This is a genomic window from Leclercia sp. TB492, assembly GCF_049974505.2.
Classification (GTDB): domain Bacteria; phylum Pseudomonadota; class Gammaproteobacteria; order Enterobacterales; family Enterobacteriaceae; genus Enterobacter; species Enterobacter adecarboxylatus_C.
The window spans coordinates 4,685,061-4,734,680 of the sequence record NZ_CM127572.1; the positions used below are offsets into that span (position 1 = coordinate 4,685,061).

The window sequence follows — 49,620 nt, forward strand, 5'->3', positions numbered from 1 at the left end:
GGAGTTACCCGGTGGCGTATGCCACGCTTTTCTTTATATATTGTCCCTCAGGCAGCCGGGAGCTGCCTGAATCGCATATTACTGCTTGATGACCAGTTTCAGGTCAACAGGGTATTTGGCCTGAACTTTCTCGCCCTTCAGCACTTTGTCAGCAGTCTGCACGCCAGTCGCGCCGATCTGCTCCGGAAGCTGAGCAATGGTCGCAGCCAGTTTGCCATCGTTTACCGCTTTTTCACCATCAGGCGTGCCGTCAAATCCAACCACCATCACATCAGATTTACCGGCGGTCTGCAGGGCACGCAGCGCTCCCAGCGCCATTTCGTCGTTCTGTGCGAATACCGCTTTAACGTCCGGGTGAGCGGTCAGCAGGTTTTGCATCACGTTCAGACCCTTAGTACGGTCGAAATCTGCCGGCTGGCTGGCCAGCACGTTGAATTTATGGGCCGCAACGGCCTGCTGGAAGCCTTCGCCACGCTCACGCGCTGCGGAAGTCCCGGCGATGCCCTGCAGTTCGATAACTTTGGCGCCTTCACCCGCTTTCTTAGCGATATAGTCACCGGCGATTTTGCCGCCCAGCACGTTATCAGAAGCAATGTGGCTGACCACTTCGCCTTTAGACGCCTGACGGTCCAGGGTGATCACCGGAATGTTGGCCTGGTTTGCCATCTTCACGGCGTTACCTACCGCATCGGAATCGGTCGGGTTGATCAGCAGAATTTTGGTGCCACGAACGGTTAAGTCCTGCACGTTAGCCAGCTCTTTCGCCGGGTTGTTCTGGGAGTCCAGGATCACCAGGTTGTAGCCCAGTTTGTCGGCTTCTTTCTGCGCGCCATCCTTCAGGGAGACGAAGAACGGGTTGTTGAGGGTAGAAACCACCAGCGCGATGGTGTCCTTCGCCATAGCGTTTGCACTCACGGTTGCGCTCAGCGCGACAGCAGAAACCAGGGTAGCCAGTTTTTTCATGTTCATATCAAAGATGTCCTGTAGTGTCGTCAGTTACTGTTTTTTGTTGTCTACCAGTACCGCCAGCAAAATCACTACCGCTTTGACGATCATCTGGTAATAGGAAGAAACACCTAACAAATTCAAACCATTGTTCAGGAAGCCAAGGATCAGCGCACCGATCAGCGTCCCCACGATACGACCTTTACCCCCCGCCAGGCTGGTACCGCCGAGCACCACCGCAGCGATGGCGTCCAGCTCATAACCGGTACCCGCCGTTGGCTGGGCAGAAGAGAGACGCGCCACCTCGATAATGCCCGCCAGCGAGGCCAGCAGGCCGCACAGGGAGTAGACGATAATTTTGACTTTATTGACGCTGATACCGGACAGACGCGTTGCCGCTTCGTTACCGCCCAGAGCATAGATATAGCGACCGAGACGGGTGTGATGCAGCATGTACCACGCCGCCAGGAACACCAGACCCATGATCCAGACCGGCGTCGGGATACCCAGCGGGCGGCCGATACCGAACCAGCCAAACAGATCGGCATTGTCGGTGAAGCCGGTGTTAACCGGGCTGCCGTTGGTGTAGACCATGGTCACACCGCGCAGCAGCAGCATCATCACCAGGGTGGCAATAAACGCCTGCACGCGGCCTTTCGCCACAATCATTCCGGTGACAGCACCAATTGCGGCACCCAGCGCCAGCGCCGCTGCTACGGCCACCAGCGCGTTGACTTCAATCCCTACAATTGAAGCGGCAACCGCGCCGGTGAGCGCCAGCAGGGAGCCGACGGACAGGTCGATACCCGACGTCAAAATCACCAGCGTCATCCCTACCGCCATAATGGCGTTGACGGAAGTCTGCTGAAGAATGTTGAACAGGTTATTAACGGTAAAAAAGTTCGGGCTCATGGTGGAGACAATCGCGATCAGCACCAGCAGGGCAATCAGCGATTTTTGTTCCAGCAGCCATGCCTTAGTGAAATAACGGCGTCCAGAAACAGCCTGGGTAGTCATCTTCTTACTCCTGATCCACGCGATTAAGCTTGCCCACAGCGGCAGCCATCAGAATTTCCTGGGTGGCCTGCTCGCGACTGAATTCACCGCCGAGATGCCCTTCATGCATGACGATAATGCGATCGCTCATGCCTAATACCTCTGGCATCTCGGAAGAGACCAGAATGATGCTCAGCCCGTCAGCCTTAAACTGGTTGATGAGCTGATAAATCTCTTTCTTCGCGCCAACGTCCACGCCGCGGGTTGGCTCATCGAGGATCAGCACTTTCGGACGGGTCATCAGGCCGCGGGCAATCGCCACTTTCTGCTGATTACCGCCCGAAAGCAGACCGATAGCCTGTTCCATCGACGGGGTTTTGACGTTGAAGAGGCGGATAAAATCACTGACGGCCTGCTGTTCGTCTTTATGCTTCAGGCCCCCGCCGCTGCGGCTGAAGTAGCGCAGCGCGGTCAGGGACATGTTCTCTTTCACCGACATGCCCAGCACCAGGCCATCGCGCTTACGGTCTTCGGAGATGTAGACGATGCCGTTCGCCAGGCCATCCTGCGGTGTACGGGTGATAACTTCATGCCCGTCAAGGGTGATGTATCCGCTGGCGCGTGGACTGGCGCCATACAGCACTTTCATCAGCTCGGTACGTCCGGCACCCATCAGACCGGCCACGCCAAGGATCTCACCCTGACGCAGGATAAAGCTGACATCATTCACCCCAGGGCCGCAGAGATTATCGACCTTCAGACGTATATCGCCCGGGGCCTTATCGATACGCGGATACTGGTCTTCCAGCTTACGGCCCACCATCATCTCAATCAGCGTGTCTTCGGTGAGGGTCACCACTTCACGCTCGGCAATAAACTGCCCGTCGCGGAAGACGGTCACGTCATCGCAGATCTCGAAGATCTCTTTCATACGGTGGGAGATGTAGACGATGCCGCGCCCCTGCGCTTTCAGCTCGCGGATCACGCGGAACAGGGAGTCGGTTTCGGTATCGGTGAGGGCGTCGGTCGGCTCATCCATCACAATGACCCGGGATTCGAAGCTCAGCACCTTGGCGATCTCCACCATCTGCTGATCGCCAATGGAGAGTTCGCCCACCAGCCGATCGCTTTTAAAGCGCAGATTCAGCTTCGCCAGCAGCTTGTCGGCTTCGGCATACATCTGTTTCCAGTCGATTTTGCCAAAGCGGTTAACGAACTCACGACCCAGGAAGATGTTCTCCGCGATGGACAGCTGCGGAATGAGATTCAGCTCCTGGTGAATGATGCCAATCCCGGCTTCCTGGGAGGATTTCGGGCCGTTGAAGGTGGTCTCTTTTCCCAGCCACAGTAGCGAACCAGCGTCGCGTTGATAGATGCCGGTCAGCACTTTCATCATCGTGGATTTGCCGGCGCCGTTTTCACCCACCAGCGCCATCACGCGGCCGGCGTAGACATTCAGTGCGGCGCCAGAGAGGGCTTTAACGCCCGGGAACGACTTATCGATCCCTTTCAGTTGCAGGAGTGCGTCCATGATGGCCTCAGAAGGTGACGCCAGCACAGAGAATGATATTCGCATACGGGGAACACTCCCCGCTGCGGATAACCGCCTGGCTGTCAGCGGTATTTTTCTTGAACTGCTCGTGCGTTATGTAGCTTATTTTTATGGTATTTCCCTGGTGTTGTTGCAGTTGCTTGATATGGCCAAGCAACGTTTCGTGGAGCTGCGGATTATGTTGTTGGATTTCCGTAGCGAGAATGGCTTCCTCAACCTGCATCTCGGTTGTCACTACATCCAGCACCTGCATAAACGAGGGCACGCCCTGGGTTAACGCCAGATCAATACGCGTTGTGCTGTGGGGAATGGGTAAACCCGCATCACATACCACCAGCGTATCGGTATGTCCAAGGCGGGAGATGACCGATGAGACTTCAGAGTTGAGTACCGTGCCTTTCTTCATATTCTTGCTCCACTAGCGAAACGTTTCGCTGGCGTCAGTTTAATCTTACCGATGCGCAGAAAACCACCATGGCGTTGCAGATTTGTGATCGTCGTCGAAACGTTTCGCTAAGTGAAATGAGGGAGGGATTTAAGAGGGGATTTGCCGGGTGGCGCTGCGCTTACCCGGCCTACTAAACCGTAGGCCCGCGCAAGCGAAGCGCCGCCGGGCACTAACTAAATTTCGACCTGGGTTCCTAACTCAATTACGCGGTTAGGCGGGATTTCGAACTGGTCGGGCGCACGCAGGGCGTTACGCTGGAGGATAAGATAGAGCTTGCCGCGCAGACGCAGATACCACGGACGTTTACCGATGATCAGCGACTCGTGCGACATAAAGAACGAGGTTTCCATCATCCGGCAGCTTAAGCCTTCCAGACCGCAGCGGTGGAACACCTCTTCCACGTTCGGGGTTTCGCGCCAGCCGTAGCTGGCCACCACCCGCCAGAAGGTGGGCGACAGCTGCTCTATCTGCACGCGGCGAACGTTATGCACATAAGGCGCATCTTCCGTTCGCAGGGTCAGCAGGATCACCCGCTCGTGCAGCACCTTGTTGTGCTTGAGGTTGTGCATCAGGGCAAAGGGGATCACGTTCAGCGCGCGCGACATATAGACCGCGGTGCCAGGCACGCGCACCGGTGGAGATTTCTCCAGCGAGGCAATCATCGCCTCGAGAGAATTACCGTGTTCGTGCATCCGGCGCAGCAGGCGGAAACGCTCGCTCTTCCAGGTGGTCATCACCAGGAACATCACCATCCCCAGCGTCAACGGCAGCCAGCCGCCGGAGACAATCTTGTCGAGGTTAGCTGAGAACAGCGGCACGTCAATACAGAGGAAGCCGACCAGAATCATCCCCACGAGGAATTTATTCCAGTGCCAGTTCCGGTAGGCCACCGTAGTGGAGAGGATTGAAGTCAGCACCATCGTCCCGGTAACGGCTATACCGTAGGCGGCCGCCAGGTTACTGGAGTGTTCAAAGCTGACGATAACAATCACCACCGCGAAATAGAGCAGCCAGTTAATGAACGGGATGTAGATCTGGCCCGACTCCATCTCCGATGTATGAATGATGCGCATCGGGGAGAGATAACCCAGACGTACCGCCTGACGCGTCAGGGAGAAGACGCCTGAAATCACCGCCTGGGAGGCAATCACCGTCGCCAGCGTCGCGAGGATCAGCATCGGCACCAACGCCCAGTCCGGCGCCAGCAGGAAGAACGGGTTTTTAATCGCTTCCGGATGTTTGAGCAGCAGCGCACCCTGACCGAAGTAGTTCAGCACCAGCGATGGCAGCACCACAATAAACCATGCCACGCGAATAGGCAGTTTGCCGAAATGCCCCATATCGGCATACAGCGCCTCAACCCCGGTGATGGACAGCACCACGGCACCCAGCGCAATAAACGATACAGTTTTGTATTCGAGGAAGAAGTGCACTGCCCACATCGGGTTCAGCGCATGCAGCACGTCCGGGTTAGCAATAATGCTGCGTAACCCCAGCACCGCCAGGATCAGGAACCAGGCGAGCATAATTGGCGCGAAGAGTTTCCCCACCAGCCCGGTACCGTGTTTCTGAATCACAAACAGCAGGGTCAGCACAATAATGGCCAGCGGAACCACCCACTCATCAAGCTGCGGCGCGATAATCTCCAGCCCTTCGATTGCCGACAGCACGGAGATCGCCGGCGTGATCACCACTTCGCCATAGAAGAAGCTGCCACCAATCAACCCGATAATGACCAGGAAAGAGGTCATTTTGGGCGAGGTGTTGCGCCCGGCCAGCGACATCAAGGTCAGGATCCCACCTTCACCGGCGTTATCAGCACGCATGACGAAGGAGAGATATTTAACGGAGACGACTAAGATAAGGAGCCAAAAGATGAGAGACAAAAAACCAAAAACAGCGTCGCGTTCCACGCCAAAACCAAACTGACCGGACAAACATTCACGAAGCGTATAAAGCGGGCTGGTGCCGATATCACCGTAGACAACCCCGATCGCCGCAAGCGTGATTGCGGGTAATGATTGCTTATTATCAGTGCTCATAGACTAGTCTTTTCGTTTATATAACAAATGTGTGCTTAGTCCCTTGGCCCACAAAAAGCGCACAGTATGCACGATTAATCGTAGAATCGTACCCCTAAATGCGCCGTCATTAACATAGCGCAAAGAAAATAGCACCGTAGTTCAGTCTATTACCAGCCCCGAACGAAACGTCTATACTCGCTTCAATTAGCCGGGTTTACGGCGAAAGGATGCAAAACAATTATGGCTCACACTCATTTATTAGCAGAAAGAATTTCCCGTCTCAGCGGCGCGCTGGAAAAAGGGCTCTTTGAACGTAGCCATGCCATCCGCCTCTGTTTACTGGCGGCACTGAGCGGCGAAAGCGTCTTTCTGCTGGGGCCGCCCGGCATCGCAAAAAGCCTGATTGCCCGCCGGCTGAAATTCGCGTTTCAGCATGCCAGAGCCTTTGAGTATCTGATGACCCGTTTTTCCACGCCGGAAGAGGTGTTCGGCCCGCTATCCATCCAGGCGCTTAAAGATGAAGGACGCTATGAACGTTTAACGGCGGGCTATCTCCCGGAAGCGGAGATCGTGTTTCTCGATGAAATCTGGAAAGCTGGCCCGGCGATCCTGAATACCCTGCTCACCGCCATCAACGAACGCCGGTTCCGCAATGGCGCGTTTGAAGAAAAAATCCCAATGCGCCTGCTGGTGGCAGCCTCCAACGAACTGCCGGAAGCCGACAGCAGTCTGGAAGCCTTATATGACCGCATGCTGATCCGCCTTTGGCTCGACAAGGTGCAGGACAAAGCGAACTTCCGCTCGCTGCTGATTAGCCAGCAGGATGAAAACGATAACCCGGTGCCCGCTGCGCTACAGGTCACTGACGAAGAGTACCAGCAGTGGCAGCAGGACATTGGCAAAATCAAACTGCCGGATGCGGTGTTCGACCTAGTCTTTATGCTGCGCCAGCAGCTGGATGCCCTGCCGGGTGCGCCTTACGTCTCCGATCGCCGCTGGAAGAAAGCCATTCGCCTGTTGCAGGCCAGCGCCCTGTTCAGCGGTCGCGATGCGGTTGCCCCTATCGATCTGATCCTGTTGAAGGATTGCCTGTGGCATGACGCCAACGGCATGAACCTGATGCAGCAGCAGCTGGAAATATTGATGACCGGGCACGCCTGGGGACAGCAGGAGATGCTGAACCAGCTCGGGGCCATCACCCAGCGCCGCCTTCAGCTTCAGCAGCAGCAAAGCGACAAAACCGCCCTGCGCGTCAGCCGTCAGAGCGGCATGTTTGCCCGGCGTCCGCACTATGAATTACCGGCCGAACTGAGCGAGACCACCCTGACGCTACTCCTCCAGCAGCCGCTTAAGCTTCATGATATGCAGGTGATTCACATCACCATTGAGCGCGAAGCCCTGTCGCTGTGGCTGACTAAAGGCGGCGAGATCCGCGGCAAACTCAACGGCATCGGCTTTGCCCAGCAGCTCAATATGGAAGTGGACGGGAGTCTGCATCTGGTGATCCGCGACGTCAGCCTGCAGGGATCGCGCCTTGCGCTGCCAGGGACCGCCTCTGACAGCGTCCCGGAAGAGATCAAACAGCAGCTGGAAGCGCTGGATAACCAGTGGCATCTGCAGCACACCCGCTTTAGCGAGCAGCAAAAATGTCTGTTTATCCACAGCGACTGGCTGGGGCGAATTGAATCCAGCCTGCAGGATGTGAGCGCGCAGATCAAACAGGCGCGTCAATGCTGACGCTGGATACGCTCAACGTTATGCTCGCCGTCGGCGAGGAGGGCATGATCGAAGAGATCATCCTGACCCTGCTGGCCTCGCCGCAGCTGGCGATCTTTTTCGAAAAATTTCCCCGGCTTAAAACCGCCATTACTGACGATCTCCCGCGCTGGCGGGAAAACTTGCGCAAAAGGCTGAAAGATACCCGCGTCCCGCCAGAGCTCACCGAAGAGGTGATGTGCTATCAGCAAAGCCAACTGCTCTCCACGCCCCAGCTGATCGTCCAGCTGCCGCAGATTTTAACCCTGCTGGACAAGCTTCACTCCCCGTACGCCAGCCAGGCCCGGCAGCTGGTGGTGGATAACGCCACCTTTACGCCCGCACTGCATACCCTCTTTTTACAGCGCTGGCGGTTGAGCCTGGTGGTACAGGCCACTTCCCTGAATCAGCAGCTACTGGAAGAGGAGCGCGAACAGCTGCTCAGCGAAGTGCAGGAGCGCATGACCTTAGCCGGGGCGCTGGAGCCAGTGCTGGTTGAAAATGAAAACGCTGCCGGTCGCCTGTGGGATATGAGCGCCGGTCAGCTCAAGCGCGGGGACTATCAGCTTATCGTTCGCTATGGCGACTTCCTGGCCCAGCAGCCGGAGCTGATGCAGCTGGCAGAACAGCTGGGCCGCTCCCGGGAGGCGAAGTCGGTGCCAAAAAAGGATGCCCCGCTGGAAACCTTCCGCACCCTGGTGCGTGAACCGGCAACGGTGCCGGAGCAGGTGGACGGACTGCAGCAGAGCGACGACATTTTGCGCCTGCTGCCGCCCGAGCTGGCAACCCTGGGTATCACCGAGCTGGAGTATGAATTTTACCGTCGGCTGGTGGAGAAGCAGCTCCTGACCTACCGGCTGCATGGCGATGCGTGGCGGGAGAAGGTCAGCCAGCGTCCGGCGGTGCATCAGGATTTCGACGAACAGCCCCGCGGGCCGTTTATCGTCTGCGTGGACACTTCCGGTTCAATGGGCGGCTTCAATGAACAGTGCGCCAAAGCATTTTGCCTGGCGCTGATGCGTGTGGCGCTGGCCGACAGACGACGCTGCTTTATCATGCTGTTTTCCAGCGAGGTGGTGGGCTACGAGCTGTCAGGCCAGCACGGCCTCGAGCAGGCGATCCGCTTCTTAAGCCAGCGTTTTCGCGGCGGGACCGATCTCGCCAGCTGTTTTCGCGCCATTATCGAGCGGATGCAGGGCGGAGAGTGGTATGACGCCGACGCGGTGGTGATCTCGGATTTTATTGCCCAGCGGCTGCCGGATGAGGTGGTGAGTAAGGTGAAGGTGTTGCAGCGGGAGCATCAGCATCGTTTTCACGCGGTGGCGATGTCCACTCATGGAAAACCCGGCATCATGCGCATCTTCGATCATATCTGGCGCTTTGATACCGGGCTGCGTAGCCGCCTGCTGCGGCGCTGGAAACGCTAATTACAGCAGCGCATCCACGCTGTCACGCACCTGCTGCGGCCATACGCCACACTGAACCTGGCCGATGTGGGAGAGCTGCAGCAGTAACATGGTCAGGCGAGACTGGCCAATGCCGCCGCCGATGGTCTGAGGCATCTCACCACGCAGCAGCGCCTGGTGCCATTCCAGCTTGAGACGATCTTCATCACCGGTGATTGCCAGCTGACGCTGCAGCGCTTCGGCATCGACGCGGATCCCCATGGAAGAGAGCTCAAACGCATCTTCCAGAATCGGGTTCCACACCAGAATATCGCCATTCAGGCCTGCCAGGCCGCTCTCGCCTTCGCTGCTCCAGTCATCATAATCCGGCGCACGAACGTCGTGACGCTGACCATGAGAAAGCTTGCCGCCGATCCCAATCAGGAACACGGCCCCTAACTCTTTAGCGATCGCGCGCTCACGGCCTTTAGCATCCAGATCCGGGAAGCGGGTCAGCAGCTCCTGGCTGTGAACAAACTGGATCGTCTCCGGCAGGAACGGGGTCAGACCAAACTCTTTGCTGACCGCCGCTTCGGTCTCTTTGATCCCGGCATAAATGGCTTCTACCGTCGCCTTCAGCGTGCGGGTATGACGTTCCCCATCACCCATGACGCGTTCCCAGTCCCACTGGTCAACGTACACAGAGTGAATGGCGGTAAGGCGGTCTTCATCGGGGCGAAGAGCTTTCATGTGCGTGTAAAGCCCTTCGCCCGCGCTGAAGTCGTGTTGTCCCAGGGTTTGACGCTTCCACTTCGCGAGGGAATGAACCACCTCGAACTGGGCGTCTGGCAGTGTTTTCACTTTCACCTGTACCGCTTTTTCGCAACCAGACAGGTTGTCCTGCGTCCCGTCGCCCACGCGGCTTAAGATCGGTGCCTGAACTTCAATAAGACCGAGCTTCTCTTCCAGCTGGCGGGAAAAATGGGATTTAACGAAACTGATCTGGCGTTGTTGTGCGATGTAAGCGGTTTTCATTATTTATACTCCTGCGTCCTGTTGGCATTGATTAAGCAACAAAAAAGAACCTCTTTCAATAATCCAACAATAAAACTCCGCTATCACTTTTGATTCGATAAAATTACCCGCTAAAATAGAGTGATTCATTAATCTTCATAAGAAAAAACTATGGAAAATTATCAGATCGACAATCTGGACCGCGGCATCCTTGAGGCCCTGATGGCTAACGCCCGTACTGCCTATGCCGAACTGGCCAAACAGTTTGGCGTCAGTCCAGGGACTATTCATGTGCGCGTAGAGAAGATGAAGCAGGCGGGGATCATCACCGGGGCACATATCGACGTCAGCCCTAAACAGTTGGGGTACGACGTCTGCTGCTTTATCGGCATCATCCTGAAGAGCGCCAAAGACTATCCTTCCGCACTGGCAAAGCTCAACGCACTGGATGAAGTGACCGAGGCCTACTACACCACCGGTCACTACAGCATCTTTATTAAGGTGATGTGCCGATCGATCGACGCCCTGCAGCAGGTACTTATCAACAAGATCCAAACAATCGATGAAATTCAGTCCACCGAGACGTTGATCTCCCTGCAGAACCCGATCATGCGTACCATCCGCCCCTGATCGGGCAAATTCATACCCACATTTTCCACAGGTAGATCCCAGCTCGCTCACAGCGTACAATGATCCCTCTTTATATGAGCGAGCGATCCATGGCAGATATTACTCTAATCAGCGGCAGCACCCTTGGCGGGGCTGAATATGTCGCGGAACACCTGGCTGAAAAGCTGGAAGACGCGGGTTTTTCCACTGAAACGCTGCACGGGCCGTTGTTAGAAGATCTGCCGAACGACGGGATCTGGCTGTTGATCACCTCCACCCACGGGGCAGGCGATCTTCCGGATAACCTTCTTCCTTTATATGAAGAGTTAAAAGAACAGCAGCCCGACCTGGCGAACGTCCGTTTTGGGGCGATCGGCATCGGCAGCCGGGAATATGACACCTTCTGCGGCGCCGTTGAGAAAGTCGAGACCGAACTGAAATCCTGTGGGGCACAACAGATCGGTGAAACGCTGAAGATCAACATCCTCGATCACGATATTCCGGAAGATCCAGCGGAACTTTGGCTGGCTGAATGGAAAAATTTACTCAAAACCGATTAAAGATCGTGCGATCAGATGTGGATAACTCTGGTTAAAAGCTTGGATCAACCGGTAGTTATCCCAAGAACAACCCTTGATGACTTTTTGTGCTGTGTATAACATCGCGATCTGATCCCAGCTTATACGTTGCAGGATCACCGATCATTCACAGCAAACGATCCTCTCTAAACGCATGATCTTCTTCGGGAGATCCGGCTTATCCACAGAAATCCGCGATCCTAATAAGAGATCACAATAAAACAGATCTCTAAATAAAAAGATCTTCTTTTTAATAGCCAGGATCCCAGTGCTTTCTCGATCGACTAAAGTTGAGTAGAATCCACGGCCCGGGCTTCAATCCATTTTCTTACCGCTTTACGCGAGGCAGACCACCATGTTTTATCAGGATCCTTTTGACGTCATCATCATTGGCGGGGGTCATGCAGGCACCGAGGCCGCAATGGCCGCGGCGCGAATGGGTCAACAGACCCTGCTTTTGACACACAATATCGACACGCTAGGACAGATGTCCTGTAATCCGGCGATTGGCGGCATTGGGAAAGGACACCTGGTAAAAGAAGTGGATGCACTTGGCGGCCTGATGGCAACCGCGATCGACCATGCCGGCATTCAGTTTAGGATACTAAACGCGAGCAAAGGTCCCGCCGTTCGTGCCACCCGTGCACAGGCAGACCGCGTGCTCTATCGTCAGGCGGTGCGTACCGCGCTGGAGAATCAGCCGAACCTGATGATCTTCCAGCAGGCAGTTGAGGATCTGATCGTCGAAAACGATCGTGTCGTCGGTGCCGTGACCCAGATGGGTCTGAAGTTCCGTGCCAAAGCCGTGGTGCTGACCGTCGGGACTTTCCTTGATGGCAAAATTCATATCGGACTGGATAACTACAGCGGTGGCCGTGCTGGCGATCCGCCGTCCATTCCGCTGTCGCGCCGTCTGCGCGAGCTGCCGCTGCGCGTCAGCCGCCTGAAAACCGGCACGCCGCCGCGTATTGACGCCCGCACCATTGATTTCAGCGTGCTGGCACAGCAGCATGGTGATAACCCAATGCCGGTCTTCTCGTTCATGGGCAACGTGGATCAACATCCGCGCCAGGTGCCGTGCTATGTCACGCACACTAACGAGAAAACCCATGACGTGATCCGCAGTAACCTCGATCGCAGCCCGATGTATGCCGGGGTGATCGAAGGGATCGGCCCACGCTACTGTCCGTCGATCGAAGACAAGGTGATGCGCTTTGCCGATCGTAACCAGCACCAGATCTTCCTCGAGCCGGAAGGGCTGACCTCCAACGAGATCTACCCGAACGGTATCTCCACCAGCCTGCCTTTCGACGTACAGATGCAGATCGTCCGTTCGATGCAGGGGATGGAGAATGCGAGGATTGTCCGTCCGGGCTATGCCATCGAGTATGACTTCTTCGATCCGCGTGACCTGAAGCCAACCCTGGAGAGCAAATATATCCAGGGGCTGTTCTTCGCGGGCCAGATCAACGGTACCACCGGCTACGAAGAAGCTGCTGCGCAGGGTCTGCTGGCCGGTCTGAACGCCGCGCGCTTCTCGGCCGAGAAAGAGGGCTGGGCGCCGGGCCGTTCTCAGGCTTACCTTGGCGTGCTGGTGGATGACCTCTGCACCCTGGGGACCAAAGAGCCGTACCGCATGTTTACCTCTCGCGCGGAATATCGTCTGATGCTGCGTGAAGACAATGCCGATCTGCGCCTGACCGAAATCGGCCGTGAGCTGGGTCTGGTGGATGACGCGCGCTGGGCGCGTTTCAACGAGAAGCTGGAGAACATCGAGCGTGAACGTCAGCGCCTGAAGTCCACCTGGGTCAACCCAACCGCCGAATCTGTAGACGAAGTGAACGCTCACCTGTCTGCGCCACTTTCGCGTGAAGCCAGCGGGGAAGATCTGCTCCGTCGTCCGGAGATGACCTACGATCAGCTGATCCAGATGACGCCGTTCGCGCCGGGTCTGGAAGACGTACAGGCTGCCGAGCAGGTTGAAATCCAGGTGAAATACGAAGGCTATATCGCCCGTCAGCAGGATGAAATCGAGAAACAGCAGCGCAACGAGAGTACGATCCTCCCGGCCACGCTGGATTATCGTCAGGTTAACGGCCTCTCCAACGAGGTGATCGCCAAGCTGAATGACCATAAGCCGTCATCCATCGGCCAGGCATCGCGTATTTCCGGCGTCACCCCTGCGGCCATCTCCATTCTGCTGGTGTGGCTGAAAAAACAGGGTATGCTGCGCCGCAGCGCATAATCGTAAGAACTGCCCGGTGATGCGTAGCGATCCGGGCCTACAGAACTCCGTAGGGCGGGTAAGCGTAGCGCCACCCGCCAAAACGCATCTCAACAGGTATTCACCGTGCTCAACAAACTCACTCGTCTGCTGGATCAAGCCGGTATTTCGCTCACCGATCACCAGAAAAATCAGCTGGTGGGGTATGTCGATATGCTGCACAAATGGAACAAGGCCTATAACCTCACCTCGGTTCGCGACCCGAATGAGATGCTGGTGCGCCACATTCTCGACAGCATCGTCGTGGCGCCTCACCTCCAGGGCGAACGTTTTATTGATGTAGGCACCGGTCCGGGCTTGCCTGGTATCCCGCTCTCTATCGTGCGTCCTGAGTGTCAGTTCACGTTGCTGGACAGCCTGGGCAAGCGCGTGCGCTTCCTGCGACAGGTTCAACATGAGCTGAAGCTGGAAAATATTCATCCGGTGCAGAGTAGGGTAGAGGAGTTTCCCGCCGAGCCGCCGTTTGACGGCGTGATCAGCCGGGCATTTGCTTCGCTCAATGACATGATCGACTGGTGTAAGCATCTGCCTGCGCAGAATGGGCGCTTTTATGCGCTGAAAGGGATCCTGCCGGAAGACGAAATTGCACAGCTGCCTGCCGGGTTTGAACTGGAGTCCGCTATTAAATTGCACGTTCCGCAGCTGGAAGGTGAACGTCATCTGGTGATCGTTAAGCCAAACAATTTTTAAAAAAATAATAAAAAATGTGGAATTTGTGCTGTTCTTAGTATGTTAAAAAACAGACGAATGCTTAAGAAATAAACAGCTTTAATTTAACCGCTTTTTTACTATGGATTTTCTTTGGGTTAACCTGAGCGTGTAGTTAACCCATAATATAATAAACACTGAAAATATCAGCTTGCTAAAAGTAGGAAAGAGTAACCAGATTGCAATGTTAAATATTTATTATAAATGTCAATAAAAGGTTTCTCTTGTATACAGGGCTGTTTTGAAAATAGTTGCTGAAATAACGCTTTAATATCAGAAAGATGAAATATAACGATTTACTGATTTAATTTATTCGACCTTATCGTAAATGTGTATTTTGTGATCTCGTGCACGCTTTATCGCCAACGTTTCCGCGCAGTTTGCAGTTTTGACGAGTCATTCACAGTTTGACGAAAAGTTAAGAAATAGCGCTGGGGAAAAATATTTAAACATTTATTCACCTTTTCGCTACTTATTGTTTGAAATCACGGGGACGCACCGTATAATTTGACCGCTTTTTGCTGCTTGACTCTGAGCCCTAAAGGACGTTTTATACGACACGCGGCATACCTCGAAGGGAGCAGGAGTAAAAACGTGATGTCTGTGTCGCTCTTGAGTCGAAACGTTGCTCGTAAGCTTCTGTTCATTCAGTTTCTGGCGGTGATAGCAAGCGGATTGCTGTTCTGCCTCAAAGACCCCTTCTGGGGCATCTCTGCGGTAAGCGGAGGTTTGGCAGTTGTTGTGCCGAATATGTTGTTTATGATTTTTGCCTGGCGTCATCAGGCGCATACACCTGCCAAAGGCCGCATGGCCTGGTCCTTCGCTCTGGGCGAAGTGTGTAAGGTGTTGCTGACCTTTGCCCTTCTGGTGGTGGCGCTGGCGGTTTTTAAAGTGGTATTTTTGCCGCTGATAGTGACGTGGGTTTTGGTGCTGGTGGTACAAATTCTGGCGCCAGCTGTAATCAATAACAAAGGGTAAAAGGCATCATGGCTTCAGAAAATATGACGCCGCAGGATTACATAGGTCACCATCTGAACAACCTTCAGATCGACCTGCGTACATTCTCGCTGGTGGATCCGCATAACCCCCCAGCCACCTTCTGGACGATCAATATCGACTCCATGTTCTTCTCGGTGGTACTGGGTCTGTTGTTCCTGGCCATTTTCCGCGGCGTTGCCAAACGCGCAACCAGCGGCGTGCCAGGGAAATTCCAGACTTTCATCGAAATGATCATTGGCTTCGTCCATGGCAGCGTCAAAGACATGTACCACGGCAAGAGCAAGGTGATTGCACCGCTGGCGCTGACCGTCTTTGTGTGGGTCTTCCTGATGAACCTGATGGACCTGCTGCCGATCGACCTGCTGCCGTTTATCGGCGAGCATATCTTCGGTCTGCCTGCCCTGCGTGTGGTGCCGTCTGCTGACGTGAACATCACCCTGTCTATGGCACTGGGCGTATTCATCCTGATTCTTTTCTACAGCATCAAAATGAAAGGTGTAGGCGGCTTCGTGAAAGAGCTTACCTTGCAGCCGTTCAACCACTGGGCGTTTATTCCGGTCAACCTGATCCTGGAAGGCGTTAGCCTGCTGTCCAAACCGATTTCTCTCGGTCTGCGACTGTTCGGCAACATGTATGCGGGTGAGCTGATTTTCATTCTGATCGCGGGTCTTCTGCCGTGGTGGTCACAGTGGGTTCTGAATGTGCCATGGGCCATTTTCCACATCCTGATCATTACGCTGCAAGCCTTTATCTTCATGGTTCTGACGATCGTCTATCTGTCGATGGCGTCTGAAGAGCACTGATTCTTTACCAACACTACTACGTTTTAACTGAAACAAACTGGAGACTGTCATGGAAAACCTGAATATGGATCTGCTGTACATGGCTGCCGCTGTGATGATGGGTCTGGCGGCTATCGGTGCTGCGATCGGTATCGGCATCCTCGGGGGCAAATTCCTGGAAGGCGCAGCGCGTCAACCGGATCTGATTCCTCTGCTGCGTACTCAGTTCTTTATCGTTATGGGTCTGGTGGATGCTATCCCGATGATCGCTGTAGGTCTGGGTCTGTACGTGATGTTTGCTGTCGCGTAGTAAGTAGATTTAAACCCTAAGCCACAGTTGTAAATTTAAAGAGGTATTGTGCTGTGAACATGAACGCAACAATCCTCGGCCAGGCCATCGCGTTTGTTATCTTTGTCTGGTTCTGCATGAAGTATGTATGGCCGCCATTAATGGCAGCCATCGAAAAACGTCAGAAAGAAATCTCTGACGGCCTGGCTTCTGCAGAACGCGCTAAGAAAGATTTGGACCTTGCACAGGCCAACGCGACCGACCAGCTGAAAAAAGCGAAAGCGGAAGCCCAGGTAATCATCGAGCAGGCGAACAAACGTCGTTCTCAGATCCTGGACGAAGCGAAAGCTGAAGCAGAACAGGAACGTACTAAAATCGTGACGCAAGCGCAGGCAGAAATTGATGCCGAGCGTAAACGTGCTCGCGAAGAGCTGCGTAAGCAGGTCGCGATTCTGGCTGTTGCTGGCGCCGAGAAGATCATCGAACGTTCCGTGGATGAAGCTGCTAACAGCGACATCGTGGACAAACTTGTCGCTGAACTGTAAGGAGGGAGGGGCTGATGTCTGAATTTGTTACGGTAGCTCGCCCCTACGCCAAAGCAGCTTTTGACTTTGCTATCGAACACCAAAATGTCGATCGCTGGCAGAACATGCTGGCGTTTGCCGCTGAGGTAACGAAAAACGAACACATGGCTGAGATGCTTTCGGGTGCACTGGCACCGGAAACCCTCGCCACTTCGTTCATCGCCATTTGCGGTGAGCAGCTGGACACCAACGGTCAGAACCTGATTCGGGTAATGGCAGAAAATGGTCGTCTGAAAGCGCTCCCGGATGTTCTTGAGCAGTTCGAGCACCTGCGTGCCCTCAGTGAAGCCACCGTTGAAGTTCACGTAACTTCTGCGACTGAGCTGAGTAACGAACAGCTTGCGAAAATCACCGCCGCGATGGAAAAACGTCTGTCACGCAAAGTGAAGCTGAATTGCAATATCGATAAGTCTGTAATGGCGGGCGTAATCATCCGTGCGGGTGATATGGTCATTGATGGCAGCGTACGCGGCCGTCTTGAGCGCCTTGCAGACGTCTTGCAGTCTTAAGGGGACTGGAGCATGCAACTGAATTCCACCGAAATCAGCGAACTGATCAAGCAGCGCATTGCTCAGTTCAGTGTTGTGAGTGAAGCTCACAACGAAGGTACTATTGTTTCTGTAAGCGACGGTGTTATCCGCATCCACGGCCTGGCCGATTGTATGCAGGGTGAAATGATCTCCCTGCCGGGTAACCGTTACGCTATCGCACTGAACCTGGAGCGCGACTCCGTAGGTGCAGTTGTGATGGGTCCTTACGCTGACCTCGCCGAAGGCATGAAGGTCAAGTGTACTGGCCGTATTCTTGAAGTTCCAGTTGGCCGCGGCCTGCTGGGTCGCGTGGTGAACACCCTGGGTGCGCCAATCGACGGTAAAGGTCCGGTTGATAACGATGGCTTCTCGCCAATCGAAGTTATCGCACCGGGCGTAATCGACCGTCAATCCGTCGACCAGCCGGTGCAGACCGGTTATAAGTCCGTTGACGCCATGATCCCAATCGGCCGTGGCCAGCGTGAGCTGATCATCGGTGACCGTCAGACCGGTAAAACCGCGATGGCAATCGATGCGATCATCAACCAGCGCGACTCCGGCATCAAATGTGTGTACGTGGCTATCGGCCAGAAAGCGTCCACCATTTCTAACGTGGTTCGTAAACTGGAAGAGCACGGCGCGCTGGCTAACACCATCGTTGTTGTTGCTACCGCTTCTGAATCTGCTGCACTGCAATACCTGGCACCGTATGCCGGTTGCGCAATGGGCGAATACTTCCGTGACCGCGGTGAAGATGCACTGATCGTTTATGATGACCTGTCCAAACAGGCCGTTGCATACCGTCAGGTTTCCCTGCTGCTCCGTCGTCCACCAGGACGTGAAGCATTCCCGGGCGACGTATTCTATCTGCACTCCCGTCTGCTGGAGCGTGCATCCCGCGTTAACGCGGAATACGTTGAGAACTTCACCAAAGGTGCAGTGAAAGGCCAGACCGGTTCTCTGACCGCGCTGCCAATCATCGAAACCCAGGCGGGTGACGTTTCTGCGTTCGTTCCGACCAACGTAATCTCCATTACCGATGGTCAGATCTTCCTGGAAACCAACCTGTTTAACTCCGGTATTCGTCCGGCGGTTAACCCGGGTATCTCCGTATCCCGTGTGGGTGGTGCAGCGCAGACCAAGATCATCAAGAAACTGTCCGGTGGTATTCGTACCGCGCTGGCACAGTATCGTGAACTGGCAGCGTTCTCCCAGTTTGCATCTGACCTTGACGATGCAACCCGTAAACAGCTGGACCACGGTCAGAAAGTGACCGAACTGCTGAAACAGAAACAGTATGCCCCTATGTCAGTCGCACAGCAGGGCCTGGTACTGTTCGCAGCAGAACGTGGTTATCTGGGAGATGTAGAACTGGCGAAAATCGGTAGCTTCGAAGCCGCTCTGCTGGCTTTCGCTGACCGTGACCATGCTCCACTGATGCAAGAGATCAACCAGTCCGGTGGCTATAACGACGAAATCGAAGGCAAGCTGAAGAGCCTGCTCGATTCCTTCAAAGCAACCCAGTCCTGGTAACGTCTGGCGGTCTGTCTTAGGGCAGGCCGCAAGGCATTGAGGAGAAGCTCATGGCCGGCGCAAAAGAGATACGTAGTAAGATCGCAAGCGTCCAGAACACGCAAAAGATCACTAAAGCGATGGAGATGGTCGCCGCTTCCAAAATGCGTAAATCGCAGGAACGTATGGCGGCCAGCCGTCCTTATGCAGATACCATGCGCAAAGTGATTGGTCACCTTGCGAGCGGTAATCTGGAATATAAGCACCCTTACCTGGAAGAACGCGACGTTAAGCGCGTGGGCTACCTGGTGGTGTCGACCGACCGTGGTTTGTGTGGTGGCTTGAACATTAACCTGTTCAAAAAGCTGCTGGCGGATATGAAAGCATGGTCCGATAAAGGCGTTCAGAGCGATATCGCGATGATCGGCTCCAAGGGCGTCTCTTTCTTCAATTCCGTAGGTGGCAATATTGTCGCCCAGGTGACCGGTATGGGTGATAACCCGTCCCTGTCCGAACTGATCGGCCCGGTAAAAGTGATGTTGCAGGCCTATGATGAAGGCCGTCTGGACAGGCTGTACGTTGTCAGCAACAAATTTATTAACACCATGTCACAGGCTCCGACCCTCACTCAGCTGCTGCCGTTACCGGCATCAGACGAGCCAGAGTTGAAGCATAAAGCCTGGGATTACCTGTATGAACCGGATCCAAAACCGCTGCTGGATACCCTGCTGCGTCGTTATGTTGAATCTCAGGTTTATCAGGGCGTGGTAGAAAACCTGGCCAGCGAGCAGGCCGCACGTATGGTGGCGATGAAAGCCGCGACCGACAATGGCGGCAGCCTGATTAAAGAGCTGCAGTTGGTATACAACAAAGCTCGTCAGGCCAGCATTACTCAGGAACTCACCGAGATCGTCGGTGGTGCATCCGCGGTATAACCAGGTTAATTCGTAGAGGATTCAAGATGGCTACTGGAAAAATTGTCCAGGTAATCGGCGCCGTGGTTGACGTCGAGTTCCCTCAGGATGCCGTACCGCGCGTGTACGATGCTCTTGAGGTTCAGAATGGTAATGAGAGCCTGGTGCTGGAAGTTCAGCAGCAGCTCGGCGGCGGTATCGTGCGTACCATCGCCATGGGTTCTTCCGACGGTCTGCGTCGTGGTCTGGAAGTTAAAGACCTCGAACACCCAATCGAAGTACCAGTAGGTAAAGCAACCCTGGGCCGTATCATGAACGTCCTGGGTCAGCCGATCGACATGAAAGGCGACATCGGTGAAGAAGAGCGTTGGGCTATCCACCGCGCAGCACCTTCCTATGAAGAGCTGTCCAGCTCTCAGGAACTGCTGGAAACCGGCATCAAAGTTATCGACCTGATGTGTCCGTTCGCGAAGGGCGGTAAAGTCGGTCTGTTCGGCGGTGCGGGTGTGGGTAAAACCGTAAACATGATGGAGCTGATCCGTAACATCGCGATCGAGCACTCCGGTTACTCCGTGTTTGCAGGCGTGGGTGAGCGTACTCGTGAGGGTAACGACTTCTACCACGAAATGACCGACTCCAACGTTCTGGACAAAGTATCCCTGGTTTACGGCCAGATGAACGAGCCACCAGGAAACCGTCTGCGCGTTGCGCTGACCGGCCTGACCATGGCTGAGAAGTTCCGTGACGAAGGTCGTGACGTACTGCTGTTCGTTGACAACATCTACCGTTACACCCTGGCCGGTACGGAAGTATCCGCACTGCTGGGTCGTATGCCATCAGCGGTAGGCTACCAGCCGACCCTGGCGGAAGAGATGGGTGTTCTGCAGGAACGTATCACCTCTACCAAAACCGGTTCTATCACCTCCGTTCAGGCGGTATACGTACCTGCGGATGACTTGACTGACCCATCTCCAGCCACCACCTTTGCGCACTTAGATGCAACCGTGGTACTGAGCCGTCAGATCGCGTCTCTGGGTATCTACCCGGCAGTTGACCCGCTGGACTCCACCAGCCGTCAGCTGGATCCACTGGTTGTTGGTCAGGAACACTACGACACCGCGCGTGGCGTACAGTCCCTGCTGCAGCGTTACCAGGAACTGAAAGACATCATCGCCATCCTGGGTATGGATGAACTGTCTGAAGAAGACAAACTGGTGGTAGCACGCGCACGTAAGATCCAGCGCTTCCTGTCCCAGCCGTTCTTCGTAGCAGAAGTATTTACCGGTTCCCCGGGCAAATACGTTGCGCTGAAAGACACCATCCGTGGCTTTAAAGGCATCATGGAAGGCGAATACGATCACCTGCCGGAGCAGGCGTTCTATATGGTGGGTTCCATCGACGAAGCCGTGGAAAAAGCCAAAAAACTTTAACGCCTTAATCGGAGGGTGATATGGCAATGACTTACCACCTGGACGTCGTCAGCGCAGAGCAACAAATGTTCTCTGGTCTGGTCGAGAAAATCCAGGTAACGGGTAGCGAAGGTGAACTGGGTATCTTCCCGGGACACGCCCCGCTGCTCACCGCCATTAAGCCTGGTATGATCCGCATCGTTAAACAGTTCGGTCATGAAGAGTTTATCTATCTGTCTGGTGGCATGATTGAAGTGCAACCTGGCAGCGTGACCGTACTGGCTGATACCGCAATTCGTGGCCAGGATCTCGACGAAGCACGAGCTCTGGAAGCGAAGCGTAAAGCAGAAGAGCACATTAAGAGCTCTCATGGCGACGTGGATTACGCTCAGGCGTCTGCAGAGCTGGCCAAAGCGATCGCGAAACTGCGCGTTATCGAGTTGACCAAAAAAGCGATGTAACACCGGCTTGAAAGTACGAAAGCCAGTCTGGTTTCCAGACTGGCTTTTTTTATGGCTCTGTTTCAGTAAATATGAAACTAAAACGATGTTTTATTATTTTGTGATTTAGCTCACAAAAAGATTGATCGGCGAAATGGTCCGGAGTAGACTTCGTTTTGTGATGAAGGTCACATAACTGAACTCCAAAAATATCAGGATGCCATCATGAAAATCATTAACAAAATCATCGCCCTCTTCAGCAACATGAACGTTTCTTTCGGTACGTTCAACCACTAAGTGCTGATGTGCCGGGTGGCGCCACGCTTACCGTAGTGTGATAAGCGAAGCGCCGCTCTGGTTATTGGGTCTGCACCTGCGTTTTGTCTAACTTCTTCCCGTCTGTATTCACGCTTTTCCCCTTCACGATAAAGTAATTCGTGTTATCAATGGTCCCCACGACCGCATCATCATATTCACCAGGCTGATTCCGGATCGACAGGTTGCCGGTAAACGTCCCTTGCGTTGTGACGTCTCCGTACGGGCTCGGGCGGAAGATGTAGTTAAATCGCTGGTTATCCACCGCCAGGTTGTTTTCCACCACCAGCTTGCCCGGGTTAAAGTTATCGGTGAAACCGTCCAGATGATTGCCGGTGGCTTTACTGTTGCGGATCTGATGCGCAACAGGCTGCCCTTCCCCGCCGAGCTTGAAGCCGTTACTGGTATTGTTGCTGGCAACCGAGTTCTCGATCACCACCACGCCGTTGGCGCCATCTTCAATCTTGTTGAACAGGTCGAAACCGTCATCGATATTGTCGTGGGCATAGCATTTCTCCAGCCGGTTGCCATCGCCTACCCGCATCTTCACCGCGAAACCATCGGCATTAATCTTGCCGGGATCCTCATTGGCATAGGATTCGGAATCCACTACCCGGTTATAGCTCGCCCATAACGGCCGGCCAATCTTCTCCGGGGAGGAGATCTGGATCCCGGTGTCGTCATTGCGGTACGCCGTGACGCGCTCGATCAGGTTATGGCTCCCCTGGATGCGCAAGCTTTTCTCCGTGACGTCGATACCCTGGATATGCCAGTAGCTGGCGTCCAGCAGCAGGCCGCGGATCACCACTTTGCCCTCAGCCTGCAGCGTTTTGAGCTTGTCGCGACTGCCGCTGGCCGAGAGTGGGATCTCGCTGCGAGGATAATCGCCGCTTTTCAGCACCAGCTTACCGCCGGGGGCCAGCAGCGCGATGGCAGTGGCGAGATCCAGCGGCGCATCGGCTGTGCCTTTTGCGTCCGCTTTGCCGTCTGGTGCGGCATAAAGAAGAGCCGTATCCCTGTCCGCGACGCGTTCCACTGTGATTTGCTGGCTCACCGGCTCACCCTGAGACGGGGTAAAGGCCACCGTAAAGGTGCTGCTGGTCTGCTCAAGACGGGCGGGCAGGGTGTACATCTCTCCCGCTTTTACCGTTTTCTCATTACCGATCACCACTTCGTTTTGCCGGACGCTGAATACTCCATCTTCATTGGCGCGCGCCTGCAGAAGATAATCCCCGGTAGCGCTGCTGTTTCCGGAAGCCAGCTGCACCACGACCGGCAGCGGCTCCGGATGCCACGGCGTCGAAGAGACGGTATGGGCGCTGGTGGTCGTCAGCGAGGCATTAGTCACCGTGATTTTGGCATTACGCGATGCGAAGAAGCCGACGTAATAGCGATCCTGGTTTTGCACCGAAATCAAATCCGCGCGCGGCACGCTCTTACTGATCCAGCTGTCGCTGTCCAACGGGGCCCAGGCAGTAATAAACCCGTCGTCCGTGCGCTGCAGTTTGAGGCGAAACTCTGGCGTCTGGCTCAGGTCCACCTCTTCCTTGTAACTCTGTTTTTTAATGGCTGCCCCGGCATTGCCCCACGGCCGGGTTATCCCCTCCCGCGTGATGGCCTGCATTTTTACCCGCTGATGATCTTTTTTATCCTGGGTCATGATGGCATTCATCACCTGATTCGACGCCGCGGGGAACTCTTCATAGCCGGTTTTTAACGGTTGCTGACGCGGGTTGCCGAGGATATCCCGCACCAGCAGCCCGGCGCCCTCCTGCGCGGCGGGTTTCGCGCCATTTTCCGGTCCAAACTGATCCACCCGGATGTTGGCCTGCAGGACGAAATTCTCGCTCGCCGGCAGTTCGGTATAGAAAAAGGTTAACCCGTCGTGGGAGTTGGCAATTTTGCCGCCACGGCTCTCTACCGTGATCGCTTTTGTCAGATCCACGCTATCCTGCGGCGTGAGCTTTTTTCCGTCGATTGTTACATCGTTGGTGCCGATTTTTTCGGGCAGCACGTTGGATGAAAAATTCACATCCGTTGATTGCCCAAATGCAATGGCTTTCCAGACATGAGGCTGTTCGGCGGCTGTTGCGGAAAATGCGCTATACATCATCAGGGCCAGAGGTATTCTAGATTTCATCTTATTCTCCTGAGTAATAATTGAGCGCTATTATCATCAGAATAAAACGGCGTTTCTTTTTTGCAGGTCACACATTTCGATAATTAAAACAGCGTTTTGGTTATGGAAGGCTTTATTCATGAAGCGAAAAAATAGCTAACATGCTGTGAGGGCTGGAGACTTCTTTAAAGGACGCTATATTCCATAGGCAAAGTCCTTTACTCTGCTGTAAAAAGAACCTTTAAACAGCCCTCAACAGGCGAAGTTGCGCGTTTTAGCGCCACTCCATTTTATGGCGCAAAATATGTAGAATTTTCAACGCCAAAGGGTTTTACTTTTCACTCAAATTACAGTCAGGACGTGTATGTTGAATAATGCAATGAGCGTGGTCATTCTTGCCGCAGGCAAAGGCACCCGCATGTATTCCGATCTTCCAAAAGTGCTGCACACCCTGGCAGGGAAAGCGATGGTGCAGCATGTCATTGATGCTGCGAATGAAATGGGCGCGAGCCAGGTACACCTGGTCTACGGCCACGGTGGCGATCTGCTGAAGCAGACGCTGCGTGATGACAAGCTCAACTGGGTGCTGCAGGCAGAACAGCTGGGCACCGGTCACGCCATGCAGCAGGCGGCCCCGTTCTTCTCCGACGACGAAGATATCCTGATGCTTTACGGTGACGTGCCGCTGATCTCCGTGGAGACGCTGGCTCGCCTGCGTGCCGCGAAGCCGCAGGGCGGCATTGGTCTGCTGACCGTTAAGCTGGACGATCCGTCCGGTTATGGCCGTATCACCCGTGAAAACGGCAAGGTGACGGGCATTGTTGAGCACAAAGATGCGACCGATGCGCAGCGTGAAATCCAGGAAATTAACACCGGTATTCTGATCGCCAACGGCGCGGACATGAAACGCTGGTTGTCGCAGCTGAATAACAACAACGCGCAGGGTGAATTCTACATCACCGATATCATTGCGATGGCGTATCAGGAAGGCCGTGAGATTGCTGCCGTTCATCCGGCGCGCATCAGCGAAACGGACGGTGTGAATAACCGCCTTCAGCTTTCCCGCCTTGAGCGTATTTATCAGTCCGAGCAGGCAGAAAAGCTGCTGCTGGCGGGCGTAATGCTGCGCGATCCGGCGCGTTTCGATCTGCGTGGGGTGCTCAATCACGGGCGCGACGTCGAAATCGATACTAACGTTATTCTGGAAGGCAACGTAACGCTGGGTAACCGCGTCAAAATTGGCACCGGTTGCGTGATCAAAAACAGCGTGATTGGTGACGACTGCGAAATCAGCCCTTACAGCGTAGTGGAAGATGCCCATCTGGACGCTGCCTGTACCATCGGGCCGTTCGCCCGCCTGCGTCCAGGCGCTGAACTGCTTGAAGGCGCTCACGTCGGCAACTTCGTCGAAATGAAAAAAGCGCGTCTGGGTAAGGGCTCTAAAGCAGGGCATCTGACCTATCTGGGCGATGCTGAGATTGGCGACAACGTGAATATCGGCGCCGGGACCATCACCTGTAACTACGACGGCGCGAACAAGTTTAAAACCATCATTGGCGACGACGTGTTTGTCGGATCCGATTCGCAGCTGGTGGCGCCAGTGACTATCGGCAAAGGCGTAACCATTGCCGCAGGCACTACCGTTACGCGCGATGTGGCGGAAAACGAGCTGGTCATCAGTCGCGTGCCGCAGGTGCAGAAGCAGGGCTGGAAACGCCCGGTGAAGAAGTAAAAGCATTTTCGGGATGAGGGGATAACATAATCCCCCGCCTATAAGCAGTACCCATAAAAATAACCCCACTCTCTACAAGGCTCGGGGCGCCCGAAAAGGGCATACCCAACGGATTTCGCGTTGTGGCAAGGCGGCAAGCGTATGAGTCCATGGGAGCTTACTTAAGTAAGTGACCTTGGCGAAGACGTGAAGCCAACGCAGTCACGGCGTGAAAGACGAAGGGTAAATACAGGTCAGCGACAACGCAGGCGAAAGCCTCTATTCGGAATCTAAAACTATGTGTGGAATTGTTGGCGCAGTCGCGCAGCGTGATATTGCTGAAATCCTTCTCGAAGGGTTACGTCGTCTGGAATACCGTGGTTATGACTCTGCCGGTCTGGCAGTGGTCGATGCAGAAGGGCACATGACCCGTCTGCGCCGCCTCGGTAAAGTAAACATGCTGGCCCAGGCTGCGGAAGAAACTCCGCTGCACGGTGGCACAGGCATTGCCCATACCCGTTGGGCGACCCACGGTGAACCTTCTGAAGGCAACGCGCACCCGCATGTCTCTGAACACATTGTGGTGGTGCATAACGGCATCATCGAAAACCACGAGCCGCTGCGTGAAGTACTCACTGAGCGCGGTTATACCTTCGTGTCTGAAACCGACACCGAAGTGATTGCTCACCTGGTTCACTGGGAGCTGGAGCAGGGCGGTACGCTGCGTGAAGCCGTACTGCGTGCGATCCCCCAGCTGCGCGGTGCCTACGGCACCGTGATCCTGGACAGCCGTGACCCGTCCACCCTGCTGGCCGCTCGCTCGGGCAGCCCTATGGTAATTGGCCTGGGGATGGGCGAAAACTTCATCGCCTCCGATCAGCTGGCGCTGCTGCCGGTCACCCGTCGCTTTATCTTCATGGAAGAGGGCGATATTGCGGAAGTGACCCGTCGCGATGTGAAAATCTTTGATAAAACTGGCGAGCCGGTGAAGCGTCAGGATATCGAATCTAATCTACAGTATGACGCCGGCGATAAAGGCGCTTACCGTCACTACATGCAGAAAGAGATCTACGAGCAGCCAAACGCCATCAAAAACACCCTGACCGGGCGCATCAGCCACGGCGAAGTGGATTTGAATGAGCTGGGGGCTAACGCCAACGAGATGCTGGCTAACGTCGAGCATATTCAGATCGTGGCCTGCGGTACCTCCTACAATTCCGGTATGGTCTCCCGCTACTGGTTTGAAGCCCTGGCCGGTGTGCCGTGCGACGTGGAAATCGCCTCTGAATTCCGCTATCGCAAATCGGCCGTACGCCGTAACAGCCTGATGATCACCCTGTCGCAGTCCGGCGAAACCGCCGACACCCTGGCGGCGCTGCGTCTGTCAAAAGAGCTGGGTTACCTCGGTTCGCTGGCGATCTGTAACGTGCCGGGCTCATCTCTGGTACGTGAATCCGATCTGGCGCTGATGACCAAAGCCGGCACCGAAATCGGCGTGGCCTCCACCAAAGCGTTCACCACCCAGCTGACGGTCCTGCTGATGCTGGTGGCGAAACTGGCTCGTCTGAAAGGCCAGGATGCCTCTGTTGAGCATGACATCGTACACGGCCTGCAGGCGCTGCCGAGCCGTATTGAGCAGATGCTCTCTCAGGACAAACGCATTGAAGCGCTGGCGGAAGCCTTCTCCGACAAGCATCACGCCCTGTTCCTCGGTCGTGGCGATCAGTACCCGATCGCGCTGGAAGGTGCCCTGAAGCTCAAAGAGATCTCCTACATCCACGCGGAAGCCTATGCCGCAGGCGAGCTGAAACATGGCCCGCTGGCGCTGATCGACGCGGATATGCCGGTGATCGTGGTGGCACCTAACAACGAACTGCTGGAAAAACTGAAATCCAACATCGAAGAGGTCCGCGCCCGTGGCGGCGTGCTGTTTGTCTTCGCCGATAAAGATGCCGGTTTCGTCAGCAGCGACAACATGCACATCATCGAGATGCCGCATGTGGAAGAGGTGATTGCGCCAATCTTCTATACCGTACCGCTGCAGCTGCTGGCGTATCACGTCGCGCTGATTAAAGGTACCGACGTTGACCAGCCGCGTAACCTGGCGAAGTCCGTTACCGTAGAGTAATCCCTTCAGGCTCCACCTTCGGGTGGAGCTTTTTTATCCGCGTTTTTTAATGACAAACTGTCATCTTCAGCTAACTTTTTCAGTGTCACAGAAAGAAAATTTTTCTGAAATCTTAATGTCATAATGATATTCAACCTGCTGATATTTAATCTTTATTTTAACTTTCCCAAAGCGAAATTCTCGCTGTCATAAAACTGTCATAATTCGTACATTTATCTGTCACCTCTTTGTCCTATTTTGCTCATCGTAGCCACTAAACAACGATTTACGAAAATCTTGCAGGAGACATTATGAAAGTTATGCGTACCACTGTCGCAACTGTTGTCGCCGCGACCTTATCGATGAGCGCGTTCTCTGTATTCGCAGAGGCAAGCCTGACTGGCGCTGGTGCAACCTTCCCTGCGCCGGTGTATGCCAAATGGGCTGATACCTACCAGAAAGAAACTGGTAACAAGGTCAACTACCAGGGTATCGGCTCCTCCGGTGGCGTTAAACAAATTACCGCGAATACCGTTGATTTCGGCGCATCTGACGCTCCGCTGTCTGATGAAAAACTGACGCAGGAAGGCCTGTTCCAGTTCCCGACCGTTATCGGTGGTGTTGTGCTGGCCGTGAATATCCCTGGCCTGAAGTCCGGCGAGCTGGTGCTGGATGGCAAAACCCTGGGTGATATCTACCTCGGCAAAATCAAAAAATGGGATGACGAAGCCATCACCAAACTGAACCCGGGTGTGAAACTGCCTTCGCAGAACATCGCTGTGGTTCGTCGCGCTGACGGTTCCGGTACCTCCTTCGTCTTCACCAGCTACCTGGCGAAAGTGAACGAAGAGTGGAAATCGAAAGTCGGTTCCGGCTCTACCGTTAACTGGCCAACCGGTCTGGGCGGGAAAGGTAACGACGGTATCGCTGCCTTCGTACAGCGTCTGCCTGGCTCAATCGGCTATGTAGAATATGCTTACGCGAAGCAGAACAACCTGGCGTACACCAAGCTGGTTTCTGCTGACGGTAAACCAGTAAGCCCGACTGAAGAGAACTTTGCTAACGCGGCTAAAGGCGCTGACTGGAGCAAATCTTTCGCTCAGGACCTGACTAACCAGAAAGGCGAAGGCGCGTGGCCAATCACCTCCACTACCTTCATCCTGGTTCACAAAGAGCAGAAGAAACCAGAGCAGGGTACTGAAGTGCTGAAGTTCTTCGACTGGGCATACAAAAACGGCAACAAACAGGCGAACGATCTGGATTACGCCAGCCTGCCGGACAGCGTGGTTGAGCAGATTCGTGCTGCATGGAAAACCAACGTGAAAGACAGCAGCGGTAAAGCGCTGTACTAACAGGATATTTTTGACGAAGATGGCGGGTGGCGCTGGCGCTAACCCGCCCTACGGCGCCACCTGTAGGCCCGGTAAGCGTCAGCGCCACCGGGCATATTCGTAAGACGTCTCAAACAGAAGAGTAATTTATGGCTGCAACCAAGCCTGCATTTAACCCTCCGGGTAAAAAAGGTGACATGATTTTCAGCGCGCTGGTAAGACTGGCTGCGCTGATTGTGCTATTGCTGCTGGGCGGCATCATCGTGTCTCTGATTTTCTCCTCATGGCCGAGCATCCAGAAATTTGGTTTCTCCTTCCTGTGGACCAAAGAGTGGGATGCCCCGAACGATATCTACGGTGCGCTGGTGCCGATCTACGGCACGCTGGTGACCTCGTTTATCGCCCTGCTGATTGCCGTGCCGGTGAGCTTTGGTATCGCCCTGTTCCTGACTGAACTGGCGCCGAACTGGCTGAAGCGTCCGCTGGGTATCGCCATCGAGCTGCTGGCGGCGATCCCGAGTATCGTTTACGGCATGTGGGGCCTGTTTATCTTTGCGCCGCTGTTCGCGACTTACTTCCAGGAGCCGGTGGGCAACGTCCTCTCCGCCATCCCGTTTGTGGGCGCCCTTTTCTCCGGTCCGGCATTCGGTATCGGGATCCTGGCCGCAGGCGTCATCCTTGCCATCATGATTATTCCTTACATCGCGGCGGTGATGCGCGATGTCTTCGAACAAACCCCGGTGATGATGAAAGAGTCGGCCTACGGCATCGGCTGCACCACCTGGGAAGTTATCTGGCGTATCGTTCTGCCGTTCACCAAAAATGGGGTAATTGGCGGCGTCATGCTGGGTCTGGGCCGCGCGCTGGGTGAAACCATGGCCGTGACCTTTATCATCGGTAACACCTACCAGCTCGACAGCGCCTCGCTCTATATGCCGGGCAACAGCATCACCTCGGCGCTGGCTAACGAATTCGCTGAAGCGGAATCGGGCCTGCACGTTGCCGCGCTGATGGAACTGGGCTTAATTCTGTTTGTTATCACCTTCATCGTTCTGGCGATCTCTAAAGTGATGATCATGCGCCTGGCGAAAAATGAGGGGGCACGCTAATGGCAACGCTCGAAATGCAAAACACCGTGGAGCTGGCGGAATCTCGCCGCAAAATGCAGGCGAAGCGCCGCATGAAGAACCGCCTCGCGTTGACGCTCTCGATGGCGACGATGGCATTCGGTTTGTTCTGGCTGGTCTGGATCCTGTTCTCCACGGTAACGCGCGGTATCGACGGCATGTCGCTGGCGCTGTTCACCGAGATGACCCCGCCACCCAATACCGCTGGCGGCGGGCTGGCAAACGCCCTGGCGGGCAGCGGCCTGCTGATCCTGTGGGCGACCGTGTTCGGTACACCGCTCGGCATCATGGCGGGGATCTATCTGGCGGAGTACGGCCGTAAATCCTGGATTGCGGAAGTGATCCGCTTCATCAACGACATTCTGCTTTCTGCCCCGTCGATTGTGGTCGGTCTGTTCGTCTACACCATCGTGGTGGCGCAGATGGAGCACTTCTCCGGCTGGGCCGGGGTGATTGCGCTGGCGCTGCTGCAGGTGCCTATCGTCATCCGTACCACCGAGAACATGCTGAAACTGGTACCGGACAGCCTGCGTGAAGCGGCCTACGCGCTGGGTACGCCGAAGTGGAAGATGATCTCTGCCATTACCCTGAAGGCGTCCATCTCCGGGATCCTGACCGGCGTACTGTTGGCCGTGGCCCGTATTGCCGGTGAAACCGCGCCGCTGCTCTTTACCGCGCTCTCCAACCAGTTCTGGAGCACGGACATGATGCAGCCGATCGCCAACCTGCCGGTGACCATCTTTAAATTTGCGATGAGCCCGTTTGCCGAATGGCAGTCGCTGGCCTGGGCCGGGGTCCTGATTATTACCCTGTGCGTACTGTTACTGAACATTCTGGCGCGCGTTATTTTCGCGAAGAAGAAACACGGTTAATTATTGACGGCGTGGCACTCTGCGGCGCCGGATGAGGAAATGAGTCAATGAGTATGGTCGATACTGCCCCGGGTAAACTTGCGGTTCGTGATCTGAACTTCTACTACGGCAAGTTCCATGCCCTGAAAAACATCAACCTGGATATTGCCAAAAACCAGGTTACGGCATTCATCGGTCCGTCGGGCTGCGGGAAATCCACGCTGCTGCGTACCTTTAACAAAATGTATTCGCTCTATCCTGAGCAGCGCGCTGAAGGCGAGATCCTGCTGGACGGCGACAACATTCTGACCAATACCCAGGACATCGCCCTGCTGCGTGCGAAAGTGGGCATGGTGTTCCAGAAACCGACGCCGTTCCCGATGTCCATCTATGACAACATCGCCTTTGGCGTGCGCCTGTTTGAGAAGCTCTCCCGCGCCGATATGGACGAGCGCGTGCAGTGGGCCTTGACCAAGGCCGCATTATGGAACGAAACCAAAGATAAACTTCACCAGAGCGGATACTCTCTCTCCGGTGGTCAGCAGCAGCGTCTGTGCATTGCGCGTGGTATCGCCATTCGCCCGGAAGTGTTATTGCTGGATGAGCCGTGCTCAGCGCTGGATCCGATCTCTACCGGCCGTATCGAAGAGCTGATCACCGAATTAAAACAGGATTACACCGTGGTGATCGTCACCCACAACATGCAGCAGGCTGCGCGTTGTTCTGACCACACGGCGTTTATGTACCTGGGCGAGTTGATTGAGTTCAGTAACACGGACGATCTGTTCACCAAACCCGCCAAAAAACAAACCGAAGATTATATTACTGGCCGCTACGGTTGATTTGGAGTTAACCATGGACAACCTCAATCTTAATAAACACATTTCCGGCCAGTTCAATGCAGAGCTGGAAAGCATCCGCACCCAGGTGATGACCATGGGTGGAATGGTCGAGCAGCAGCTGTCTGACGCGATCACCGCAATGCACAACCAGGACAGCGAGCTGGCGAAGCGCGTGGTGGAAGGCGACAAACACGTCAACATGATGGAAGTGGCGATCGACGAAGCCTGCGTGCGCATCATCGCCAAGCGTCAGCCGACGGCGAGCGACCTGCGTCTGGTCATGGCGATCATCAAAACCATCGCCGAGCTGGAACGTATTGGCGACGTGGCGGACAAAATCTGCCGCACCGCGCTGGAGAAGTTCTCCCAGCAGCACCAGCCGCTGCTGGTGAGCCTGGAGTCGCTGGGTCGCCACACCGTGCAGATGCTGCACGACGTGCTGGATGCTTTTGCGCGTATGGATCTGGATGAAGCGGTGCGTATTTACCGTGAAGACAAGAAGGTCGACCAGGAGTACGAAGGCATTGTACGTCAGCTGATGACCTACATGATGGAAGATACTCGCACCATCCCAAGCGTCCTGACCGCCCTGTTCTGCGCCCGCTCTATCGAGCGTATCGGTGACCGCTGCCAGAACATTTGCGAATATATCTTCTACTTCGTGAAAGGACAGGATTTCCGTCACGTCGGCGGGGATGAACTGGACAAAATGCTCGCCGGAAAAGATCCGAAAGAGTAATTTCTCCCCTAACGCCAGCTTTGCTGGCGTTATATTTAAATATCAAAATATTTCCTCTACGAATAACTCTGTTCCTCCCCACGTAATAACATTGCCGTCAGTCACATTTCAAACTTTTCCCGGTTGTTTTCTTTTCTCTTCTAACCTAAAACATCCCGATATTAACGCGAGCCACTGAAATACGTTAATGCGCTAATAACGTTATTAAGCAAAAATGGATTGTTACCGCTATTAAGCGGGCAAAACCTGAAAGTGATTATCTCCTGGCGGAGGCTAATCGCTTTCAGGTTTTTTTATTTTAAAAGATAAATTAACAGGGACTAATATTATGTTCAGGAGAACCCTTATTACCTCGGCCATTTTAATGATGGCACCTCTCGGTCAGGCCGTGTCTGCGCCATTAACGGTGGAGCAGCGCCTCGAATTACTGGAAAAGGCGCTAAAAGAGACTCAGGCAGAGCTTCAGCAGTATAAAGATAAGGAGATCGTTAAAACGCAGACCGCCAGCCCGGCGAAAAAACCCGACGCCGTACTGGTCAAAACAGAGGATGCCCATACCGAGGCGGTTTATTCCTCCATCACCATGAAAGACTTCAGTAAATTTGTGAAAGATGAAATTGGCTTTAGCTATAACGGCTATTTCCGCTCCGGCTGGGGCACCGCATCGCATGGTTCGCCAAAATCCTGGGCCATTGGCTCCCTGGGGCGCTTCGGTAATGAATATTCGGGCTGGTTCGATTTGCAGCTTAAGCAGCGGGTCTATAACGAAGGCAATAAACGCGTCGATGCCATTGTGATGCTGGATGGCAACGTCGGCCAACAGTACTCCACCGGCTGGTTTGGCGATAACGCGGGCGGCGAAAACTATCTGCAATTTTCCGATATGTACGTGACTACCCAGGGGTTCCTGCCGTTTGCCCCGGAGGCCGATTTCTGGGTCGGGAAGCACGGTGCACCGAAGATCGAAATCCAGATGCTGGACTGGAAAACCCAACGAACGGATGCCGCAGCGGGCGTAGGGCTGGAAAACTGGAAAGTGGGACCCGGCAAGGTGGATATTGCGCTGGTGCGGGAAGACGTGGATGACTACGATCGCGAGCTCAAAAACAAGCAGCAGTTGAACACCAACACCATCGACCTGCGTTATAAAGAACTGCCGCTATGGGATAAAGCCTCGCTGATGGTCAGCGGGCGCTATGTCGCGGCCAATCAAAGCTCAGGCGAGAAGTATAACCAGGATAATAACGGCTATTATCCGTGGAAAGACACCTGGATGGTCGGCACCACCTTAACGCAAAAACTGGATAGTGGCGGATTCAATGAGTATTCCGTGCTGGTGGCGAATAACTCCATCGCCAGCAGCTTCTCGCGCTATGCCGGTTCCAGCCCTTTTACCACCTCCAACGGCAGATATTATGGCGACCATACCAACGGGACGGCGGTGCGCGTGACCTCGCAGGGCGAGATGTATCTACGGGATGACGTCATCATGGCCAGCGCGCTGGTCTACTCCTTCGGCAATGACGTTTACAGCTATGAAACCGGGGCCCATTCCGATTTCGAGTCCATTCGCACCGTTGTGCGTCCGGCGTATATCTGGGATCAATATAATCAGTCAGGCGTTGAGCTGGGTTATTTCAAACAGCAAAACACCGACCTGACCGGCAAGAAATATTATGAATCAGGCTATAAAACCACACTGTTCCATACTTTCAAAGTGAATACCAGTATGTTGACCTCCCGCCCGGAACTGCGTTTTTATGGCACTTATATTAAAGCCGAAGAGACGGAATTAGATAATTTCACCTTCGAAGACCAAAAAAAGGATCAGTTTGCCATTGGCGCGCAGGCTGAAATCTGGTGGTAACTGGATCGCATAAAGGACAATATTAATGAAAAGAATGAAAACAGCTTTATCCGTTATTACGCTCTGTCTTGCACTTGGCCCATCGGCTTTCGCGGCAAATCTTCCCGCTGCTCCGGATCCCGCTTATCCGCTGAGCCAGTATGTCACCCAGGTAAATGCCGATAATACGGTGACGTATCGCTACTTCGCCCCGGCGGCGAAAAGCGTATCGGTGGTGGTGGGGATCCCGACCCCGGAAAACATTCATCCGATGACCAAAGACGCTTCGGGTATCTGGAGCTGGCGAGGGCCGGTGATGCAGCCCAATCTGTATGAATATTTCTTCAACGTTGATGGTGTACGCAGTATTGATACCGGCACGGCAATGACCAAACCACAACGTCAGGTGAACACCAGCATGGTGCTGGTGCCGGGCAGTATTCTGGACGTTAACCCGGTCCCGCACGGCGATCTTATTACCCTGACCTATCATTCGGCGGCGCTAAAGTCGGAGCGTCAGCTGTTCGTCTGGACGCCGCCGGGCTACAGCGGACAGGGGAAACCGCTGCCGGTACTCTACTTCTATCACGGCTTTGGTGATACGGGACGTTCGGCTATCGATCAGGGGCGCATCGCGCAGATTATGGATAACCTGCTCGCGACCGGAAAGATTGCCCCGATGCTGGTGGTGGTGCCGGATACCGAAACCGACGCCGCCGGCATTGTGCCTGAAACCTTCGTGCCGAACGAGCGACGCAAAGCCTTCTATCCATTAAATGCCCAGGCTGCCGATCGGGAGCTGATGAACGACATCATACCGCTCATAAGCCAGCGGTTTAATGTGCGTGATGATGCCGAAGGGCGTGCACTGGCGGGGTTGTCCCAGGGTGGCTATCAGGCGCTGGTCTCAGGGATGAACCATCTTGAACGCTTTGGCTGGCTGGCCACCTTTAGCGGCGTCACTACCACCAGCGTACCGGATGCGGGCGTCAGCGCGCGGCTCAACGATCCGCAGGCCATCAATAAGCAGCTACGCAATTTCACCGTTGTGGTAGGTGAAAAAGATGCCGTGACGGGCAAGGATATCGCCGGGCTGAAGCAGGAGCTTGAGAAACGCCAGATTAAGTTCGACTATCACGAATATCCGGGTCTGAATCATGAGATGGATGTCTGGCGACCGGCCTATGCGGACTTCGTCCAGAAACTGTTTAAATAGCAAAAAGCCGTAAAGCGAGTCGCTTTACGGCTTATCAGGCTTAGCGGGTGATATTCCAGCCGCGCGCTTTCCACAGTTCCGGCAGCTGGGCCAGGTCGGTAAAGGTCGTCACCTTCGGATGGTCCAGCGGTGGGTTGTGCGGATCGGCGCAGAAGTAGAATACCTCCATGCCTGCGGCGATCCCCGCCTGCGCACCCGCGCTGGAGTCGTCCACCAGAATGCAGTTCTCCACGTTGACGTTCATCGCTTTCGCGGCATGGAACATCATGGCCGGATCGGGTTTCCAGCGCTGGATATCGTAGCCGCTGTACAGTTTTTCCGGGAAATGGTGCAGCATCTGCAGTTTGCCAAGAGAGTGCTGCATTTTGCTCACCGGGCCGTTAGAGACCACACACATCGGCACCGCCATCGAATCCAGCAGGGTGCTGGCACCATTGATCGCTTCCAGTTCGGAGTCGAAGAGGCGTGCGACCTCGGCGCGGTAAACAGGCTCCAGATCCGCTTTCGCGAGGCTGACGCCGTGTTCGGCGTTAATGATGTCGATGATTTCGTAGAGCTTCACGCCCTTAAAGCGTTTAAACGTCTCTTCGAGATCGAGCGTGATACCAAATTCCTGGAACATGGTGACATACGCCCGGGAACAGATGACCTCACTGTCGACCAGCGTACCGTCGCAGTCGAAAAATACTGCATCAATCTGAGACATGCATTTCCCTTTCTTAACAAGTTTAACGTTTACGTGCTGCATAACGTTGAGACGCAATCGTTGCCGTATAAGCAAATTCAATGAAAAAAAGTGCCTCTCAACCGCCCCTATTGTCGCATTTTGGTATAGGATAGCGACGAATTTTCCCTCCTTGTTCGGAAATAGATGATGAGTCAACAACACACTACCCAGTCTTCTGGCACGGGTTTGCTTGAGCGCGTGTTTAAACTGCGCGAACACGGCACGACGGCACGCACCGAAGTGATCGCCGGTTTCACCACCTTCCTGACGATGGTCTATATCGTTTTTGTGAACCCGCAAATTCTGGGCGTTGCTGGCATGGATACCAGTGCCGTCTTCGTTACTACCTGCCTTATCGCCGCCTTCGGCAGCATCCTGATGGGGCTGTTCGCTAACCTGCCGGTTGCGCTGGCACCGGCGATGGGTCTGAACGCCTTCTTCGCCTTTGTGGTGGTCCAGGCGATGGGCCTGCCGTGGCAGGTGGGGATGGGCGCTATCTTCTGGGGTGCCGTCGGTCTGCTGATCCTGACCATTTTCCGCGTGCGTTACTGGATGATTGCCAATATCCCGGTCAGCCTGCGCGTGGGCATCACCAGCGGTATCGGCCTGTTCATCGGCATGATGGGGCTGAAAAACGCCGGTGTGATCGTGGCAAACCCGGAAACTCTGGTCAGCATCGGTAAACTGACTTCCCACAGCGTGCTGCTGGGCGTGCTGGGCTTCTTCATCATCGCGATTCTGGCCTCCCGCAACATCCACGCGGCGGTGCTGGTCTCCATTATCGTTACTACCCTGCTGGGCTGGATGCTGGGCGACGTGCACTACAGCGGCATCGTCTCTGCGCCGCCGAGCGTGACCACCGTGATTGGCCACGTCGATCTGGCGGGCTCGCTGAATCTGGGTCTGGCCGGGGTGATCTTCTCCTTTATGCTGGTGAACCTGTTTGACTCCTCCGGGACGCTGATTGGCGTGACCGACAAAGCCGGTCTGGCGGATGAGAAGGGCAAATTCCCGCGCATGAAGCAGGCGCTGTTCGTGGACAGTATCTCTTCCGTCACTGGCTCCTTTATCGGGACCTCGTCGGTGACCGCCTATATCGAATCCTCTTCCGGGGTGTCGGTCGGTGGCCGTACCGGTCTGACCGCGGTAGTGGTTGGCCTGCTGTTCCTGCTGGTGATCTTCCTTTCACCGCTGGCGGGCATGGTACCGCCTTATGCCGCCGCCGGTGCGCTGATCTACGTGGGCGTGCTGATGACCTCCAGCCTGTCGCGCGTGAAGTGGGACGACCTGACCGAAGCGGTTCCGGCGTTTATTACCGCGGTGATGATGCCGTTCAGCTTCTCTATTACCGAAGGGATTGCGCTGGGCTTTATCTCTTACTGCGTGATGAAGGCGGGCACCGGACGCTGGCGTGAAATCAGCCCATGCGTGATGGTCGTTGCGCTGCTGTTCGTGCTGAAGATTGCGTTTATTGATGCCTGATAAACAGAAAGCCCCCTCCCTGTGGGAGGGGGTCGGACTGCTTACGCTTTAACCCGCTGAATATACTTCCCAAACGCGCTCAGCTGACCGGTCAGATGGTCCAGGGTGCTCTGATCAATCACTTCACCCGTCTGCGGGTCGACCTTGTTCTGAATCACGCCGCCCATAAATTCCGGCTTGTTCAACACCATCGCATCCAGGAACACCAGGATCTGGCGCAGATGATACTGACAGCGTGCGCCACCAATCGCGCCCATGGAGCTGGTCTGGATCAGCACCGGTTTACCCGCCAGCGGCTGTTCCGGCAGACGGGAGAGCCAGTCAATGGCGTTCTTCAGGCCACCCGGCACGGAATAGTTATATTCCGGAGTGACAATCACCACGCCGTCCGCTTCGCGGATCTGCGCTGCCAGCGCTTCTACCGCAGCCGGGAACCCCTCTTCCTGCTGCACATCCGCGTCGTACAGCGGAATATCGCCGATCGACGGCAGGGCGGTAATGTCCATGCCCTCGGGCGCCAGCTTCGGCAGCGTGCGGGCAACCATCCCGTTAAATGAACCTTTGCGCAGGCTTCCCAGTAACGTAACAACCTTTAACGTATCAGACATCACTACTCCTTCTTGAAAGGTCAGGTGAGAATAATCGCTTTTTCCGCCGGTAGACTGGTCAGGCGCATCAGGCGCGCGGCCGGTTCGTTCGCACGGGCGGGGACGTCCGGCAGACTCTGCCATCCGAGGCGGCTGTCGAACTCCCAAATTTTTAGCCGTTCAATGGCCGGAGTGACGGCGATAGACCAGATCAGAACATCTTCAGCGTCGCTTAAGGCTTCTACCTGTGCGGCTCTGGCGGCCCGTAGACGGCCGGAGCCCGGTAACAGTTGCAGCAGGCTGGCGCAGTCGCTGGCGTCGCCCGACAGCTTACGGATGCTCTGACGCAGAGTAATCAGCTGCGCTCTGGCTTCATGGGGGTCGTTCTGGTTGCGCACCCATAAGTTCTCGTTGCTGGAGAGCGGGTAGGTGTCATGGGCGTGAGAGCCATCCGGGCTGCGGAGCGCCCGCTGCAGCTCCATATCCAGACCGCAATCGCCTTCTGTTGTCAGCGCCAGGCCCACGATATTGCCAGCGTAGGCAATGGAAAAGCGGGGAAGCTCCGGATCGGCGAACACAGGGCGACCCTCTGGTTCGGTAATCACCTTCGGCAGCTCGCTGGTGCCGTAAAGCATAAACAATAGTTCAGCGAGCAACATCCGGGAAGCCAGAAACCGTGTGCGGCGATGTTCAGGAAGCATCCGCGCTTCGTTTTGACAGTTTAAAGAGAGTCTGGTTGAAACCAGCCGCCCCTCGGTCAGCGTCCCTCTTGCAAAATGCGTAGCCATTTTTCGCTCCGTGATAATGGTCAGTCGTCAGGTTAAACGGTTACATGATTATCGCTTAACTCGCTTACTGTTTTAATGGCTAAATGGGAGTAAGGGAAGTTTTGCGGCGGAACTTTACATTTTCTTAGGCGAAAACAAGGCGTCTAACGCAATGGCGGGCCGTATAACGCCTTGATGGTCTCTCTCAGCCAGAGGATTTTGGGGTTGTGGCTGTTACGCTTATGCCAGATCAGGGTGAAAGGCACGGTGAGCTTCAGTGCCTGCGCCTCATCAATGGGGATCGGTAGGGTAACCAGCTGCCGCTGGTGGAGCTGATTGTAGTGATGGCAGTAGTGCGGGGCGGTGGCAATGTAGTTATGGCCCGGCTGCGCCGCCATAAACATCGATTGCTCAAAGCCGGGCAGGCTCATGGCGATATTACGCGTACGTCCCATCTCTCTCAGCACTTCATCCAGCGCCCAGGTGTCGCTACGCTCCCAGAAGATACTGATATGCGGATAGCGCAGGAAGGTTTCGAGGTTCCACTCCTCCTGTAGCGCAGGATGGTCTTCGCGCAGATAGACGCACGGGCGATCGCTGAACAAAATTTCGTAGTCAATAAACCACGGCATCAGCTTTAACAGCTCGCGGGAGCGGGGATGTGTTTCGCGCCCGGTAAAGCCGAGATCGACCTCCCCGCGGGTTATGGCGTCCAGCGAATCATAATCCCAGTGGCGCATCTTCACCGTGGCCTGCGGATAGCGCTGGTTCACCTGTGCCAGCAGGGCATTAAAGCGGATCAGCATCAGCGGGGTTTCCGCCGCCAGCTCAAACGTCAGGCCGCCGGGGGAGTCAGGGTGAAATTTATCGAGGATCTGGTTGCCTATCTGCATCCAGTCGGCCAGATCCTGTTCCAGACTCACCGTCAGCGGCGTCGGCAGCAGCCCCAGCGGAGTCTTCACAAACAGCGGATCGTCAAACCAGTCGCGCAGCTTCGCCAGCGATTTACTCACCGCGGAAGGGGTAACGTTCATCCGTTTCGCGGCCTTGGTGACGCTGCGTTCCTGCAGCAAAAGCTGCAGGCACAACAACAGGTTAAGATCGAGACTGCTGAGGGGCTTCTTCATGATGCGCTGCGGGCCGGATAAACAAAAGTAGGGTGATGCAGAGCATGCTACAGCCAATCAGCACCCCGATCAGCATATTCAGCGCATTGAGTCCCATTATGGCTGCCAGCCAAATCCATAGCGAAGAGCCGCAGACCTGGGCGATACCCAGCACCGAGCTGGCTACGCCTGCACGCAGCGAGAACGGGCCCAGCGCCTGACTCATCGCCACGCCAAAGCCGACGGAGAACCCGGCGCAAATCAGGGTAATACCGACAAGCATCATCGCCTGTGAACCGGCGGTCGCCAGAATCACACCTGCCGCCAGGAACAGCGCCTGGGAGGCCAGCATCAAGGTGCGCTGGCGGAAGATGTTCAGCGCAAACGGCGTCGAGAACGAGACCGCCATACTGACCAGCGCGGTTAAGGCCATCACCGTGGAATATTCTCCGCGATCGAAGCCCATGGTTTCCATCAGCAATACCGGGGAAACGTTTACATAGGTAAGGATCACCGCCACGCTCAGGGTGGTGACCAGCAACCGACTGATGAAGAAGCGGTTGAGCAGCTTCTCGTCAGGCGGGACAGACGCGCTATGCTCCCGGTTTTGCGCTCCGGGGTGGGTCTCTTTCAGTACCGCGATCGACAGGATAAAGACCAGCATCCCCATCGCCGCCATCGTCCAGAAAAGGCTCTGCCACGGAAACTGCAGCATAATCAGGTAACCCACCACCGGCGCCAGCACCGGGATAATGCAGGTGATGCCGTTCATCATGGAAAGCACTTTGGCGCGACGCTGGGTGCTTAAGGTATCGCGCAGGATGGCAAAAGCCACCACGTAGCAGCCGCCTGCGCCGACGCCCTGGATAAAGCGTCCGGTAAGGAATAGCGAACTCTCCTCTGCCATTGAACAGAGCACGGAGGCCAGTGCAAAAATCACCGCCCCGGTAATGGCGACCGGCTGCCGTCCGGCTTTATCGGCAATCTTTCCGGCAAACACCATTGATGACGCCATCCCCGCCAGGTAGGCCGAAAACGCGATATGCAGCTGCGCTTCGCTGGCATCCAGATCGCGGGCGATGTGTGGCAAACCCACCAGATACATATCAATGCCCGATGGATAAAGCAGCACCAGCGCAAAACTACAAAACAGAAAACGAGCCATAACACCCCCATAGAGTCAGGCAAGAAGCATAGGGGGAGAAAGGGAAGGTGGCGAGTTGCCATTTGGACAAAGGTGATTTCCTGTCAGGAAATCACCTTCTGATGAGCGGGTTTAGCCAAAGCGCGGTAAGAAATGGAAGGTATTCCCGAACCAGCAAACGATGACCACGACCCCGAACAGGATCACCAGCGAGGGGACAACCCTACCGCCCCAGACGGTGAAGGTCTTATTCGGGAATTTTTGTCTCGCTTTCAGCGCCAGGATTGCCGGGACAATCACCGCCCATATGGTGGCGCACAATCCCGCCCCGCCAATACCGTAGATAAACCCGTTCGGGAAGATCAGGTAGAGCAGGGTGGGCGGCAGGAAGGTCAGCATAATCGTTTTCAGGCGACCGGACGGTGAATTATCGAGTTTAAAGAGGTCGGCAAGATAATCGAACAGGCCTAAGGTGACCCCGAAGAACGAGCTGGCCACTGCTAAATTGGAGAAAACCAGTAAGCAAAATTCAATCACCCCATGCTGTCGGGTGCCGAGGAAGGATTTTACCAGCGAGTCAACATTGCCCCCGGACGAGATGATCTCATTGAAGCTGTCGCGTGTAATGTTCCCCATCGTGCAATAGAGCCAGAACAGGTAGATAAAAAGGGCCAGCAGCGAGCCATAGACAAGGCTTTTTATCAGTTTATCTTTTCGCTTGCCATAGCAGATGATCAGGCTGGGAATGTTGCCATGAAACCCAAACGATGCCAGACAGACGGGCAGGGCCATAAAGATATAGGGGAAGTAGGTGGTATTGCTGGCCGGCGTAACGTTGATGTCTCGTAAGATTGAATAATCGACCTGAAAGAAGAAGGAGCCGAACACAACGATAAAGGCGATGATCTTAATACCTAAAAACAGCGAGGTAATGCGGCTGGCCGCCAGTGAGCTGAACCACAGTACGCCTGCAACGAAGATTGCCGTACAGACACCCACTATCCGGGGATTAACATGGGTCCCCTGATTCATGGCAATGGTTTCACTGATGATGGCACCGTTTGCGGAGATATAAGCATACGTCAGGATATAAAGTACAAAGGCGACCGTGAAGCCGCTGAGGATATTCCATTTATTGCCAAGCAAATCTTTAGTGATGGTATTGAAACTGGAACCGACGGGATAGTTTAAATTTGCTTCTAACAATAATAGCCCGGAGTGAAGCATTGAAAACCAAGCGATAATTAAAATAAACGCGCCCCAAAAAAACCAGGCTCCCGCCAGATCCACGGGTAAAGCAAACATTCCCCCGCCAATAACGGTACCTGCTATAACCATGACACCCCAAACCGATGAGTGTTTAGTCTCTAATTCTAAAGCGTTATCCATGGTGCCCCCATCAATTATGGTAAGCCTGATGTTATTGAACTATTTATTTTGCGGGTGGCTAGAATCATTTAGCCACCCGGGGACAGAAGGTTAAACTTCTTTGAGTCTGGCAGTGAAGTGACGTAATACTTTAGGTTCGTAGGTAAAGGTTAATCCTTTAATATTCATCGCATTTTCTTTAACGTGCTTAAAGGCTTCGACGATAAAATCCATATGCGATTGCGTATAGGTGGCGCGCGGAATGGTTAAACGCAGCAGCTCTGCCGGGCAGGGTAACTGCTTACCGGTTTTCGGATCGCGGCCCAGTAAGAACGAGCCAATTTCCACTGCCCGAATACCGGCCACTTTGTATAACTCACAGGCCAGCGCCTGCGCCGGGAACTGCTCTGCAGGAATATGCGGCAAGAGCTTACCGGCATCCACAAAGGCCGCATGTCCGCCCGCCTGCTGGCAAACCACGCCGATGGCTTCCAGGCCGTCCACCAGGTACTGCACCTGATTAATACGGTATGCCAGCCAGTCCTGACCCATGCCGTCGTGCAGGCCTACCGCCAGACGCTCCATGGCGCCGCCTTCAAGACCGCCATAGGTCGGGAAGCCCTCCTGGACGACGCACAAGGTTCTGCACTCGGTATAGACGTCAAAATAGTCGTCATTCTTAATGCACAGCAGGCCGCCCATCGGCACCATGGCATCTTTTTTAGCCGACATGGCCAGCATATCCGCGTACTTGTACGTCTCCCGGGTAATTTCCGCGATAGTCCAGTCTTTATATTCCGCTTCACGTTTTTGAATGAAGTATGCATTTTCGGCGAAGCGCGCGGAATCCATCACCACCGGAATATCGTATTTTCTGGCAATCGCATACATCGCCTTCAGGTTTGCCAGCGACACCGGCTGCCCACCGGCGGAGTTGCTGGTAATGGTCGCGACAATATAAGGGACGTTGGCTGGACCCACTTCTTCGATGCCGTTTTCCAGACCCTGCAGGTCAAAGTTACCTTTAAAATCGTAACGGATGCCGGTATCAAAGGCTTCCTTGATATACACGTTGCGCACGGTGCAGCCATTTATCTGGCTATGTCCCTGGGTGGTATCAAAAAAGTAGTTAGAGAAGGCGACCATTTTCGAGCGGTCTAATCCCTTCTCCTGCTCGCGCTTTTTAATGAGCACCGGAATATAGATCTGCTCGGCGCCGCGCCCCTGATGGGTCGGGATAGTGTATTGATAACCGAAAATCTCTTTCACCGCATCGGACAGCGCATAATAGCTGCGGCTTCCGCTATAGGCTTCGTCACCGCGCAGCATGGCGGCCTGCATATTCTGTGTGACTGCGCCGGTGCCGCTGTCGGTCAGTAAATCAATAAAGACATCTTCGCTATCCAGCAGGAACGGGTTCATGCCGGATTTAATGATGGCGTTGTCGCGATGCTCCCTTGTGGTACGTTTAACCGGCTCAATAACTCTGATGCGAAATGGCTCTGGCAAATGTTTGAAGTTTTCCATTATATAATTCCTGTTTTTATCGCAGCGGTGCTGGTGGCTATTTTTAATAACCATTAATACAGGTATGCCCGGGCCCGCTATATCGCCACACGACCGGGAGAATATATCTCACGGATCGAGGCGTGCAGAGGCGCAATTGCAGCCATACGGGCGCAATAATTTCAGGCATACCGGATAAATAGAGTATTCGTCTATTCAGGTTGCATAGAGAATGAGAGGCGAAGGGAGATTACGGATGGTGATTGACAATTTTATTGTCAATATTGAACCACTTTGAAGTGATATATGTATTTAAGATAATCGTCATTGATTTATCCTCATTAGACACGCTACTACACTATTCGAATGAGAATATTTGTCTATGTGCAGAGATATTAATTGTGATTGTAATCACAGAGAATATAACAGATATATTTGGTATTTATTCAGGTAATATAGAAAAGGAAAAAGCCGCAATAACAGGGATGTTATGCGGCTTTTTAGCAGAGGGCTGAAACGGGTTTATTTCCCGATGCAGAAACTGGAGAAGATGCGTCCCAGCAGGTCATCCGAGGTAAACTCCCCGGTGATCTCGCTTAACGCCTGCTGCGCCAGACGCAGCTCTTCCGCCAGCAGTTCTCCAGCCCAGGCGCCGAGCAGCTGGGCTTTGCCCTGATCCAGATGCATCGCCGCCTGCTCCAGCGCCTGCAAATGGCGACGACGGGCCAGGAAACCGCCCTCCATGCTGGTATCAAAGCCCATACTCTGCTTGAGATGGTTACGCAGGTCATCCACGCCCTCGCCGGTACGCGCCGACAGGCGAATCAGTGAGTGACCATTCACATCGCTGATGCCCAGCGTTTCTCCGGTAACGTCCGCTTTGTTACGTACCACGGTGATCGGCAGTTTAGCCGGCAGGCGGGCGATAAAGTCCGGCCAGATCTCTGCCGGGTCAACGGCGTCGGTCGTTGTACCGTCTACCATAAACAGCACGCGGTCGGCCTGCTCGATCTCCTGCCAGGCGCGCTCGATACCGATGCGCTCAACTTCGTCGCTGGCATCGCGCAGCCCGGCGGTATCAATGATGTGCAGCGGCATACCGTCGATATGGATATGTTCCCGCAGCACGTCGCGGGTTGTACCGGCAATGTCGGTGACAATCGCCGCTTCACGGCCCGCCAGCGCGTTCAGCAGGCTCGATTTCCCGGCATTGGGACGCCCGGCAATCACCACCTTCATTCCTTCGCGTAGCAGGCTGCCCTGACGCGCTTCGGCGCGTACCGCATCGAGATCGTTCATCACGTCGTTAAGCTGGGCTTCGATTTTGCCATCGGAGAGGAAATCGATCTCCTCATCCGGGAAATCAATGGCCGCTTCCACGTAGATCCGCAGGTGAGTAAGTGCTTCCACAAGATGGTTTACGCGGGCAGAGAAGGCCCCCTGCAGCGAGTTCAGTGCCGAACGTGCAGCCTGTTCGGAACTGGCATCAATCAGGTCGGCAATCGCCTCGGCCTGGGCCAGATCGAGCTTATCGTTCAGGAAGGCGCGCTCGGAGAACTCGCCCGGCTTCGCAATACGCAGACCCGGCAGGGTCAGAATGCGTTTCAGCAGCAGGTCGAGGATCACCGGCCCGCCGTGGCCCTGCAGTTCGAGCACGTCTTCACCGGTAAAGGAATTCGGGCCCGGGAACCACAGCGCGATGCCCTGGTCCAGCGCCGTGCCGTCTTTATCTTTAAACGGCAGATAGTCGGCGTAGCGTGGCTTTGGCAGTTTCCCCAGCACCGCTTCTGCCACCTCGCGCGCCTTCAGGCCGGAGATACGCAGAATGCCCACACCACCGCGTCCCGGTGGGGTTGCCTGGGCGACGATAGTGTCGTTTTGGCTCATGGTTTGTCTCTTCTTAATGCAATAAAAAAGGCGGTCCATAGACCGCCCTTTAATTTATGTTCCGTTTGCCGGGTGGTGCTTCGCTTACCCGGCCTACTTAAAGTCAGGAATTTTTCTTCTCGCGGCTATGCAGGCCACGTTTTTCCAGACCACGGTAGATCAGCTGCTGCTGAAGGATGGTTACCAGGTTGCTGACGATATAGTACAGCACCAGACCTGACGGGAACCACAGGAAGAACACGGTGAAGATGACCGGCATAAAGGTCATGATCTTCTGCTGCATCGGGTCGGTCACGGTGGTTGGCGACATCTTCTGGATGAAGAACATCGTCACGCCCATCAGGATCGGCAGGATGTAGTACGGGTCCTGTGCGGACAGGTCATGGATCCACAGTGCGAACGGCGCATGGCGCAGCTCAACGGAGCCCATCAGCATGTAGTACAGCGCAAGGAAGATTGGCATCTGGATGAGCAGCGGGAAGCAGCCACCCAGTGGGTTCACTTTCTCGGCTTTGTACAGGGCCATCATCTCCTGGCTCTGACGCTGTTTGTCATCGCCCAGACGCTCACGCATAGCCTGAATCTTCGGCTGCAGCATACGCATCTTCGCCATGGAGGTGTACTGCGCTTTAGTCAGCGGGTACATGATGCCACGAACGATAAAGGTGATAACGATGATGGAGAAGCCCCAGTTGCCCAGGAAGCTATGGATCCACTTCAGCAGTTTGAACAGCGGCTGAGAGATGAACCACAACCAACCGTAGTCTACGGTCAGATCCAGGTGCGGTGCCACGGCAGCCATTTTATCCTGGATTTCCGGACCGACCCACAGGGTGCTGCCCAGCGTACCGGTTTGACCCGGCTGAATCAGAACCGGCTCAGACTTATAGCCGATAGCGGCAACGCCGTTCAGGTTGGCAGTGTAGAAGTTGTTGGAGCCAGCGTTGTTCGGCACCCATGCCGTCGCGAAATACTGTTGCAGCATCGCTACCCAACCGCCTTTTGAGCTGACGTTCAGGTTTTCGTTATCGGCGATGGTGTCGAATTTGTATTTCTCGTACTTGGTATCTGGCGTGGAGTACGCAGCGCCACGGAAGGTATGCAACGCGAAGTTGTTGCTTCCGGTGTCACGGTGCGACGGCAGATTGATGGTTTGCTTCAGCTGGCCAAAGGTGGAGAGTTCCAGCGGTTTCGCGCCGGTGTTCTGCACGTTATAGCCCACGTTCACCGCATACTCACCGCGTTTCAGGGTGAAGGTTTTGGTGAAGGTGTTGCCCGCAGCATCGGTGTAAGTCATCGGGATCGCGAGTTCATTCTGGCCATCAGCCAGCACAAACGCATCTTTATCGACGTTATACAGCGGACGTGCGCCGTTAGCCGGGTTATCCGGGCCATCACGACCGGTCAGGCCGCTCTGCGCCTGGTAGATAAACTGCGGCGTGGTTTCCAGTAACTGGAACGGCTCGTTAGAACCGAGCTCTTTCGGGTAAGTTACCAGTTGTGCCTGCTCAACATCACCACCACGGGTGTTGATAGTCAGCTCAAGCACATCGGTCTTAACCGTAATCAGTTTACCCTGGCCACTGGCCGGTACGCCCTGGTCGGCGGCGCTACCCGCTGCGGTGGTCGTTGTCTGCGTGACCTGCTGCTGAGGTTGAGGATTTTTATCCTGCTCCCAAGCCTGGAAGATCATGAAAGACACGAACAACAAAGCGATGATAAGAAGATTGCGTTGCGAATCCATCGTTAGTGTTCTCTGGTATCAAAAGGTCCTGGGGGGACGGGATCGTCTCCACCTGGGTGTAAAGGGTGGCATTTTAATACGCGTTTCACCGTCAACCAACTGCCTTTTATCATTCCAAACCTGCGCAATGCCTCAATTCCGTAGCTTGAGCAGGTCGGTGTGAAACGGCAGTGTGGCCCGAGTAGCGGACTAATCAGGCGTTGATAGACCCGGATAAGGCCGATCAGGACCCGTGAGCCAGGCGACAGTGGCGGCGCCATAATTTTTCCAACGCTTCCGAGAGAGCACGGTTATCGAGGTCGGCAACCCCTTTTTTAGCCACCACCACGAAATCCATAGAAGGCAGTTCATGTTGACGTAAACGGAAGCTTTCACGCGTCAGACGTTTAATCCGATTGCGTTCATGCGCACGCTTAACGTTTTTCTTGGCGACAGTGAGACCGATACGGGGATGCCCCAGCGAATTTTGGCGGCCGAGGATGGTAATTTGCGGCGTGCCAGCCCGTTGTGGCTGCTGGAAGACGAAAGTGAAATGAGTGGGAGTTAACAAACGTAACTCCCTGGGAAATGCTAGCTTAACCACGCAGGGGTTAGCTTAATTACTTGGAAACGGTCAGACGTGAACGGCTTTTAGCACGACGACGTGCCAGAACCTGACGACCATTTTTAGTAGCCATACGAGCACGGAAGCCGTGAGAACGGTTGCGCTTCAGTACAGACGGTTGAAAAGTGCGTTTCATGGCGATTTCTACCTAAACTTGAATAAATTCAATGACTTTTTATGGAGTCCGAACGAATAACGAACACTGGACGCCGAAGCCATGGGTGATTAAAGAGGCCGGATTGTAATAATTGTACACTCCGGAGTCAATTCTCTTTCCTTATTTCCCGCGTCTTTCCGCACGTTTTTAGCGTGCAAATTGAGCAGCATCAGACGCAGGTCTTCGAGTCCCACGCGCCGGGTGGGGAATTATACGGGCTCCAGGGCAAATCGCAAGGATCGTCCAGGATCTTCGTTAGATCATTTAAGCAAAAAATGGTCGTTACTCATTAATTTTTCCAATATGCGGCCTAAATCGTGGGGGCGGTTCATCAGGATCGTTTACACTTACCCCGTTTCGATCCTCCTGTGGATAAATCGGGAAGAAACTGTGAGAAACAGAAGATCTCTGGCGCAGTTTAGGCTATGATCCGCGGTCCCGATCGGATCCCAGGATCCTGGTCGGGCAAAAACCGCAAAGAGCGGTTCGCACGTCCCCCTTAAACGCCGGGTCTTTTCGACGTGTGTCTACAATCATGACTATTCAATAGCTTTCTTTTTATGTTCGAGTGGAGTCCGCC

General features: G+C 54.7%; 45 protein-coding genes. 25 read left to right on the forward strand and 20 right to left on the reverse strand.

Translation table 11 applies throughout. The features are described from left to right. Positions 1-78 precede the first annotated feature (78 nt). The 5 genes from rbsB to kup all read right to left on the reverse strand — a co-directional run bounded on the left by rbsB (position 79) and on the right by kup (position 5,983). Positions 79-969: a ribose ABC transporter substrate-binding protein RbsB gene (gene rbsB, locus ACP4QI_RS22245; RefSeq protein WP_032615470.1), complete on the reverse strand. Its 891-nt coding sequence runs from the start codon at positions 967-969 to the stop codon at positions 79-81. Between the two features lie 27 nt (positions 970-996). After that, positions 997-1,962, reverse strand: a complete 966-nt coding sequence (rbsC, locus tag ACP4QI_RS22250) for a ribose ABC transporter permease (protein ID WP_106995525.1) — start codon at positions 1,960-1,962, stop codon at positions 997-999. A 4-nt stretch (positions 1,963-1,966) separates the two neighbouring features. Continuing rightward, positions 1,967-3,472 (reverse strand): ribose ABC transporter ATP-binding protein RbsA, encoded by a 1,506-nt coding sequence (rbsA, locus tag ACP4QI_RS22255; RefSeq protein ID WP_285129319.1) that lies wholly within the window; start codon positions 3,470-3,472, stop codon positions 1,967-1,969. Positions 3,473-3,479: 7 nt separating this feature from the next. After that, positions 3,480-3,899: a D-ribose pyranase gene (gene rbsD / locus ACP4QI_RS22260; RefSeq protein ID WP_142487630.1), complete on the reverse strand. Its 420-nt coding sequence runs from the start codon at positions 3,897-3,899 to the stop codon at positions 3,480-3,482. A gap of 215 nt (positions 3,900-4,114) precedes the next feature. Then, positions 4,115-5,983: a low affinity potassium transporter Kup gene (gene kup / locus ACP4QI_RS22265; RefSeq protein WP_142487631.1), complete on the reverse strand. Its 1,869-nt coding sequence runs from the start codon at positions 5,981-5,983 to the stop codon at positions 4,115-4,117. Between the two features lie 222 nt (positions 5,984-6,205). On the opposite strand from kup, the gene ravA reads away from it, so the two are divergent. Together ravA and viaA are read left to right on the forward strand one after the other, a co-directional pair. Then, a complete protein-coding gene (gene ravA / locus ACP4QI_RS22270) occupies positions 6,206-7,702 on the forward strand; it encodes an ATPase RavA (protein ID WP_156264990.1) in 1,497 nt (498 codons plus the stop codon). Continuing rightward, a complete protein-coding gene (viaA, locus tag ACP4QI_RS22275) occupies positions 7,696-9,147 on the forward strand; it encodes an ATPase RavA stimulator ViaA (protein WP_142487633.1) in 1,452 nt (483 codons plus the stop codon). The genes ravA and viaA overlap by 7 nt, the downstream gene beginning before the upstream one ends. On the opposite strand, the gene asnA is transcribed toward viaA, so the two are convergent. Beyond that, a complete protein-coding gene (asnA, locus tag ACP4QI_RS22280; protein ID WP_156264994.1) occupies positions 9,148-10,140 on the reverse strand; it encodes an aspartate--ammonia ligase in 993 nt (330 codons plus the stop codon). It abuts the gene before it with no gap. Between the two features lie 150 nt (positions 10,141-10,290). Here asnA and asnC point away from each other — a divergent pair, with 150 nt between their 5' ends. The 13 genes from asnC to ACP4QI_RS22345 all read left to right on the forward strand — a co-directional run bounded on the left by asnC (position 10,291) and on the right by ACP4QI_RS22345 (position 21,778). Beyond that, the gene (asnC, locus tag ACP4QI_RS22285) at positions 10,291-10,749 is read left to right on the forward strand and encodes a transcriptional regulator AsnC (protein ID WP_032615488.1); all 459 of its coding nucleotides are present in this window, start codon (positions 10,291-10,293) and stop codon (positions 10,747-10,749) included. An 89-nt stretch (positions 10,750-10,838) separates the two neighbouring features. Then, positions 10,839-11,288 carry an FMN-binding protein MioC gene (gene mioC / locus ACP4QI_RS22290; protein ID WP_142487635.1) on the forward strand — a complete coding sequence of 150 codons (450 nt, stop codon included), beginning with the start codon at positions 10,839-10,841 and terminating at the stop codon, positions 11,286-11,288. Positions 11,289-11,661: 373 nt separating this feature from the next. Continuing rightward, the gene (gene mnmG, locus ACP4QI_RS22295) at positions 11,662-13,551 is read left to right on the forward strand and encodes a tRNA uridine-5-carboxymethylaminomethyl(34) synthesis enzyme MnmG (RefSeq protein WP_142487636.1); all 1,890 of its coding nucleotides are present in this window, start codon (positions 11,662-11,664) and stop codon (positions 13,549-13,551) included. Positions 13,552-13,656: 105 nt separating this feature from the next. Next, positions 13,657-14,280: a 16S rRNA (guanine(527)-N(7))-methyltransferase RsmG gene (gene rsmG, locus ACP4QI_RS22300; protein WP_426495985.1), complete on the forward strand. Its 624-nt coding sequence runs from the start codon at positions 13,657-13,659 to the stop codon at positions 14,278-14,280. A gap of 615 nt (positions 14,281-14,895) precedes the next feature. After that, positions 14,896-15,276, forward strand: a complete 381-nt coding sequence (gene atpI, locus ACP4QI_RS22305; RefSeq protein WP_103824374.1) for a F0F1 ATP synthase subunit I — start codon at positions 14,896-14,898, stop codon at positions 15,274-15,276. 8 nt (positions 15,277-15,284) lie between these two features. Then, positions 15,285-16,100, forward strand: coding sequence for a F0F1 ATP synthase subunit A (gene atpB / locus ACP4QI_RS22310; RefSeq protein WP_142487639.1), 816 nt, complete (start codon positions 15,285-15,287; stop codon positions 16,098-16,100). 49 nt (positions 16,101-16,149) lie between these two features. Further along, positions 16,150-16,389, forward strand: a complete 240-nt coding sequence (atpE, locus tag ACP4QI_RS22315) for a F0F1 ATP synthase subunit C (RefSeq protein WP_000429386.1) — start codon at positions 16,150-16,152, stop codon at positions 16,387-16,389. A gap of 53 nt (positions 16,390-16,442) precedes the next feature. Next, positions 16,443-16,913, forward strand: a complete 471-nt coding sequence (atpF, locus tag ACP4QI_RS22320) for a F0F1 ATP synthase subunit B (protein WP_032615498.1) — start codon at positions 16,443-16,445, stop codon at positions 16,911-16,913. Positions 16,914-16,927: 14 nt separating this feature from the next. Beyond that, complete coding sequence (atpH, locus tag ACP4QI_RS22325; RefSeq protein ID WP_142487640.1) at positions 16,928-17,461, forward strand: F0F1 ATP synthase subunit delta; 534 nt, start codon at positions 16,928-16,930, stop codon at positions 17,459-17,461. Between the two features lie 12 nt (positions 17,462-17,473). Beyond that, positions 17,474-19,015: a F0F1 ATP synthase subunit alpha gene (gene atpA / locus ACP4QI_RS22330; RefSeq protein WP_142487641.1), complete on the forward strand. Its 1,542-nt coding sequence runs from the start codon at positions 17,474-17,476 to the stop codon at positions 19,013-19,015. A gap of 50 nt (positions 19,016-19,065) precedes the next feature. Further along, the gene (atpG, locus tag ACP4QI_RS22335) at positions 19,066-19,929 is read left to right on the forward strand and encodes a F0F1 ATP synthase subunit gamma (RefSeq protein ID WP_156264997.1); all 864 of its coding nucleotides are present in this window, start codon (positions 19,066-19,068) and stop codon (positions 19,927-19,929) included. A gap of 26 nt (positions 19,930-19,955) precedes the next feature. Beyond that, positions 19,956-21,338, forward strand: a complete 1,383-nt coding sequence (atpD, locus tag ACP4QI_RS22340; RefSeq protein WP_039032216.1) for a F0F1 ATP synthase subunit beta — start codon at positions 19,956-19,958, stop codon at positions 21,336-21,338. A gap of 20 nt (positions 21,339-21,358) precedes the next feature. After that, positions 21,359-21,778: a F0F1 ATP synthase subunit epsilon gene (locus tag ACP4QI_RS22345; protein WP_106995541.1), complete on the forward strand. Its 420-nt coding sequence runs from the start codon at positions 21,359-21,361 to the stop codon at positions 21,776-21,778. 337 nt (positions 21,779-22,115) lie between these two features. Here ACP4QI_RS22345 and ACP4QI_RS22350 read toward each other — a convergent pair whose 3' ends face one another. Beyond that, entirely contained in the window at positions 22,116-24,212 is a 2,097-nt protein-coding gene (locus tag ACP4QI_RS22350) for a right-handed parallel beta-helix repeat-containing protein (RefSeq protein ID WP_426495984.1), read from the reverse strand. Positions 24,213-24,555: 343 nt separating this feature from the next. Here ACP4QI_RS22350 and glmU point away from each other — a divergent pair, with 343 nt between their 5' ends. The 9 genes from glmU to ACP4QI_RS22395 all read left to right on the forward strand — a co-directional run bounded on the left by glmU (position 24,556) and on the right by ACP4QI_RS22395 (position 35,961). Next, positions 24,556-25,923, forward strand: coding sequence for a bifunctional UDP-N-acetylglucosamine diphosphorylase/glucosamine-1-phosphate N-acetyltransferase GlmU (glmU, locus tag ACP4QI_RS22355; RefSeq protein WP_426495983.1), 1,368 nt, complete (start codon positions 24,556-24,558; stop codon positions 25,921-25,923). Positions 25,924-26,200: 277 nt separating this feature from the next. Beyond that, positions 26,201-28,030 (forward strand): glutamine--fructose-6-phosphate transaminase (isomerizing), encoded by a 1,830-nt coding sequence (glmS, locus tag ACP4QI_RS22360; RefSeq protein WP_142487645.1) that lies wholly within the window; start codon positions 26,201-26,203, stop codon positions 28,028-28,030. Positions 28,031-28,320: 290 nt separating this feature from the next. After that, positions 28,321-29,361 (forward strand): phosphate ABC transporter substrate-binding protein PstS, encoded by a 1,041-nt coding sequence (gene pstS / locus ACP4QI_RS22365; RefSeq protein ID WP_142487646.1) that lies wholly within the window; start codon positions 28,321-28,323, stop codon positions 29,359-29,361. 128 nt (positions 29,362-29,489) lie between these two features. Beyond that, the gene (pstC, locus tag ACP4QI_RS22370; protein WP_142487647.1) at positions 29,490-30,449 is read left to right on the forward strand and encodes a phosphate ABC transporter permease PstC; all 960 of its coding nucleotides are present in this window, start codon (positions 29,490-29,492) and stop codon (positions 30,447-30,449) included. Beyond that, complete coding sequence (gene pstA / locus ACP4QI_RS22375; protein WP_142487648.1) at positions 30,449-31,339, forward strand: phosphate ABC transporter permease PstA; 891 nt, start codon at positions 30,449-30,451, stop codon at positions 31,337-31,339. Before pstC ends, pstA begins: the two co-directional genes overlap by 1 nt. A gap of 47 nt (positions 31,340-31,386) precedes the next feature. Then, positions 31,387-32,160, forward strand: coding sequence for a phosphate ABC transporter ATP-binding protein PstB (gene pstB / locus ACP4QI_RS22380; RefSeq protein WP_142487649.1), 774 nt, complete (start codon positions 31,387-31,389; stop codon positions 32,158-32,160). 13 nt (positions 32,161-32,173) lie between these two features. Next, the gene (gene phoU / locus ACP4QI_RS22385) at positions 32,174-32,899 is read left to right on the forward strand and encodes a phosphate signaling complex protein PhoU (RefSeq protein ID WP_103177617.1); all 726 of its coding nucleotides are present in this window, start codon (positions 32,174-32,176) and stop codon (positions 32,897-32,899) included. A 328-nt stretch (positions 32,900-33,227) separates the two neighbouring features. Further along, a complete protein-coding gene (locus ACP4QI_RS22390; protein WP_426495982.1) occupies positions 33,228-34,766 on the forward strand; it encodes a carbohydrate porin in 1,539 nt (512 codons plus the stop codon). A gap of 34 nt (positions 34,767-34,800) precedes the next feature. Continuing rightward, on the forward strand, positions 34,801-35,961 hold the full coding sequence (locus tag ACP4QI_RS22395) for an alpha/beta hydrolase-fold protein (protein ID WP_426495987.1): 1,161 nt from the start codon (positions 34,801-34,803) through the stop codon (positions 35,959-35,961). 40 nt (positions 35,962-36,001) lie between these two features. On the opposite strand, the gene yieH is transcribed toward ACP4QI_RS22395, so the two are convergent. Beyond that, positions 36,002-36,667 (reverse strand): 6-phosphogluconate phosphatase, encoded by a 666-nt coding sequence (yieH, locus tag ACP4QI_RS22400; RefSeq protein WP_156265001.1) that lies wholly within the window; start codon positions 36,665-36,667, stop codon positions 36,002-36,004. 168 nt (positions 36,668-36,835) lie between these two features. Between yieH and ACP4QI_RS22405 the strand changes: the two genes are divergently transcribed. Continuing rightward, entirely contained in the window at positions 36,836-38,170 is a 1,335-nt protein-coding gene (locus tag ACP4QI_RS22405; RefSeq protein ID WP_142487652.1) for an NCS2 family permease, read from the forward strand. Positions 38,171-38,211: 41 nt separating this feature from the next. Here the strand turns inward: ACP4QI_RS22405 and ACP4QI_RS22410 are convergent, their stop codons facing one another. From ACP4QI_RS22410 to rpmH, 12 genes are all read right to left on the reverse strand, one after another. Further along, positions 38,212-38,778 (reverse strand): NADPH-dependent FMN reductase, encoded by a 567-nt coding sequence (locus ACP4QI_RS22410; RefSeq protein WP_142487653.1) that lies wholly within the window; start codon positions 38,776-38,778, stop codon positions 38,212-38,214. Positions 38,779-38,798: 20 nt separating this feature from the next. Next, positions 38,799-39,545, reverse strand: a complete 747-nt coding sequence (locus ACP4QI_RS22415) for a 4'-phosphopantetheinyl transferase family protein (protein ID WP_142487654.1) — start codon at positions 39,543-39,545, stop codon at positions 38,799-38,801. Between the two features lie 143 nt (positions 39,546-39,688). Beyond that, positions 39,689-40,651: an HTH-type transcriptional regulator YidZ gene (gene yidZ, locus ACP4QI_RS22420; RefSeq protein ID WP_285112506.1), complete on the reverse strand. Its 963-nt coding sequence runs from the start codon at positions 40,649-40,651 to the stop codon at positions 39,689-39,691. Then, the gene (locus ACP4QI_RS22425; protein WP_426495981.1) at positions 40,620-41,795 is read right to left on the reverse strand and encodes an MFS transporter; all 1,176 of its coding nucleotides are present in this window, start codon (positions 41,793-41,795) and stop codon (positions 40,620-40,622) included. The genes yidZ and ACP4QI_RS22425 overlap by 32 nt, the downstream gene beginning before the upstream one ends. Before the next feature lie 111 nt (positions 41,796-41,906). Then, positions 41,907-43,163: a low affinity tryptophan permease TnaB gene (gene tnaB / locus ACP4QI_RS22430; protein WP_426495980.1), complete on the reverse strand. Its 1,257-nt coding sequence runs from the start codon at positions 43,161-43,163 to the stop codon at positions 41,907-41,909. 90 nt (positions 43,164-43,253) lie between these two features. Next, a complete protein-coding gene (tnaA, locus tag ACP4QI_RS22435) occupies positions 43,254-44,669 on the reverse strand; it encodes a tryptophanase (RefSeq protein WP_426495979.1) in 1,416 nt (471 codons plus the stop codon). Between the two features lie 229 nt (positions 44,670-44,898). Beyond that, a complete protein-coding gene (tnaC, locus tag ACP4QI_RS22440) occupies positions 44,899-44,976 on the reverse strand; it encodes a tryptophanase leader peptide (RefSeq protein WP_138370951.1) in 78 nt (25 codons plus the stop codon). A gap of 194 nt (positions 44,977-45,170) precedes the next feature. After that, positions 45,171-46,535, reverse strand: a complete 1,365-nt coding sequence (mnmE, locus tag ACP4QI_RS22445) for a tRNA uridine-5-carboxymethylaminomethyl(34) synthesis GTPase MnmE (protein WP_231313382.1) — start codon at positions 46,533-46,535, stop codon at positions 45,171-45,173. A 103-nt stretch (positions 46,536-46,638) separates the two neighbouring features. Continuing rightward, positions 46,639-48,279 carry a membrane protein insertase YidC gene (gene yidC / locus ACP4QI_RS22450; protein WP_231313381.1) on the reverse strand — a complete coding sequence of 547 codons (1,641 nt, stop codon included), beginning with the start codon at positions 48,277-48,279 and terminating at the stop codon, positions 46,639-46,641. Between the two features lie 2 nt (positions 48,280-48,281). Then, positions 48,282-48,539, reverse strand: a complete 258-nt coding sequence (yidD, locus tag ACP4QI_RS22455; RefSeq protein WP_132729115.1) for a membrane protein insertion efficiency factor YidD — start codon at positions 48,537-48,539, stop codon at positions 48,282-48,284. After that, on the reverse strand, positions 48,503-48,862 hold the full coding sequence (rnpA, locus tag ACP4QI_RS22460; RefSeq protein ID WP_014072458.1) for a ribonuclease P protein component: 360 nt from the start codon (positions 48,860-48,862) through the stop codon (positions 48,503-48,505). The genes yidD and rnpA overlap by 37 nt, the downstream gene beginning before the upstream one ends. Positions 48,863-48,878: 16 nt before the next feature. Beyond that, a complete protein-coding gene (rpmH, locus tag ACP4QI_RS22465; protein WP_002220736.1) occupies positions 48,879-49,019 on the reverse strand; it encodes a 50S ribosomal protein L34 in 141 nt (46 codons plus the stop codon). Positions 49,020-49,620: the final 601 nt, after the last annotated feature.

Coding starts and splice junctions, on each gene's coding strand:
- rbsB (WP_032615470.1), bottom strand. CDS start 969: ATGAACATGAAAAAACTGGCTACCCTGGTTTCTGCTGTCGCGCTGAGC.
- rbsC (WP_106995525.1), bottom strand. CDS start 1,962: ATGACTACCCAGGCTGTTTCTGGACGCCGTTATTTCACTAAGGCATGG.
- rbsA (WP_285129319.1), bottom strand. CDS start 3,472: ATGGACGCACTCCTGCAACTGAAAGGGATCGATAAGTCGTTCCCGGGC.
- rbsD (WP_142487630.1), bottom strand. CDS start 3,899: ATGAAGAAAGGCACGGTACTCAACTCTGAAGTCTCATCGGTCATCTCC.
- kup (WP_142487631.1), bottom strand. CDS start 5,983: ATGAGCACTGATAATAAGCAATCATTACCCGCAATCACGCTTGCGGCG.
- ravA (WP_156264990.1), top strand. CDS start 6,206: ATGGCTCACACTCATTTATTAGCAGAAAGAATTTCCCGTCTCAGCGGC.
- viaA (WP_142487633.1), top strand. CDS start 7,696: ATGCTGACGCTGGATACGCTCAACGTTATGCTCGCCGTCGGCGAGGAG.
- asnA (WP_156264994.1), bottom strand. CDS start 10,140: ATGAAAACCGCTTACATCGCACAACAACGCCAGATCAGTTTCGTTAAA.
- asnC (WP_032615488.1), top strand. CDS start 10,291: ATGGAAAATTATCAGATCGACAATCTGGACCGCGGCATCCTTGAGGCC.
- mioC (WP_142487635.1), top strand. CDS start 10,839: ATGGCAGATATTACTCTAATCAGCGGCAGCACCCTTGGCGGGGCTGAA.
- mnmG (WP_142487636.1), top strand. CDS start 11,662: ATGTTTTATCAGGATCCTTTTGACGTCATCATCATTGGCGGGGGTCAT.
- atpI (WP_103824374.1), top strand. CDS start 14,896: ATGTCTGTGTCGCTCTTGAGTCGAAACGTTGCTCGTAAGCTTCTGTTC.
- atpB (WP_142487639.1), top strand. CDS start 15,285: ATGGCTTCAGAAAATATGACGCCGCAGGATTACATAGGTCACCATCTG.
- atpE (WP_000429386.1), top strand. CDS start 16,150: ATGGAAAACCTGAATATGGATCTGCTGTACATGGCTGCCGCTGTGATG.
- atpH (WP_142487640.1), top strand. CDS start 16,928: ATGTCTGAATTTGTTACGGTAGCTCGCCCCTACGCCAAAGCAGCTTTT.
- atpA (WP_142487641.1), top strand. CDS start 17,474: ATGCAACTGAATTCCACCGAAATCAGCGAACTGATCAAGCAGCGCATT.
- atpG (WP_156264997.1), top strand. CDS start 19,066: ATGGCCGGCGCAAAAGAGATACGTAGTAAGATCGCAAGCGTCCAGAAC.
- atpD (WP_039032216.1), top strand. CDS start 19,956: ATGGCTACTGGAAAAATTGTCCAGGTAATCGGCGCCGTGGTTGACGTC.
- ACP4QI_RS22345 (WP_106995541.1), top strand. CDS start 21,359: ATGGCAATGACTTACCACCTGGACGTCGTCAGCGCAGAGCAACAAATG.
- ACP4QI_RS22350 (WP_426495984.1), bottom strand. CDS start 24,212: ATGAAATCTAGAATACCTCTGGCCCTGATGATGTATAGCGCATTTTCC.
- glmU (WP_426495983.1), top strand. CDS start 24,556: ATGTTGAATAATGCAATGAGCGTGGTCATTCTTGCCGCAGGCAAAGGC.
- glmS (WP_142487645.1), top strand. CDS start 26,201: ATGTGTGGAATTGTTGGCGCAGTCGCGCAGCGTGATATTGCTGAAATC.
- pstS (WP_142487646.1), top strand. CDS start 28,321: ATGAAAGTTATGCGTACCACTGTCGCAACTGTTGTCGCCGCGACCTTA.
- pstC (WP_142487647.1), top strand. CDS start 29,490: ATGGCTGCAACCAAGCCTGCATTTAACCCTCCGGGTAAAAAAGGTGAC.
- pstA (WP_142487648.1), top strand. CDS start 30,449: ATGGCAACGCTCGAAATGCAAAACACCGTGGAGCTGGCGGAATCTCGC.
- pstB (WP_142487649.1), top strand. CDS start 31,387: ATGAGTATGGTCGATACTGCCCCGGGTAAACTTGCGGTTCGTGATCTG.
- phoU (WP_103177617.1), top strand. CDS start 32,174: ATGGACAACCTCAATCTTAATAAACACATTTCCGGCCAGTTCAATGCA.
- ACP4QI_RS22390 (WP_426495982.1), top strand. CDS start 33,228: ATGTTCAGGAGAACCCTTATTACCTCGGCCATTTTAATGATGGCACCT.
- ACP4QI_RS22395 (WP_426495987.1), top strand. CDS start 34,801: ATGAAAACAGCTTTATCCGTTATTACGCTCTGTCTTGCACTTGGCCCA.
- yieH (WP_156265001.1), bottom strand. CDS start 36,667: ATGTCTCAGATTGATGCAGTATTTTTCGACTGCGACGGTACGCTGGTC.
- ACP4QI_RS22405 (WP_142487652.1), top strand. CDS start 36,836: ATGAGTCAACAACACACTACCCAGTCTTCTGGCACGGGTTTGCTTGAG.
- ACP4QI_RS22410 (WP_142487653.1), bottom strand. CDS start 38,778: ATGTCTGATACGTTAAAGGTTGTTACGTTACTGGGAAGCCTGCGCAAA.
- ACP4QI_RS22415 (WP_142487654.1), bottom strand. CDS start 39,545: ATGGCTACGCATTTTGCAAGAGGGACGCTGACCGAGGGGCGGCTGGTT.
- yidZ (WP_285112506.1), bottom strand. CDS start 40,651: ATGAAGAAGCCCCTCAGCAGTCTCGATCTTAACCTGTTGTTGTGCCTG.
- ACP4QI_RS22425 (WP_426495981.1), bottom strand. CDS start 41,795: ATGGCTCGTTTTCTGTTTTGTAGTTTTGCGCTGGTGCTGCTTTATCCA.
- tnaB (WP_426495980.1), bottom strand. CDS start 43,163: ATGGATAACGCTTTAGAATTAGAGACTAAACACTCATCGGTTTGGGGT.
- tnaA (WP_426495979.1), bottom strand. CDS start 44,669: ATGGAAAACTTCAAACATTTGCCAGAGCCATTTCGCATCAGAGTTATT.
- tnaC (WP_138370951.1), bottom strand. CDS start 44,976: ATGACGATTATCTTAAATACATATATCACTTCAAAGTGGTTCAATATT.
- mnmE (WP_231313382.1), bottom strand. CDS start 46,535: ATGAGCCAAAACGACACTATCGTCGCCCAGGCAACCCCACCGGGACGC.
- yidC (WP_231313381.1), bottom strand. CDS start 48,279: ATGGATTCGCAACGCAATCTTCTTATCATCGCTTTGTTGTTCGTGTCT.
- yidD (WP_132729115.1), bottom strand. CDS start 48,539: ATGGCGCCGCCACTGTCGCCTGGCTCACGGGTCCTGATCGGCCTTATC.
- rpmH (WP_002220736.1), bottom strand. CDS start 49,019: ATGAAACGCACTTTTCAACCGTCTGTACTGAAGCGCAACCGTTCTCAC.